The following is a 54892-nucleotide window of genomic DNA, read 5'->3' as shown; positions in this document are numbered from 1 at the left end:
GCAGCGCCGACCACCTCCGGACCCGGCCCCGACGGCACGCTGCGCGGAAGCCTCAACGCCACCGACTACGACGACGCCTCCCTGACCTACACCGTCAGCTCAGCCGCGGCCTATGGCACGGTGAGTATCGACGCCGACGGCGGGTTCGTCTACACCCCGTTCGCCGGAAAAGCCGGCCGCGCAGACAGTTTCACGGTCACCGTCGACGACACCCCCGGCAACCCGCTCCACGTTCACGGCCTGCTCGGGCTGCTCGGCGCGAACCGGCCGACCGAGGTCGTCATCGCCGTCTCCGCCGACGCCACCCTGGCCGCCGGCACCGCGCCGCCCCGCAGCATCGACGGACCCTTCACCGACAGGGTGGTCACCGATGCCGCCGCCGCGGCCGCGGTGATGAACGACATCGCCGCGACGCTCGGCGCCGCCGCCGGCTTCGCCGACCCCGCGGCCATCTCCACCGTCACGGCCGGAACCGGAGACACTGCCGAGACCTTCTACCGCTACACCGAGACCGTCGGCGGAATACCCGTCGTCGGCAGCGACGTGATCCTGGTGACCGACGCGCACGGCACGGTGACCGGGCTGTTCAACAACTACCGGGGCGTGTCAGCGGCTTTCGACGTGACACCCGACGCCCGGATGGACGGCAACGCCGAGATCGCGGCGATCGCACGCCCTCGCGCGACGTTCACCAAGCAACTGGTCATCTACGCCCCCGACGACCAGACGGCCCCCAGCCTCGCGTGGCGTGTCGTCGGCGCCGCGCCGCGTTCCCTGTTCTACCGGCCGGGGACCACCTGGCTGGTCGGCGCCGAGGGCGCACAGACGGCGACGGTGCTCGTCAGCGTCCCCAACGCCGTGCCGCTCACGGCCGTGAACTCCGCCAAGGATTGGGCAGGCAGGACGCGACTCATCACCGTCGACGTCCGTACGACGTCCTGGTTCACCACCTATCGTCTGATCGACGCCGGCCGCGACATCACCACGTACAAGACGTCGTACCCGTTCTTCGGTCTGGGCGGCGGCGTGCTGCCGGGGACCGTGGTCAAGCGCGGCCTCCTGGGCTGGAACACCGGCGGCGTGTCCGCCCACGCCAACACCGCGCTGGTCTACGACTACTACCGGGATGTGTTGGGCCGCAGGTCGTTCGACGGCAACGGTGCACCCGTCGACGTCAGCATCCTGTACAACCCGCAGAGGTCGGCCGGCGGTTACGCCAACGCCTTCTGGGATCCGGGCCGCGAGCAGCTCGCCTTCGGCGACAGCGGCCACCTCGAGGCCGCCGTCGACGTCATCGGCCACGAATTCACCCATGCGGTGATCAGCTTCGTCGTGGGCGGGCCATCGGGCGGTTCGGTGCTCGACTACGGGGAGTCCGGAGCTCTCAACGAGGCGATGGCCGACATCATGGGCATGCTGATCGAGAACAAGACGGGAACCCAGCGCTGGCTGCTCGGGGAGGACTCCCAACTCGGGGCCGTGCGCAACCTGGCCGATCCCACGTCGATCAGTACGTCGATGGGCCCCTACCGCGACACGTACGCGAGCCGCTACAAAGGGCTGGGCGACGACGCCGGAGAGCACGTCAACAGCACGATCTTCAGCCATGCGGCGTACCTGATGATGACCGACCCTGCAACGGCGGGTATCTCGAACGACATGTGGGCCACGGTCTTCTATCACGCGCTGTACCGGCTCAGCACCGATTCGGTCTTCACCGACGGGCGAGCCGCGGTGCTCAGCGCGGCGCGTGCCCTCGGCCTGAGCGCCGCGCAGCAGAGCGCGATCGGCAATGCCTTCGACACCGTCGGAATCCCCAGTGACGCAACGTCATCGGTCGTCGCCGCCTGATTGATCCACCAGCACCGCCCCGTCGGGTCGGTCGCCGATGGTCTGCAGGTCGAGCCTGCCGTCGGCCATCGTCAACCGGATGATCTGCGCGAGCTCGGCCGGTGCGTCGCACTGCAGGTAGTGGTCGGCGCCCGGCACCACCCAGTAGCGGTTGCGCCCCGGCTTGGACCGCAGGTAGGCCTGCCAGACGTGATTGGCGACCCGCAGCGGCGCGACGCTGTCGTGCAGCCCCCAGATGAGGGTGGTGTCGACGCCGATGCCCGAGAGCCGCTGCAACCATCCGGTCTCGTCCGCGGCGCGCTCGTGGAGATAGCGAACGGTGTCGGGAAGCACCGCGATCCCGTCGTTGTGGGCGAAACAGCTTGCCAATGCGGCGATCTCGGGGTCCTGCAGATCGCGACGGGGCAGGAACGTGGCGGCGCCGAGTCCGGCCGCCAACATCTGCGGGGTGGTCGCCGCCGCCGTGGCGCGGCCGGTCGCGTCGTCGAGCAGCGCGACCTGGAACGCGGTCAGATTCGCCAGCGGGAGATAGATGTTGGCGTTGGTCAGGAACAGCTCCTGCGGGAGCGCGGCGTTGTCGAGGTCGGCGAGCATGGCGAGTGCGATCATGCCGACGCTGCTGCCGCGGTCATGGGTGATCATCCGGTACTCGCGCAGGTCCCACATCTCGGTGATCGCGTGCACGAGCAACCGCGCGTCGTCATAGAGCGAGTAGACGTAGGGCGCCCGGGGCTTGTCCGACAGGCCGTACCCCGGGAAGTCCAGCGTGAAGATCTCGACGTCGGCGGCCAGTTCGTCCGCCAGAGACCGGAAGTCGATGCTCGCGGTCGGGAACCCGTGCACGCACACCAGAGGTGGGGCGCCCGGGGTCCCGCAGCGGCGGGTGAACACGTCGACCGCGCGTCCGCCGTTGGCGGGTGTGGTCGACCCCCAGGTGAAAGTCGTTCCTGCTCGTTGCCATTCGTCGAAGACGTCCACGCGTGAAAAGCTAGCGTGTCAGAGGCTGATCGGAGGAGGTGTTCGTACGATGCGGCGCGTGCTCGCCCTGGTCGCCCCGCTGGGGCTCGCGTTCATCCCGCTAGGCATGGCGCTGGGTTTCCTGGTGGTGCACGCCGGGTTGTCGTGGTGGTGGGCGCCGGTGTTCGCCGGGGTGATCTACGCCGGGTCGCTGGAGTTTCTGATGGTGGCGCTGGTGGCGGGTGCGGCCCCGGTGGCGACCGTCGCGGTGACCTCGCTGGTGGTGAATTCACGGCACATCTTCTACGCGCTGTCCTTCCCGCTGCACCGCGTGACCGGTCTTCCGGCGAAGCTCTACAGCACGTACACGCTGTCCGACGAGGCGTACGCCGTCGCCGTCAGCCCGGAGGCGCAGGGGTGGACCACCCGTCCGATCCTGTTCATGCAGTTGACGTTTCACCTGCTGTGGGTGACCGGCGCGGGACTCGGCGGCTTGGTGGGGGAGGCGCTGCCGATCGACCGGCTCGTCGGCCTGGACTTCGCGCTGACCGCCCTGTTCATCGTGTTGGGCATCGAGGCGTACCGGCAGCGGCCGGACCGGCTCACCGCGGCGATCGCCGTGGCCTGCGCAGTCGGCGCGTGCCTGGTTGTCCCCGGCCAGATGCTGGTGTGTGCGTTCGCCGCGTTCACCGCCATGCTGTTGCTGCGGCGACGGACCCGCCATGCCTGACACCGCCTACATGGCGCTGCTGGTGGGGGTCAGCGCGGCGGTCACCTGGGCGCTGCGCGCTTTGCCGTTCGCGGTGCTGGCCCCCATGCGGGACAGCGCCGTCGTGCGCTACCTCAGCGTGCACATGCCCGTCGGCGTGATGGCGATGCTGGCGATCTATTCAGTGAAGACCGTCGTGGGGGACACTGCGCTGCAACTGCTGTGGCTGGCGCTGGCGGTCGCCGTGACGGCGGGCCTGCAGCTCTGGCGCGGAGGGGCGCTGGTGAGCATCCTCGCCGGTACGGCGTGCTACGTGACGTTGATGACGGCGTGGGGCGGCTGACTCAGTCAGTGCCCTGCAGGTAGGCCACCAGCGCGTTGGTCAGCCCGCGGCGTGCGACGTCCAGGTCGGCGTACGAGCCGAGTTGACGTTCGGAGACCAGCCCCCGCATCGCCCCGGGGATCAGCGTGGCGACCTCGCGGACACGCTCGGGGTCGACGTCCAGGCCCGCGAACGCGTCGTGACAGATCGCCAGCCACGACTGCCCCCAGGAGTGCAGTTCGGCCGCGGTCCGCGGGTACAGCCGCTCCAACTCCGCGTGATCGTGTGGGAGGGCGGCGCGCAGGTTCTCGATCGCGCGCGAATCCGGTTCTGCCAGGCCGTCGTACAACGTGTCGATGATGGCGGCGACGCGGTCGCGTAACGACGCGTCGGGGTCGGCGGGGCTGAAGACATGCGCCCGGCGCTCGGCGGTGCGGTGCAGCACCGCGGCCCAGAAACCGTCGGCGTCGCCGAACTGGTACTGCACGGCGCCCCACGTCGCACCGATGTCCTTGGCGATGCGATTGGCCGACACGGACCCCGGATCGCCCGAGGCCAACGACCGTAGGGCCGCCTCGAGCATGTTCTCGCGCGTGGCCTGACCGCGCCGGTTGGGGCGCCGCGCGGGGGCTGCTACGTCGGACATGGTCCAAGGGTACCGAAAGTTTCATTGAGTGTTCTATGATCCGACGCATGGCCCCACCGCCCTTGTCGATGAGACCGACCGGCTGGTTCCAGATCGCGTGGTCCGACGAGATCGGCGTCGGCGCCGTGCACACCATGAAGTACTTCGGCCGCGAGATGGTGGCCTGGCGTGCCGAGTCGGGGCGGCTCACCGTGATGGACGCCTACTGCGAACACCTGGGCGCCCATCTCGGTTTCGGGGGCACGGTGCACGGCGAGGTACTGCAGTGCCCGTTCCACGGGTGGCAGTGGAATCAGCAGGGCCGCAACGTGTGTATCCCCTACGAGGACAGGCCCAATCGAGGCCGGCGGATCACCACCTATCCGGTGATCGAGCGCAACGAGTCGGTGTACGTCTGGCACGATGTCGAGGGCCGCGAGCCGTTCTTCGAGGCCCCGGACGTGTTCGCCGGCTTCGGCGATGGCAGCAGCGCCGGCGACTACTACCCGCAGCAGCGTCTGTTCGAGCCGGGCCTGGAGATGCACCCGCAGTACGTGCTCGAAAACGGCGTCGACGTCGAGCATTTCCGGTACGTCCACCACACCCCGATCAGCCCGGTCTTCACCCGGCACGACTTCGACGCCCCCGTCGCGTTCGTCGATTTCACGATCACGTTCACCGGCGACGACGGCCAGCGCATCGAGGACGTCGGCAGCGGCGTCGAGGCTATCAACGGTGGACTGGGCATCGCGGTCACCAAGAGTTGGGGGATGATCGACAACCGCACGATCTCGGCGATCACCCCCGTCGACGACACCACCTCCGATGTGCGGTTCATGGTCTACATCGGCCGTACGAAGGGCAAGTCCGCCGTTCATGATCCGGAGAAGGCCAGGGTCCGGGCCGACGAGTTCGGCGCCGAGGTCATCCGGCAGTTCCGCCAGGACATCCACATCTGGTCGCACCAGCGCTACTCCGATCCGCCGGCGCTGGCCGGTTCGGAGCTGGCCGGCTTCACCGCAATCCGCCAGTGGGCCAAGCAGTTCTATCCCGAGAAAGGCAGTCGATGACGATCAGGGTGTTCCAGGTGGCGACGGGCAACGTCGGCTCGGAGATGATCAAGAGGATCGCGACCCAGCCCGACCTCGAATTGGTCGGGGTGCACTGCTACTCACCGGAGAAGATCGGCCGCGACACCGGCGAACTGGTGGGGCTGTCGCCCAACGGGGTGATCGCCACCGGCACGGTGGGGGAGATCATCGCGGCTCGGCCCGATGTGCTGACGTTCCACGGTGTGTTCCCCGACGAGGACCTCTACGTGCAGGTGCTGGAGGCCGGCATCGACGTCGTCACGACGGCCGACTGGATCACCGGCTGGCACCGCGACCGCAACCATCCGCACCACTCGGGTAAACCGGTCACCCAGTTGCTTCAAGAAGCCTGCGAGAAGGGCGGTTCCACGTTCTACGGCACCGGGATGAATCCGGGCGTCAACCAGATCCTCGGCGTGGTGTGCTCGGCGGATGTCGCCGACATCGAGAACGTCACCACCATCGAATCGGTCGATGTGTCCTGCCACCACTCCCGCGACACCTGGATCGAGGTGGGGTACGGCCAGCCAGTGGACGACCCGTCGATTCCGGGCAAGCTGGAGAAGTACACCCGGGTGTTCGCCGACAGCGTGCTGATGATGGCCGACTGCTTCGGTCTGACGCTCGACGATGTGGCCTTCAGCTACGAGCTCGGCGCGTGCACCAAGGACGTCGACCTGGGCTGGTATCAGCTGCCGAAGGGCTCGCTGGGCGGCAACTACATCAAGTACCAGGGGATGATCGACGGGGTGCCGCGTGTCGAGACGCACCTGGAGTGGCAGATGACGCCGCACACCGACCCGTCCTGGGACATCAAGGGCTGCTACATCACTCAGATCAAGGGCGACCCGAACATCTACAACAAGCACATGATCTTCCCGAAGCCCGGCGTCGACCTGTCCGACCCGGCGAGCTTCGCCTCGATCGGGATGACGGTGACGGGTATGCCGGCGCTGAACGCGATCAAGGCCGTCGTGGCGGCGCCGCCTGGAATCCTCACCAGCGCCGACCTGCCGCTGCGGGGATTCGCCGGGCGGTTTCGGCTGTAGGTGGATCGCCGCGGCGGGGCAACCGCCGTGGTGAGTGCGCGTGGTGGATGCTCGATCGATGTCGACATTCCGCCAACAGGCGATCCAGGCGTTGTACGAGGGTTCGTTGGCCGACGTGGGGGACCGGAATCCGTACGCGGGTCGATCGCTCACCCTGGCCAAGCTCTGGCATCGCGGGTACATGCGGATGCTGTCGGTGCGGATCGAATGCGGGCCGGCGATGCAGCGCTATCGTGCCGGACGTGCTGAGGCGGAGGATGATTCAGACCGCTGAATCCCCCGTGGGGCCGTCGCTCGAGCCTTCCGTCTCGGTTATCCACAGGCTGGAAGTTCGTGCCGGACGGTGTCGGTGGACTATGGCAGGATCGAATGTATGTTCGAGTCGGCCGAGGGGATCGATTGCATCCTCGCGATGGGATGCGCCGCTCAGGCGGAGTCGCGCGCGATCGCCGAACGACTCGCCGCGGTGGCCCGGCTGCACGCACTCCGGACGCGGGAGTACCCCCACGTCGAGTACTGGGTCACGGACGTTCACGAGGCGGTCGCCGCCGAAGTGTCGGCGGCGCAGAACATCAGCCGGTCACGCGCGGGAAGCCAGGTGCGAATGGCAGTCTCGTTGCACCAACGCCTCCCTCGAGTCGCCGAGATCTTCGCCCGGGGGCAGATCGACCTGCGGCTGGTCCGGATCGTGCTCAACCGCACCGACAACGTCGAGGACGACATCATCGCTGAGTTGGACGCCGCGTTGGCGCCCGAGCTGGTCAAATGGATGCGGTTCTCGGAGAAGAAGTTGAAGGAGCGCGTGGACCGGTGGGTGGCCACGTTCGATCCGGCCGGGGTGCGCGTTCCGCCGACCGTCCGGGACAACCTGTACTTCACCGTGGAACCTCACCTGCCGGGCACGGCGTTCGCCGGCGGGCTGCTCGACGCAGTGGATGCCGCGGCGTTGGACCAACGCCTCGACGCCCTGGCCGCCACGGTGTGCGATGCGGATCCCCGTACCCCTGGGCAGCGGCGGGCTGCCGCATGCGGCGCTCTGGGCCGCGGCGAATCGACGCTGGAGTGCCGGTGCGAGTCGCCGGAATGCCCGGCGACGGCGCTGAAGGAATCGGCTGCCCGCGTCGTCGTTCACATTCTGGCTGAGCAGGCCACCATCGACGGAACCAGCAATGCCCCAGGCTATCTGGAGGGCTTCGGCGTCATGCCCGCCGAAGAGGTGCGGGAGGTGGCCGCGGGGGCGGAGTTGCGCCCGGTCAACCGGCCCGGCGACGATCCGGAGCCCGGATACCGACCCTCGCGCCGGCTCAGGAACTTCCTCCGATGGCGTGACCTGACGTGTCGCTTCCCGGGTTGCGACGCTCCGGTGCAGCGATGCGACGTCGACCACACCGACCCGTGGCCCCTCGGGCCCACGCACCCGTCCAACAACAAGCATTACTGCCGCGACCATCATCTGATCAAGACCTTTTACAGTGGTGCGCACGGGTGGCGTGACGAGCAGCGACCCGACGGCACGGTCGTGTTGATCGCCCCTACCGGACTGGTCTACGTCACCGACGCCCATGGTGGACAGATGTTTCCGACGCTGGCGGTGCCGACGGCGGAGCTGCCCGGCTCCGTCGCTGCGCCTGAGGGGGCGGACAAGACCGCGATGATGCCGCGCCGCAGAAAGACCCGCGATCAGGACCGGCGGGATCGCGTGGAGCGCGAGCGGCGACAACGCATCGAGCTCGACGCGCAACGCGAACGGGCCCATCAAGCGTGGCTGGCCGAGACCTATGAGCCGCCGCCGTTCTGAATGGCGTGCGGTAACGCCTCGACGAGGTAGCCGGTTGTCGGCGCGGCCAGGCGAGGTCGGTCGTTGACCACGTAAAGGGGTGTCCATTCCGGCGTGCCAGATGCGTTGAGGTAAAACGTGATTGCCTGGGCTGACAATGAGCTGGTTTCCAGTGATGCGCGGCCGGTGCCGCGGGTGGGCTCAATCGCCTCCTCCAACAGCACAGCCGCATCCGCGTGTCCACCATCGGAGACCGCCAGCACCAGGTCCTGATCGAGCTCGACGTCGGCCGGAAAGACCCCCAGCGCGTGCGCGGGCGCTTCCCACTGCAACACGCGCAGGATCTCATCGCCGGTCAAAAGCGGCAGTGCGTCCATCGGCGGCAGCCCAACGCACCAACGGCGCAGCGTCGCATAGTCGTCCGGGGTGAAGATCGGCAGGCCCTGGGCGAAGTACGGCGGCGCGTACTCACGTTGTTCCCACTCGCCGGCCAGCATCTCGTCGAAGGCCGGTATGAATGCGGCTCCGATGCCGACGTTGCGGACGACCAGCCAGCTGCCGCTGGCACAGTGCTCCATGCCGCACTGCTCACAGAGGTGGACCTGTACCCGCGCGGCGCCCCAGGACGAGAGTTCGGCGGCATTCGCAAAAACAGCGCCGTCGATGGCGATCTGGGTCACTCTCTCGTGGGGCCCATCCGAGGAACTGAAATCCAGCGTCACGGTGCGAGTGGTGAGGTCACCTACGACCCTCATCGTCGCCTCCCCTCGAAGGGCGCAATCGCACGGGGTCGATGGAGAGCGTCAGGGTGTCCAGGCGCCGCACCAGCAGGCTGGGCAGCCACCGCGCTGCGCCGACGGCCTCGAAGTCGCGGGTGTGGGTCAGCAGATGTTCGAGCACGACTCGGGCCTCGAGGCGGGCCAGCGATGCGCCGACGCAGAAGTGCGCACCCTTCCCGAATGCGATGTGGCCCTTGCCGTCTCGGCGGTCGATTCGGATCTCGTCGGGGGCCTCGACATGGGCAGGGTCCCGATTGGCCGCGCCCCACAGCAGAATCAGCCGGGAGCCGGCCTGGAGCGGGTAGCCCCGCAGCTCGCAGTCGCGCAGCACGTGTCGATAGTGGCCACGGAACGGCGGCTCGAAACGCAAGACCTCCTCCACGAATGCGGGGATCGAGGCAGGGTTCTCGCGGAGCGCCTGCTGCAGGTCCGGCCGAGTGGCCAGGATGTGGGTGGCCGAGCCGATGAGCGACGCGGTCGACTCGCCCCCGGCGCTGAACAACGTCACCATCATCATCTGTGCGGTCAGCGCATCGAGTTCGCCTGCGGCGCAGGCGGTGGCGAGACTTCCCATCAGCGTGTCAGGCTCCGGCGGCCGTTCGAATCGAGCCGCGATGTACGCGGCAAGTTCCATCGCGGCGGTGCCCGCCGCGGCGAGCTGGTCGGGACCCACCAGACCCTCCAGCAGTTGGGTGCTCGCATAGCCCCACGCCGCCAGCTGGTCCGCGTCCTCGTCAGGGACTCCGATCAGCCGGCACACCACCATCATCGGCAGCCGGTTGGCCACAGTGCCCATCCACTCCACGGTTCCGGCGCGCACGGCGTCGGCGTAGAGGTCGGCGACAGTGCCGGTGACATAAGCCTCCAGCTCCCGAATGCGCTTGGCCGCCAACTGCGGGATCAACAGCTTCCGATGCGCGGCGTGTGCGGGATCGTCGGCGATCGCGAGCACCTGCGTCGGGCCGCCGACGACATCCATGGGGAACATTCCCACGGTTCCGTCCGGCTGATAGATCATCGTGCCGGTCAGGTTCGACGAGAAGTCGTCGGTGCGGGCCACCGCCTCGGCGACCGCATCCCACGTACAGACGGCGTGGAAGTCCGAGTCGCCGACACGATGTACGGGGCCGGCGGCCCGCATCCGCGCGTACAGCGGATACGGGTCCTGGATGAACCGGTCGTCGAACAACGCCACGCCGAGCCGGCCGTCGGCAACTGTCATGTGACTCAGGCTGAGTGGCGTGCCGTGCCCGCGTCAACGCGTGAGCGAAACATGAATCGGCGAGCTCGTGAGCGGCCTCCGGAATCGTCTCAGCGCGACGCCTCGACCAGTGTCGACGGCGAGAAACATTGACCCATTCGTCTCACGCTGAGAACATCGGCCAGTGGCTTCTCGCGGCGCGACGAACGACTGGCTGGTCGGTGACCGCCGGGCGGCGGCGGCCGAGCGGATCTACGCCGCGGCCACCGAGCTGATCGCCCGCGACGGCATCGCAGCGTTCGACATGGCAGCACTCGAGGCCCGCGTGCACTGCTCGAGGGCGACGATCTACCGGCACGTCGGCGGCAAGGCGCAGATCCGCGACGCGGTGCTGGCGCGCAACGCGGAGCGCATCGTCGAGGCCGTACGAGCGGCCGTGGACGGCATGACCGGTCCCGACCGGATCGTGACCGCAGTGACAGTCGCGCTGGAACGGATCAGAGCGGATCCCCTCGGGCAGGCGCTGATCACCTCGACGCGCGCGGCATCCGAGATGGCCTGGATCGTCGACTCGCCGATGACGCGGGCGCTCGCATCCGAGCTGAACGGTCTTGCCGAGGACGCGCTCGCGGCGCAATGGATTGTGCGCGTGGTGCTCTCGCTGCTCTACTGGCCTGTGGTCGATCCGGCCGCCGAACGCGAGATGATCCGCCGCTTCGTGACCGACGGTCAGCCCGCACCCTTGCCGTTGTCCACGCGGTAGACCGCACCGTGGATCGCGGCGGCGTCGTCGCTGGCCAGGAACGCGATGACCTTTGCGACATCCTCGGTCGCCATGAACCCGCGCGGTGAGGCGATGCGCATGATCAGATCCCAGTCGGCGTTGTCGGGCGCCTCGAACTCGGTGGCCTGCGCGGTCGGCATGCCGCCCGGGCACACGGCGTTCACCCTCAGCCGCTCCTTGGTGAACTCGATGGCCAGCGCGCGGGTCAGGCCGACCAGCCCGTGCTTGGCCGCGCAGTAGCCCGCCGAGTACACCTCACCCTCGACGCCGGCGATCGACGAGACGTTGACGATGTTGCCCCCGGTTTCCAGCAGGTGCGGCAGCGCGGCGCGGCAGAGCGCGAACGGCGCGGTCAGGTTCACCGCGAGGTCGACGTCCCAATCCTCATCGGTCATCGTCGCGGTGTGGCGCATGCGGTGGAACCCGGCGATGTTGGCCAGCACGTCGAGCCGGCCGAACCGTTCGACGCACTCAGCCACCGCCCCGGCGCACGCCGCCCGCGACGAGATGTCCACCGAGGCGAACGCGCTGCCCGGCACGTCGGCGAACACCTCCGCCATGCGCGACGCGTCCCGGGCGATGCCGAACACCGTCGCGCCCTTCTCCGCGAACAACCTGGCTGTCGCCGCGCCCAGCCCCGCCGACGCCCCCGTGACCAATGCGACCTTGCCGCTGAGCTCACTCATGGAAGGACCTTCTCATGGGCCCCTCGCGGCTCAGACCGCGGCGCGCGGACGGACCGGCGGCACCGCCGTCAGCAGCGCCTTCGTGTACTCGTGCTCGGGAGCCGTGAACAGCTCGTCGGCGGGCCGGTTCTCCACCACCTCCCCGTCGCGCATCACCAGCACGTCGTGGCTGAGCTGCCGGATCACCGCCAGGTCGTGCCCGATCAGCAGGTACGCCAGCCCCAGCTCGTCCTGCAGCCGCGCCAGCAGCTCCAGGACGCGGGCCTGCACCGACACGTCCAGCGACGCGGTTGCCTCATCGAGGATCAGCAGATCCGGCTCGGCGGCCAACGCGCGCGCGATGCTGACCCGCTGGCGTTGCCCGCCCGAGAGCTCGTGCGGGTAGCGCTGGGCGAACTCGGCCGGCAGACCGACGAGGTCGAGCAGCTCGGCCACCCGCGCTCGCCGCGCCGCGGCGCCGTCGACCAGCCGGTGTACCGCCAGCGGCTCGGCGATCGAGGACTCCACGCGCGCACGGGGATTCAGCGATGAGAACGGATCCTGGAACACCAGCCCTATCCGTCGGCGCAGCGCCTTCACATCGGCCCGCTTCACCCCGAAGATGTCCGCACCGGCCAGAGTGGCTGTGCCTCGGTCGGGCTTCACCAGCCCGGTGAGCGCTGCGGCGACCGTCGACTTGCCGGAGCCGGATTCACCGACCAGACCCAACGTGGTGCCCCGGCGGATGCGCAACGACACGTCCTTGACCGCGTGGACGGTCGACCGGCCCACCGGCGTCGACACCGTGAAGGACACGTCGAGCCCGTCGACCTCCAACAGCGGATCGGCGTCGGTAACCGCCTGTGGCCCAGACACATTCAGTACTGGTCGGGCGGCCAGCAGATCGCGGGTGTAGTCGTCGCGCGGCCGGTCGAACACGTCGAGGATCGGCGCCTGCTCGACCACGGTGCCCTCGCGCAGCACGGTCACCTCGTCGGCCACCTGACCGATCACGCCGAGATCGTGGCTGATCCACACCACCGCGGTGCCGAAGTCGCGCTGCAGCGTGCGGACCAGCTCGATGATCTGGGCCTGAGTGGTGACGTCCAGCGCGGTGGTGGGTTCGTCGGCGATGAGCAGCTCCGGGTCGCATGCCAGCGCGATGGCGATCATCACCCGCTGACGCTGGCCGCCCGACAGCTGATGCGGGTAGGCGTGCAGCCGGGTCGCCGGCTCGGGCAGGCCGACCGCCTCGAGCAGTTCCAGCGCCCGCGACTGCGCCTCGCGGCGCGTCACGCGGCGGTGGGTCTCCAGCGACTCGGTGATCTGGCGCTCCAGCGTCAGCAGCGGATTGAGCGAGGTGCCCGGATCCTGGAAGACGAAGCCGATGCGGGAGCCGTGCACGCTGCGCAGCGTCCGCGGGCGGGCACCGACGAGCTGCACCGGCTCGTCGCCACCGAGCGTGCTCGACCCCGACACCCGCGCCCCCGGTGCATCGAGCAGACCGGTCGCGGCGAGCACCGTCATCGTCTTGCCGGACCCGGACTCTCCGACGATGCCCACCGTCTGCTCGCGGGCCACCTCGAACGACACCGCGTCGACGATCGTGCGAGCGCCGATGCGCACGCCGAGATCCTGCACGGTCAACACCGTCATCGCTGCGCCCTCCTGGCCTCGGCGATGGTGCGCTGCTTGGGATCCAGCACGTCGCGCAGCCCATCGCCGAGCAGGTTGAACGCCAGCACGATCACCACGATCGCCGCTCCTGGGAACACCGCCATCCACCAGGCCATCGTCACGAAGCCCTGCGAGTCGAAGATCATCCGGCCCAACGACGGCTGCGGAGGCTGGATTCCGAGCCCCAGGAAGGACAGGGCGGCCTCGGAGAGAATGGCGAACGCCAGGGACAGCGATGTCTGCACGATCAACGGTCCGGCGATGTTGGGCAGGATGTGGCGGCGCAGGATCATGTGATCGGGGGTGCCCATCGCGCGCGATACCGCGACGTACGGTTCGGTGCGCACACCCAGGGTGCTCGCTCTGGCCACCCGCGCGAAGATCGGTGTGTACACGATGCCGATCGCGAGGATCGTCGTCGTCACCCCCGGACCCAGGATCGCGACGACCGCGAGGGCGAGCAGCAGCACCGGGAAAGCGAACATCACGTCGACGACGCGCATAAGCACGGTGTCCAGCCAGCCGCCGCGATAGCCCGCCAGCACGCCGACCGTCACCCCGACCACGACGGCGAACGCGACGCTGACCACGGCGATCCGCATCGAGGCCTGCGTGGCCACCAGCACGCGGGACAGCACGTCGCGGCCCAGTTCATCGGTGCCGAACCAGTGCCCGCCGCTGGGCGGACGCAGCGCGTTGGGCACATCGACGTCGTTGACTCCTTGCGGCGCAATCGCATTGGCGCTGACCGCGATGACGGCGACGGCCAGCAGGATCAGCGCGCTGACCGCGGTGACGGGGTTGCGCAGCAGCAGCCGCCACGACGAGACGCGGGCGCTGTCAGTGGTCGTCATGCGAGCCGGATCCTCGGGTCGACCACCGCGTACAGCACGTCGACGAGCAGGTTGATCGCGAGGAACAGCGCCGCGATAAGCAGCACCGCGCCCTGGATCACCGGATAGTCGCGTGCGGCGACAGCGTTGTACACCAGCCTGCCCAGCCCCGGCCACGCGAACACCACCTCGACGACGATCACGCCGCCCAGCAGCGTCGCGAGCTGGATGCCGGTGATGGTCAGGATCGGCACGAGAGCGTTGCGCACCGTGTGCCGGAACGTGACGACGCGCGGGGACAACCCCTTGGACCGCGCGGTGCGCACGTAGCCCATCGCCGCCACCTCGAGCACCGCCGCCCGCACGTAGCGCGTCATGATCGCCGCGGCCACCACGCCGACGGTCAGCCCGGGCAGGATGATGTGGCGCAACCAGCCCCCGGGATCGTCGAACAGCGGGCGGTACCCGGACGTCGGCAGCCACCCGAGCGTCGTCGCGAACAGTGCGATGAGCAGGATGCCCATCCAGAAGTCGGGCACCGAGACGCCGAACTGGCTGGTCACCCGGACGATCGCATCGCTGACGCGGCCCTCCCGCAGCGCCGAGTACGTTCCCGCCGGCAGTGCGATCGCCAGCGCGATGACGATGCCGGCCAGGCCCAGCGACATGGTCGCCGGCAACCGCTCCAGCAGCGTCACCGTCACCGGGTCGCCGTTACGGAAGCTGACCCCCAGGTCCCCGGTCAACGCCGAGCCCACGTACCCGAAGAACTGCGACACGATCGGGCGGTCCAGCCCGCTGGCGCTGCGCAGCGCGTCATAGGCCTCGGGGGTGTAGCGGGTGCCCAGGGCGATGCGGACCGGATCTCCGGGCACCAGGTGCACCAGCGCGAAGACGACCACGGTGACACCGACCAGCACGACGAGGGAATACAGCACCCGGCGCGCGACGAAGCGGAGGATCGGATGGGTCAGGACCGTCGGCATGCTCATCGCGACGCGCTCCTGTCGGTGTCGAGCACGGCGTGCCGGAAGCGCACCGCGCCGTCGCGGCGCGCCTCGTATCCCGTCAGCGCCGGATTCCACGCCTGGATCACCGACGAGTTGTACAGGTAGATGTAGCTGACCTTGTCGGCGATGAGCGTCGCGGCGCGCGCATAGTCGGCCACCCGGGCGGCGCGGTCGGTCTCGACGCGACCCGCGTCGAGCAGCCGGTCCACCTCGGGATCGGAGAACTTCTGCGCGTTGCTGCTGCCGTCGGTGTGGTGCTGGGCGTAGTAGAAGTCGTCGGGATCGATGTTGCCCAGCCACCCCAACATGAGCATGTCGAAGTGACCGGAGTTCTGTTCGTCGAGCCACGTCGCGAAATCGACGGTGCGGATCTTGACCGTGAAGCCGAGCGGCGCGAGATTGTCGGCGACGATCTGGGCCGCGGTCACCGTCTCCGGATACTCGGTGGTGACCAGCATGTCGAGATCGCCCGGCGTGACACCGGCCTCGGACAGCAGCTCGCGCGCCTTGTCGACGCCGCCCTGGCGGTAGCGGTCATACGGCGTGTACCACGGGTTGCCCTCGGGGATCGCCAGCTCGTTGACCTTCGCCGTGCCGTAACTGGTCGCCGCGACGATCGCATTCCGGTCGATCGCGTAGGCGATCGCCTGGCGGACGCGCACGTCGTTGTACGGGGCGTGCGCCTCGTTCAGGGCCAGATACCAGTAGTCGTTGCTCGGAGTCACCGCCAGCCGCAGCGAGTCGTCGTCGGACAGCTGCTCGACCCGTTGCGGCGGAATCGAATCCGTCCAGTCCACCTCACCGGCCTGCAGCGCGGACAGCGCCGTCGACGGCTCGGAGATGAACCGGAACGTCACGCCGGGCACCCCGGGTGGACCGTCCCAGTAGTCCGGATTGGCCACCAGCGAGATCGAGTCGCCGCTCTTCTGTCCGGCGAATCGGAACGGGCCGGTGCCGACGGGATGGGTGGCGATCTGGCCGTTCTCGACGTTGCGTCGCGACACGATGGCCATGCCCTTGAAGCCGCCGATGTTGGTCAGCATGTTCGGCGTCGGCCTGCTGACCCGGATCACGACGGTCGCGGGATCGGGCGCCTCGACGGCCGTTACCGCGCTGAACTTGTCGGAATTGGCCAGCTTCTCGTCGATGATCCGGCGGTACGAGAACACGACGTCGTCGGCGGTCAGCGGCGTGCCGTCGTGGAACTTCACCCCGGGACGCAGATGGAATGTCCACACCCGCTGGTCGGGACTGACCTCCCACGAGGTCGCCAGTGCCGGCCGCATCTGCAGGTTCGCGTCGGGTTCGACCAGCGTGTCGAAGACGTTCTCCAACACCTCGAACGAGAAATAGGCCGTGGTCTTGTGCGGGTCGAGTTGATCGGGCTCGCCGGCGATCGCGGCGACCAACGAGCCCGCAGCGCCCTCGCCGAGATCGACCCGTCGGCCCGTCGAACACCCGGTCACCGAGGCCACCATCATGACAATGGCGAGGACAGCGGTCCACACCGCGGTCCTCGCCATCATGTATCACCCCGGACTCGAGCCTGCTCGAAGTCTGTTACCCGATGGCCTGACACGACAAACCCGTGACTTTGTCCACGCCCGACTGAAATACTCGTGCGCGTGACGATGCTGCGCGCTCTGGCCGCCCTCCTGGTTGCTCTCGGCGCGGCCCTGACCTTGCCGGTGCCGGCCAGAGCCGACCAGGTGATCGAGGGCATCTTCACCTACACCCCCGCTGAGGGAACGCCGGGTCTGTGGACGGTGTACCCGTCGTGTGTGCCGGTGGTCGGTGATCTGCGCGAGCCGCTGTACCTGCCCGTCGGGTGCCGACTGCACATCCAGGGGTCCAACGGGGTGACCGGCGGCGACGCCGTGCTGACCGGAGGGATGTGGGCCTTCACCACACCCAAGGACCGCGGCATGCAGTGCCCCGACGGCACCTGGGCGCCGACGGTCGAGGTGATCAAGTTCGACGACGTCACCATGACCGGCACCCGCAGCGTCACCCACACCGGCAACTGCGGCCTGCCGCCGGGGATCATCAACACCCCGTTCACGCTGGCCTTCAAGGAACCGCTGCCGATCCCGGTCGATCGCTACCCGCTGATCTGCGAGCCGGGCGGACTGCGGCGCTGCTTCTGACGATCGGGAAGGTCGCCGACATCACCGGTCCGGGCATCACCGATCGGTGGGGCGTGACCTGCGCCGACCTGGGTGCGTGCGTGCGGACCGCAGACGGGTCGCTGCTGGCGGTCTTCGGCGATACGTTCTCGGGCAGCCGCGTCGGCCGGGGGGACTGGCGGTCACCTGTCGCGCTGATCGGCCGTGGCGACGCCCAGGCCCCGATCGTGTGGGAGCGTGCCGGCGGCCCGGATCCGGACTACGCCCGCCAACTCCTGCCCTGTGTCAAGGGCGTCAGCACCGTGATCCCCTCGGATCTGCTGCGGCTCGGGGACACGATCTATCTGCACGCCATCGTCAATCGGGGGCTGGGCAACGTGCTGCGCACCGAGCTCTGGCGCTCCGAGGACGGCGGGCAGCGGTGGCGCGCCGCCGGGGAGAACGCGACGTTCCCCGCGGATCTGCACCACGGCCATGCGCAATGCTGGTCATGGGACCTCGACCCGGACGGCGGCTGGGTGTACGTGATGGCCACCGGGTTTCAGCGCGACAAGGGCATCATCGCGATGCGGGTGAGGCCGTCGGATATTGCTGACCGCTCGAAGTACTCGGCGTGGGGCTTCACCGGTGGCCGATGGGGATGGGGTCGCAGGGCCACTCCGATCACGCCACCGGGTGAGCGGTGGGGCGAGCTGACGTTCCGTCGGCTCGCGCCGCGCACCTGGGTCCTCGGCGGATTCCTGGCCTCGCGATACGCGCTGGGATACCGCGTCATCGACTCCCCGGTGGCCGATCTGCACACCGTGCCTCTGCAGCTGCCGGTGCGCGGCTGCGGGTGGCACGCCGAGGACCACGCCGGCAATCGCATCGCCCAGCTCTACGGTGGGTACCTGCTGCCCGGCTCGCGCCTCGACGTTCACGGCGGGGTCGGTCTGGTGGTGTCGCAGTGGCACACCGACACCGGATGGCCCTACCGCGCCATGCAATTCAGCGTCACCCTGCACGACACCAGACAGCACGAGGAGAGGCGGAACCTGTGACGACAGCAGACACGAAGCGGGTGGTGATCTGGGGGACCGGATTCGTCGGCCGGATGGTCATCGCCGAGGTCGTCGAGCATCCCCTGTTCGAACTCGTCGGTGTCGGGGTCAGCAACCCCGACAAGGTCGGCCGCGACGTCGGGGAGATCTGCGGGCTGCCGGCCCCGCTGGGTCTCAGCGCCACCGACGACATCGACGCGTTGATCGACCTGAAGCCCGACGCGCTGGTGCACTACGGGCCGACCGCGGCCCACGCCGACGTCAACATCGAGGTGATCACCCGCTTCCTGCGCGCCGGGATCGACGTGTGCTCGACGGCGATGACGCCGTGGATCTGGCCCACCATGCACCTCAACCCGCCCAACTGGATCGAACCCGTCACCGTCGCCTGCGAACTCGGCGAGTCGTCGTGCTTCACCACCGGTATCGACCCCGGCTTCGCCAACGACCTGTTCCCGATGACGCTGATGGGCCTGTGCTCGGAGGTGCGCACCGTGCGTGCGTCGGAACTGCTCGACTACACCCACTACACCGGTGACTACGACCGCGAGATGGGCATCGGTAAGCCGCCAGAGTACCGGCCCATGCTGGAGAACTCCGACATCCTCGTGTTCGCCTGGGGTGCAACGGTTCCGATGATCGCGCATGCGGCGGGCATCATGCTCGACGAGATCACCACAACGTGGGAGAAGTGGGTCACGCCCACCGAGCGCACGACCGCCAAGGGCGTCATCGCGCCCGGCAACGTGGCGGCCGTCCGGTTCACGATCAACGGGGTGTACCAGGGCGAGACCCGCATCCAGCTCGAGCACGTCAACCGGATCGGCAACGACGCGGCGCCGGAGTGGCCGTCGGGCAACCAGAACGACGTCTACCGCGTCGACATCGAGGGCACGCCGAGCATCTTCCAGGAGACGGCATTCCGGTTCACCGATGGCTCCGGGCGGGATGCGGCCGCGGCCGGCTGCCTGGCGACCGGGCTGCGTGCGCTCAACGCCGTTCCGGCGGTCAATGACCTGTCTCCCGGCTGGGTCACCGCACTGGACCTGCCGCTGATCCCGGGGGTGGGCACGATCCGCTGACCGCGCTCAGCCGCGTGGCCGTTTGACCAGAACTACGTACGCCAACGGGATCTGGGTGCGCTCGGGCGCCGCGGCCAGCCTGGCGGCGATGCCCTTCTCCAGTCGGTCGTGCAGCTGCGCCACGCGGGGATCCGTCGGACCGCCCTCGAGCGCCGTCGACAGCGCCGCGAACGTCGACGCCCGTGCGAACCCGGCCCATCTCGCGCCGAAATCCGTTGCGTCACCGTCGGCCTGATAGCGCTCCCAGAACCGGTCCTGGGCGTCGACGATCTCCAGGTGGGCGATCTCGAGGCGTTCGAACAGACCGGACGGGGCGAACGGTGCCGCGAAATCGGCGGCCCGGCGGGCGAAGGTCGGGATGCACATGCGGCCGGCCTCCTCGGCGCTGATCAGTCCGGACCCCGCGAGCTCGTCCAGCGTGTCGGCCATCGCGGTCAGCAGCGGGCGGAACCCGAGCTCGCCGTCCTCGCCGATCCCCATCGTCGTCACGACCAGGCGCCCGCCGGGGCACAGTTCGCGGCCCCGGAACGCGACGAACTCGTGCCAGTCGCGCGCGGCCTGTTTGGCGTAGGCGGCCTGCACCTCCTCGTCGCCGCACGTGGCGACCTGTAGGTGGCCTCCCAGGATCGGGGCGGGCACCCGGCTCAGCCACTGGATCGCCCAGGAACTCCAGCCCAGGTTCACGCTGTTGGACGGCAGGATCTGCGCGTAGAACGAGCGACCGACCGCCGAGGCGAACGCGGCACGGTCTTTCGCCAGATAGGTGTCGGGATCTTCCTCCAAGGTGCGGAACAGCGCGGTGAAATCGTTGTCGGGGCGGTCGGTGTGCGCGACGAGCACCGAGTGTTCCGGCCGAGTCCGGCTGCGCAGCACACCGATTGCAGCGCCGACCGGCAGCAGCGAGTTGTGTCCGCTGGCCGCGCCGTAGTCGGCGATCACGATCGGCTGCGGCGGCGAGGGCAGCGGAACCTGCGCGGCGGCCTCGGAGAAGATCTCGATCGCCCGGGCCAGACCGGCGGCCTGCAGCCGCGACGCGGCGGTGTAGGAGCCGCTGTCCATCGGCTCCGGCCGCACGACGATGCTCGACTCGGGCATCTTCTGCACGGTAGTCCCCGAGCGTCACCCGCGCCGCCGAAAGCGCGGCGCGTGCGAAACTGTCGCCCATGACAGGACGGGTCGGGCCGCGCATCGCGATGATCAGCGCCGTCCTGGCGCTGGTGGTCGGTGTGGCGGGGGTGATCGTCACGCTGGCGCTGGGCGCCTTCGTGTTCGACGACTACGACGCGTACGGCGAGGTGCGGGTCCCCGGGTCCGGGCGGGTGAGCCTGCCCGCGGGCGAGGTGACGATCAGCTTCCACACCGCCGTGACCGGTGGTGTGAACGGCGGGTTCCCGTTGCCGCCGCTCAAGCTCGGCATCGACCCGCCCGAGGGCGTGCCGGACCCGGTGATCACCGAGACGATCGGCACCACGACATCGGTGAACAACGATGTGCACCTGCGTATCTGGGTGGCGCAGATCCCGCGCGCCGGCGTGTACGGCGTCCGCACCGACGGCGACGTCGGTGGTTACATCAACCCGCGCCTGTCGTTCGGCCGCGACAGCTCGCCGGTGTGGCCGATGTGGGTCTTCGGTGCGCTCGCCGCGGTGGGTGCGGTCGCGCTCGCCGGGGCGATCGCGTGGCGGGTGCGGGCGGGCCGTCGGGCGCGCCCGGTACCCGGACCGGTGATCCTCGACGAACCGAACTGGCCGGGGCCGATTCCGCCGCCGGTGTACGAGTACCCGCCCCTTGACGAGCGCGGAGGTCAGTGACCCCTGGCGACCCACTCGTCGTAGTGCACGATCTCGTCGCCGACGGTCGTGGTGTCGCCGTGGCCGGTGTAGACGACGGTCTCACCGGGCAGCTTGCCGAGCCGGCCCGAGATCGACTCGAGGATGGTCGGAAAGTCGGAGTAGGACCGCCCGGTGGCGCCGGGGCCGCCCTGGAAGAGCGTGTCACCGCTGAACACCGCGTCGAGGTCGGGGGCGTGCCAGCACACCGAGCCGGGGGAGTGTCCGGGGGTGTGCAGCGCGCGCAGCTCGGTGCCGGCCACGCGCAACGTCTGACCGTCGGCAATGGCGCGAAAGTCACTGTTGGGATGCGTCATTCGCCACAGCACATCGTCGGCGGGGTGCAGGAACACCGGTGCGTCGAGCGCCTGTCCGAGCGCCGGGGCGACGGTGACATGGTCGTTGTGGCCGTGGGTGCACACCACCGCGACGACATGACGGCCACCGACCGCCTCGATGATCGGGTCGGCGGTGTGCGCGGCGTCGAACACCACCACCTCGCTGTCGTCACCCACGAGCCAGATGTTGTTGTCCACCTCCCAGCTGCCGCCGTCGAGTTCGAACGTGCCGCTGGTGACCAGCCGCTGGATGCTCACAACACCACCACCGAACGCAGCACCTCGCCGGCGTGCATCTTGGCGAACGCGTCCTCGATCTGGTCGAGCCCGATGCGTTCGGAGACGAACTTGTCCAACGGGAACCGGCCCTGCAGATACAGACTGATCAGCGTCGGGAAGTCGCGCTCGGGCAGGCAGTCGCCGTACCAGGACGACTTCAGGGATCCGCCGCGGGAGAAGAAGTCGATCAGCGGCATCTCCAACGTCATGTCCGGGGTCGGCACGCCGACCAGCACGACGGTGCCCGCCAAGTCGCGGGCGTAGAACGCCTGCTTCCACGTCTCGGGCCGGCCGACCGCGTCGATGACGACGTCGGCGCCGAACCCGTCGGTCAGGTCCTGGATCGTCTCGATTGCGTCGAGCTCCTTGGCGTTGATCGTGTGGGTGGCGCCGAACTCCCGGGCCCAGTTCAGCTTCCGGTCGTCCATGTCCACGGCGATGATGCGCCGGGCGCCGACCAGCCGGGCTCCGGCGATCGCGGCGTCGCCCACGCCGCCGCAGCCGATGACCGCCACCGTGTCGTCCCGGTTGACCGCGCCGGTGTTGATCGCCGCGCCCAGCCCGGCCATCACGCCGCAGCCCAGCAGACCCGCCGCGGCCGGGTCGGCCGCCGGGTCGACCTTGGTGCACTGGCCCTCGTGCACCAGCGTCTTGTCGGCGAACGCGCCGATGCCCAGCGCCGGGGTCAGCTCGGTGCCGTCGGTCAGTGTCATCTTCTGCGCGGCGTTGTGGGTGTCGAAGCACAGGTGCGGACGTCCCCGCTTGCAGGCCCGGCACTGCCCGCACACCGCGCGCCAGTTGAGGACCACGAAGTCGCCCGGCTCGACGTTGGTGACACCCTCGCCGACGGACTCGACGATGCCTGCGGCCTCATGGCCGAGCAGGAACGGGAACTCGTCGTTGATGCCGCCCTCGCGGTAGTGCAGGTCGGTGTGGCACACCCCGCACGCCTGGATGTCGACGACCACCTCACCCGGTCCGGGGTCGGGGATCACGATGTCCACCACCTCGACCGGCTGGCCCTTCGTCCGAGAGATCACTCCGCGCACCGTCTGAGTCATGCCTGAACCCTAATATGTCGGGCACACTCGATACATGCCTGTCCGCATGCCGGCGGTGTTCCTCTCGCACGGCGCCCCGCCGCTGGTCGACGATGCGCTGTGGGTGTCCCAACTGCGGGCCTGGGCCGGCGCGCTGCCGGTCCCGTCGGCGATCCTCGTGGTCTCTGCGCACTGGGAGGCCGCGCCCCTGACCATCGGGTCCACCGACGCGCGCACCCCGTTGACCTATGACTTCTGGGGCTTCCCCGACCGCTACCACGCCGTCACCTACGACGCGCCGGGCGCCCCGGAACTGGCTGCGGCAGTGCAGAAGTCGATGCCCGACGGCGAGCCGGTGCACCACGATCGCGAACGCCGGCTCGATCACGGCGCCTACGTCCCGCTGACGGTGATGTACCCGGACGCCGCCATCCCGGTACTGCAGATCTCGCTGCCCACACTGGATCCGGCGGCGCTGCTGCGGCTCGGGGAGCGGCTGGCCCCGCTGCGCGACGAGGGTGTGCTGATCATCGGGTCGGGGTTCACCACCCACGGTCTGCCGTTCCTCGAGGACCCGTCGCCCGGTGCGGTCCCGCCCGGCTGGTCGGTGGAGTTCGACGCCTGGGCACGCGAGCGGATGGCGGCGGGCGATGTGGATGCGCTGATCGACTTCCGGGCGCGGGCCCCGGGGATGCCCTACGCCCACCCGACGATCGAGCATTTCGCGCCGCTGTTCGTCGCGCTCGGCGCCTCCGACGACCCGGCTCAGCAGCCGCGTCAGGTGATCGACGGCTTCTGGATGGGTCTGGCCAAACGCTCTTTCGAACTGGCCTGAGCGGACATACGGTGGTTTCCTGATGGTGATCGAGCTGCAGACCGATCTGCTGTCCGCCGCGCGCCGAGCGCACCAGCGGCGGGACTGGCGGGCGAGCTACGAGGCGTTCGAGCTCGCGAGCCGGCAGGCTCCGCTGCGCACCGATGATCTGGACGCGTTCGCGTTCGCGGCGTGGCGGCTCGGCCACATCAAGGAGTCGAGCCGCGCCGCCGAGCGGGTGTTCGCGGAGCTGACCAGAACCGACCCTGCCGCCGCGGCGATGAAGGCCAACGAGCTGGCGCTGGCGTGGCTGGTGCGCGGCGACCTCAACATCGGCCAGGGCTGGATGAACCGGGCCCGCCGCCTCCTGGCGGGCACCGACGAGACGGCCGCGCACGGGTATCTCACCTACCTGGAGGCGGCGGTCGCCGCCATCACCCACGACGTTGACGGTTTGCGCGCCCGCGTCGGCGCAATGCGCGAGTTGAGTGCGCGCCTCGACGTGCCCGCAGTCACCGCGCTGAGCCTGATCGCCGCAGGCGTGGAGGCGATCCTGCAAGCGCGCACGGCCGAGGGCTATGCGCTGTTCGACGAGGCGATCCTGCCGCTGGTGGCCGACCAGGTGCCGATCGAGTGGGCCGGCGACATCTACTGCATGGTGCTGCACCACTGTCACAAGCTCGCCGATCTTCCCCGGATGCGCACCTGGACGCAGTCGATGGAGCAGTGGTGCGGGCTGTCGGGCTCCGTGCCCTACGGCGGGGTCTGCGACGTGCACCGGCTGCAGGTCAGGGCCGCCACCGACGACTACCGCGGGCTCGAGGACCGACTTTCGCGGGCCAGCCGCGCACTGGAAGAGGTGAATTCCTGGGCGGCCGCCGAAGGTTACTACCAGCTCGGTGAGGTGCGCCGTCTCCGTGGTGATTTCGACGGTGCCGCAACAGCTTTCGAGCAAGCCAGGACCCTCGGCATGGACCCGCAACCCGGTGCGGCGCTGCTGGCGTGCCGGCGTGGCGATCGGCAGGGCGCCTGGACGGCGATCCGGGTCGCGCTGGCCGGACGCGACCGCCTCACGCGGGTGCGGCTGCTGCGCGCGGCGGTGGAGATCTCGTTGAGTCGCGACGCGCTCGACGAGGCCGAACGCTATTGCGCCGAACTGGAAGCGGATGCGGCAGCGTTCCAGACACCTGGATTCCGCGGATGGGCGGCGCATGCCCGCGGGGCCGTACTGGTGCGCGCACAGCAGTTCGGCCGGGCGCTCGAGGCCCTGCAGGTGGCGTTGACCGAATACCGGACGCAGCAGTCCCGCTATGAGACCGCTGAGGTCTACGAGTGGATGGCGCTGGCGCACCGCGGACTCGGTCATGCCGACGCCGCCGCCGCGGACGCCGCGACCGCCGACGCGATCTACGCCCAGCTCGGGGTCGAACCGGCGGGCATCTGCGGTGCACCGTCGCCCGGTGGGTTGACGCGCCGGGAACGCGAGGTGCTGACCCTGATCGCGGCCGGCGCCACGAACCGGCAGGTGGCTCAGCAGCTTCATCTCAGTGAGAAGACGGTGAGTCGGCACCTGGCCAACATCTACGCCAAGGCGGGGGTGTCGTCGCGCACCGCCGCGGTGGCCTGGGCTCGCGACAACGCGGTCCTGCCCTAGGTTCTGCATCATCCACCCCAGCACGGGACGAGAAGAATGCACGATCCGACCGATACCGACGCCCACCCTGGCGGCCTACCGTCTGCAGTCATGACAACACTCACCGACGCTGAATCCACCATCGAGGACACTCAGCAGTTCGCCGAACGCATCGTCGGCACCATCGACGCCGCCAGCCTGGCGATCCTGATGTCCATCGGGCACCAGACCGGACTCTTCGACGCCCTGGCTGCGCTGCCGCCGGCCACCAGCACGCAGATCGCCGACGCCGCCGGACTCGACGAACGTTACGTCCGGGAGTGGCTCGGCGGGATGACCGCCGGCCGGATCGTCGAGTACGACGCTGCGGCGCAGACGTATTCGCTTCCCGGCCACCGCGCCGCCGTGCTGACCCGGGCGGCCGGCCCCGACAACCTCGCCCGCGTCGCGCAGTTCATCCCGCTGTTGGGCGAGGTCGAGCAGAAGGTGATCGGCTGCTTCCGCAACGGTGGCGGCCTGTCCTACGCCGAATACCCCCGCTTCCACGCCCTGATGGCCGAGGACAGCGGGGAGGTGTTCGACGCGGCCCTGGTCGATGTCATCCTGCCGCTCATCGACGGGTTACCCGACCGCCTGCGCACCGGTGCCGACGTCGCCGACTTCGGCTGCGGCAGCGGGCATGCGATCAACGTGATGGCCCAGGCGTTTCCGGCCAGCCGGTTCCGCGGCCTGGACTTCTCCGACGAAGGGATCGCCGCCGGAACCGCGGAGGCCCGCCGGCTCGGCGTGCCGAACGCGTCGTTCGAGCGCGCGGACCTGACCCACTACGACGCGGTGGCTGCCTTCGACGTCATCACCGCGTTCGACGCGATCCACGATCAGGCGCACCCCGCGCGCGTACTGGCCAACATCCATCGGGCGCTGCGGCCGGGTGGGGTGTTCCTGATGGTCGATATCAAATCGTCGAGCCGGATCGAGGACAACGTCGGCGTCCCGCTGGCGCCCTATCTCTACACCGTCTCGACGATGCACTGCATGAGTGTCTCGCTCGGTCTCGACGGTGACGGCCTGGGCACCTGTTGGGGTCGCGACCTCGCTCTGTCGATGCTCGCCGATGCCGGCTTCGCCGATGTCGCGGTGCGCGAGATCGAGTCCGACCCGATCAACTACTACTACGTCGCCAGGAAGTGACGCCTCGTCACTAGGCTCGCACCGGTGAGCGCACTCGACGTCCTCGCCGACTGGCCTGTTCCCACCGTCGCGGCCGCGGTGGTGGGCCGGGCCGGGACCCTGGACAGCCACGGCGATCAGGCACGCCGGTTCCCCCTCGCGTCGGTGACGAAGCTGCTGGCCGCGCGGGCGGCGCAGGTCGCCGTCGAGGAGGGCGCGGTCGAGTTGGACACCGCGGCGGGACCGCCCGGCGCGACGGTGCGTCACCTTTTGGCCCACGCCGCGGGCTACGACATGACCTCGGCGAAGATCCTCGCCGCGCCGGGCACCCGGCGGATCTACTCGAATCACGGTTTCGCCGTGCTGGCCGAGACGCTCGAGCAGGAGACGACGATCCCGTTTCCGACCTACCTCGCCGAGTCGGTGTGCGCGCCGCTGGGCATGTCGGACACCACGCTCGAGGGCGGCACCGAGGCCGCGGGGTACGGCGTGACGTCGACGGTCGCGGACCTGGTCGCGTTCGCCGGTGACCTGCTCGCGCCGGTCCTGGTCTCCGAGCAGATGCACACCGATGCGACCTCGGTGCAATTCCCCGGGCTGGACGGCGTGCTGCCCGGGTTCGGCCGGCAGCGGCCCAATGACTGGGGGCTGGGCTTCGAGATCCGCGACGGCAAGTCACCGCACTGGACCGGCGCGGACAACTCGGCCCGCACCTTCGGCCATTTCGGCCAGTCGGGGACCTTTCTGTGGGTGGACCCGGACGCCGGCCTGGCGCTGGTGGTGCTCACCGACCGCCCGTTCGGCGAGTGGGCGCACGACGTGATGCCGGCCCTGTCTGATGAAGTTCTGAGAGATTATCGGCCGGACTAGCGCAACATGCGTCTCACGAGGCACAATAATCTCTGGAAGCACAATTTCATCTGCTGACTCACTCGGAAACCACCAGGTCGTTGGGGAAGACGTCCCTCGTGGAGCCGAAGGAGCAGGAGATGCGTGCAGCGAACCAATTCGCCGACGCGACGACGGGCGTGGTGTACATCCATGCCTCACCCGCGGCGGTGTGCCCGCACGTCGAGTGGGCGTTGTCGTCGACCCTCAACGCGAGGGCGAATTTGAAGTGGACGCCGCAACCGGCCATGCCCGGTCAGCTGCGCGCGGTCACCAACTGGGTCGGACCCGTCGGCACCGGAGCGCAGCTGGCGAACGCGCTGCGCTCCTGGTCGGTGCTGCGCTTCGAGGTCACCGAGGATCCCAGTCATGGCGTCGACGGTCACCGCTGGTGCCACACCCCGCAGCTCGGGCTCTGGAGCGGGGCGATGAGTGCCAACGGTGACGTGATGGTCGGCGAGATGCGACTGCGCACGCTGATGGCCTCGGGCGCCGACACCCTGGCCGCCGAACTGGACTCCGTGCTGGGCACCGCGTGGGATGAGGCGTTGGAGGCCTACCGCGACGGCGGCGTGGGCGCCGAGGTCAGCTGGCTGAGCAGGGGAGTCGGCTAGGCAGATTTCGGCCGCAGCACCTTGAGTGCGCGCGGTACCGCGGACACCTCGACGGGCAGCGGGCACACGTACTCGCCGTCGGCGTAGGCGTTGATCCCGGGTGAGTCGACCGTGATGATCCGGGCCCGCCGCGTCGTCACCTCGTCGAGGTTCACGTGCGTGCCCTTAAAGACGGTCGGGAAGAGCCGGATCAGCCGGGTACGTGACGTCGAGGCGACCATCGTGACGTCGAGCAGACCGTCCGTCGGATCTGCGCCGGGGCAGATCAGCATGCCGCCGCCGTAGCTTCGGGTGTTCCCGAACGCGGCCAGCGTCAGCTCCGTGTTCACCTCGGTCCCGTCGAAGGTCAGCCGGAACGGCAGCAGCCGCAACTTCGACAGCTCGGCGACCATCGCCACGTTGTAGCGCATCCGCCCATGCGGCCAGCGCATCCGGTTGGTGCGGTCGGTCACCAGGGAGTCGAAGCCGGCCGCCATCACCGTCCCGAACCAGCGGTCCGTGCCGTCGGCACCCCGGATCCGGCCGAGGTCGATCGCGTCGACGACGCCGTCGACCACGATGTCGGCGGCCGCCTCGGGATCCTTCTCCGGGATGCCCAGCGCCCGCGCGTGATCGTTGCCGGTGCCCGCCGGAATGATGCCGAGCGGTATCGACGTCTGCGCGAGCACCTGCAGCGCCAGCGAGATGATGCCGTCCCCGCCGACCACCACCAGGGCGTCCATGCCGCGCTCCAGCGCGCCCTCGACCAGCTCGCGGGCATGGGCGGCGTCGCGGCCGGCGAGCGCGACGACGTCGACGCCGCGGGCCTGGAAGCGGCGGATCGCGCGTTCTGCGGCGTGCGGTGCATTGCCGTGCCCGGATGCGGGATTGGTCAGGACGGTGATCCTGTTCACGGAATCAGCTTGCCCGGGTTGAGGATTCCGGTCGGATCGAGCGCGGCCTTGATCGCCCGCAGCAGGGTCACCCCGAGGTCGCCGACCTCGTCACGCATCCACGGGCGGTGATCGGCGCCCACGGCATGGTGGTGGGTGATCGTGGCGCCGGTGCGCACCATCGCGACCGACGCCGCGGCTTTGGCGGTGCGCCACTGTTCGATCGGGTTGCCGCGCTGCGCCGCGACGACGGTGAAGTACAGCGACGCCCCGGTCGGGTAGATGTGCGAGATGTGGCACAACACCAGAGCGGGGGTGCCGGAATCCGCGAGCGAGCGGGTCAGCGCATCGGTGACGGCCGCCTTCAGCGTGGGCACGTTCGACCAGGTGGTCGCCGTCTCCAGCGTCTCGCACAGCGCCCCGGCCGACAGAAGGGCATCACGCAGATACGGCGCGTTGAAACGGCCGTGCTCCCACGCCCTGGCCGGCGCCTCGCCGAGCGACGTTGCGCCCTTGGCGAGCAACAGCTCTCGCGTCTCCGCGTGCCGGCTCGCGACGTGGGCCTCGGTGCCTTCGAACGCCGTGATGGCCAGGCAGCCGCCGGTGATCTGCTGCTCGCCGATGCTCTCGGTGGTGGCGAGATTGACTCCGGTCTCGGCCTCGTCGGAGAGCCGGATGACGGTGGGTCCGGTGCCGGTCTGCACCACCGCGCGCAGCGCGTCGGCACCGGTCGCGAAGTCGGGGAACGACCAGGCCTCGTAGCGGGTGACCTCGGGCACGGGGTGCACGCGCACCCGCACCCGGGTGATGACGCCGAACGCCCCCTCCGAGCCGATCAGCACCTGACGCAGGTCGGGGCCCGCAGCCGAGGCCGGCGCGCGGCCCAGGTCGAGCACACCGGCCGGGGTGATCGCCCGCAGGCCGCGGACCATGTCGTCGAACCGGCCATAGCCCGCCGAGTCTTGACCCGAGGACCGGGTCGCGGCGAAGCCGCCGATGGTGGCGAAGCAGAAACTCTGCGGGAAGTGGCCCAGCGAGAAGCCGCGCTCGCCGAGCAGTTTCTCCGCCTCAGGTCCGGTCAGGCCGGCGCCGAGCTCGGCCTCGCCGGACACCTCGTCGAGTGCGTGCAGTCGGTCGAAGCGGCACAGGTCCAGTGACACCACCGCCTTGAAGTCGCCCCGCAGCGGATCGAGGCCGCCCACGACGCTGGTGCCGCCGCCGAAGGGCACGATCGCGATGCTGTGGTCGGCGCAGAATCGCAGCAGGGCTGCCACCTCGTCGTCGTCCCCGGGGACCAGCACGGCGTCCGGAGCGTCCTGCACGCCGAAGTCCCTGCGCCGCAACAGGTCCAGGGTGGACTTGCCGCCGGCGTGCAGTAGCCGTCCGCGATCGTCGACCACCACGTTGTCGGCGCCGACGATCGCGACCATGGCGTCCCGATCGGCCCTCGACAGCGCCGACGGGCGCACCCGGACCTGCTCGAGCGTCGGTTCGGCGACGGGGTCGGCCTCGATGCCGAGCGCCTGGGTCAACAACGAGCGGATACCGGGGGACAGCGGGGTCGCCGCGTCCGGATCTCCCCAGGCGTTCCACGCCATCGGTGGGTCGGACGGGTGGCCATCATACGCAGACATGCGTTACAGTATTACAGATGATGTCAATCCGTAACTCCGATTCGAGCGTCGATCAGCGCATTCTCGACGCAGCGGCGGCGTGCATCCTCGCCTTTGGCGTCGAGCGGACGACCATGACCGAGATCGCGCGGCGTGCCCGGGTCAGCCGGCCGACGATCTACCGCCGCTGGCCCGACATCCGGTGGGTGATCGCCGAACTGCTCACCGTGCGCATCGCCGGCGTGCTCGAGGAGGTGCCCGACCGCGGGCCCGGCCGGGAATCCATGGTGGACCGCGTGGTCGCGGTCGCCGAGCACCTCCGCAACGACGAGATCGTGCAGTCGGTCATCCGCAACGCACCCGGCCTCGCGATGGTCTACATTGCCGAACGGCTCGGCACCAGCCAGCAGATCCTCATCGACGCGCTGGCCGACGCGATCACGGCGGGCCAGGACGAGGGCAGTATCCGGACCGGCGACCCGCACGAGATGGCCGCGATGTGCCTGCTGATCACCCAGTCCACCATCCAGTCCGCCCAGATGGTCGAGAAGCTCCTCGACGGCCGGGCCCTCGGCGTCGAACTGGCCCGCGCACTGAACGGATACCTCGCCCCATGACCGGTTCGACCGCACTGAACGCCGCGCGCCGCACCCAGGAACTGACCGCGCTCGGCGACGGCGCGCCGCTCGATCTGCTCGTCATCGGGGGCGGGATCACGGGCGCGGGGATCGCGCTGGACGCCGCAACGCGCGGGCTGTCGGTGGCGCTGGTCGAGAAACACGACCTCGCCTTCGGGACCAGCCGGTGGAGTTCGAAACTCGTGCACGGTGGGCTGCGTTACCTGGCGAGCGGCAACGTCGGCATCGCGCGGCGCAGCGCCGTCGAACGCGGAATCCTGATGACGCGCACCGCCCCGCATCTGGTGCACGCGATGCCCCAGCTGGTACCCCTGCTGCCCGAGATGAACCGCGCGTCGCGGGCGCTGGTCCGGTTCGGGTTCGCCGCCGGCGACGGACTGCGCAAGCTGGCGGGCACGCCGGCCTCGGTGCTGCCGCGGTCGCGGCGGATCGGCGCGTCGGAGGCTGTCCGGCTGGCGCCGACCGTGCGCCGTGACGGACTCGACGGTGCGCTGCTGGCCTACGACGGGCAGCTCGTCGACGACGCGCGCCTGGTGACCGCGGTGGCCCGAACCGCCGCCCAGCATGGTGCGCGCATCCTGACCCGCGTCGAGGCGGTCACCGCGTCCCGCACGTCGGTGACGCTGAGAGACACGATGTCCGGGGAGTCGATCGAGGTCCGTGCCCGCGCCGTGGTGAACGCGACCGGCGTGTGGGCGGGACAGGTCGATCCGTCGCTGCGGCTGCGCCCCAGCCGCGGCACCCACCTGGTGTTCGACGCGGCCGCGTTCGGCAATCCGACTGCGGCACTGACCATTCCGATTCCGGGTGAGCTCAACCGTTTCGTGTTCGCGATGCCCGAGCAGCTGGGCCGGGTGTACCTCGGGCTGACCGACGAGGATGCGCCGGGCCTTGTTCCCGACGTCCCGGAGCCGACCCCCGACGAGGTGGCGTTCCTGCTCGATACCGTGAACACCGCACTCGCGACCGCTCTGGGTCCCTCGGATGTGCTCGGGGCATACGCCGGACTGCGGCCGCTGATCGACACCGGCGGCGGACGCACGGCCGACGTGTCGCGGGAGCATGCCGTCACCGAGTCGCCGACCGGGGTGCTCAGCGTGATCGGCGGCAAGCTCACCGAATACCGCTTCATGGCCGAGGATGTCGTCGACCACGCCGTCGAACTGCGGGGACTGTCAGCGCAGCCATGCCGCACCCGCAACCTCCCGCTCGTCGGCGCCCCCGCGAATCCCGTTGCCGCGCAAGCATCGTCGACGGATCTGCCTGGATCCCTCGTCGAACGCTACGGCGCCGAGGCGCCCAACGTGATCGCCCAGGCGTCCTGCCCGCGCCCCGTCGACCCCGTCGCCGACGGCATCGACGTCACTCGGGCCGAATTCGAGTACGCGGTCACCCACGAGGGCGCGCTGACCGTCGACGACATCCTCGACCGGCGCACGCGCATCGGTCTGATCGCCGCCGACCGCGAACGCGCACTGCCCGCCGCGGAGGAGATGCTGGCCACCGCGGAATAGCATTCCGGGCTGCGAAATCACCTGTGCGGCAGCCCGGAATGCTATTCCGGCGCAGATTACAGCGGGATGTTCTTGTGGCGGCCGCGGCGTGCCGGGGCCTCGGCCAGCGCCTGCGTCAGCTTCGAGCGGGTGTGAGCGGGGTCGATCTTCTCGTCCACCACACCGATCTCGATCGCGGAATCCACACCGCCGGCGATCTTCTCGTGCTCGATGGCCAGTGCCTCGTGCAGCGACTCGCGCTCCTCGGGCGCGGCGGCGGCCAGCTTCTTCTTGTGCAGGATGCCGACGGCGGCCTTGGCGCCCATGACGGCGACCTCGGCCTCGGGCCACGCGAACACCTTGGTGGCGTTCAGCGACCGCGAGTTCATCGCGATGTAGGCGCCGCCGTAGATCTTGCGGGTCACCAGCGTGACGCGGGGCACCGACGACTCACCGAACGCGTGCAGCAGCTTCGCACCGCGACGGACCACGCCGCCCCACTCCTGGTCCACACCGGGCAGGTAGCCCGGCACGTCGACGACCACGACCAGCGGGATGCCGAACGCGTCGCACAGCCGCACGAAACGTGCTGACTTCTCGGCACTCTCGGAGTTCAGGCAACCGCCCAGGCGCAGCGGGTTGTTGGCGATCACGCCGACGGTGCGCCCGGCCAGCCGGCCCAGGCCCACCACGATCGACGGCGCCCAGCGGGACTGGAACTCCTCGAACGGCACGCCCTCGTCCAACAGCGCCTCGACCAGCGGGTGCACGTCGTAGGCACGTCGCGCCGACTCGGGCAGCAGCGCCTTGAGGTCGGTGTCGCCGGCCTCGGCCTTGCTGCGGTCAAAATGGCCCTGCTGGCAGAACAGTCCGACCAGGCGGCGGCCGCGCTCATAGGCGTCGAGCTCGTCGTCGGCGACGATGTGGCACACGCCCGACTTCTTGTGGTGCGCCTCGGGGCCGCCCAGAGAGACCATGTCGACGTCCTCGCCGGTGACACTGCGCACGACGTCGGGTCCGGTGACGAACACCTTGCTGTCCGGGGCCATCACGATCACGTCGGTCAGAGCGGGGCCGTAAGCGGCGCCGCCAGCCGCGAAGCCGACCACCACCGAGATCTGCGGGATGTAGCCCGACGCGCGGATCATCGCCTCGAACACCAGACCGACCGCGTGCAGCGCCTTGACGCCCTCGGCCAGCCGGGCGCCGCCCGAGTGCCAGATGCCGATGATGGGGCTCTGCTCGTCGATCGCAACGTCATAGGCGTCGACGATGTGCTTGCAGCCGTCCACGCCCATCGCGCCACCCATGACGGTGCCGTCGGTGCAGAACGCGACGGTCCGGACGCCGTTGACGGTGCCCGCGGCGGCGAGCACGCCGGACTTGTCGCGCTCGTGGAGCAGCTCGACACTGCCGTCGTCGAAGAAGGTCGACAGCCGCAGCAGAGGATCGCGGGGGTCGAGGGAGTCGTCGACGGCTTCGGGTAGGCGGTTTTCGATGGTCGTCATATGTTCTCCTGCTTGTCAGTACTTCCCGAAGGCGAGTGCGACGTTGTGCCCGCCGAAACCGAACGAATTGTTGATGGCGTAGTCGAAATTGCCAGGCCGAGGACCGCCCGCGACGACGTCGAGGTCGATCTCGGGATCGAGGTTCTTCAGATTGAGTGTGGGGGGAATGACGCCGTTGCGCAGCGCCTGCACCGTGAGGATGGACTCCACCGCGCCCACTGCGCCGACGGAGTGGCCCAGCGCGGACTTCGGTGCGTAGACGGCGGGCCGGTGCCCGCGCATCGCGTTGTTGATGGCCCGACCCTCCGCGACGTCGCCGACGCTGGTGCCGGTGGCGTGCGCGTTGACGTGGTCGATGTCGGACGGCTTCAGACCGGCGAGCTCGATGGCCCGCGACATCGCGTAACCCGCCCGCTCACCGTCTGGGTCGGGCGCCACCATGTGGTAGCCGTCGGAGGTGATGCTCGCGCCCATCAGCCGGGCGAGGATGGTGGCGCCGCGCGCTTTGGCGTGCTCCTCGGTCTCGATGACCATAAGCGCCCCGGCCTCGCCGAAGACGAAGCCGTCACGGTCCTTGTCGAACGGGCGGCAGGCGCCGGCGGGGTCGTCGTTGTTGGTCGACATCACGATGCGCATCTGCGCGAAGCCGGCGATCGGCACCGCCTCGATGCGCTGCTCGACGCCACCGCAGATGGCGATGTCGGCCTCACCGAGCACGATGTTGCGCCACGCCTGCGCGATGCCCTCCGAACCCGACGCACACGCCGACACCGGGGTGACGACCCCGGCCCTGGCGTGGCGTTCGAGCCCGACCACGGCGGACGGGCCGTTGGGCATGTACATCTGCACCGCCAGCGGGGACACGGCGGTGATGCCGCGATCCCGCATGCCGTCGTAGGCGAACACCAGCGCCTCGGCACCGCCGAGACCGGTCCCGATCGACACCAGCAGACGGCTGCTGTCGACGTCGGGGGACCCGGCGTTCTCCCAGACACGACGCCCCAGCACGGTGGCCATCTTCTGCGGGTAGGACATCCGCCGGTTTTCGTCCTCGGTCAGTTCCCCGACGAAGTCCTCCAGCAGATGGCCGCCGATGCGCACCGGCAGATCGAACTCCTCGACATAGGGATCGTCGAGCAGTCGGATGCCGCTCCTACCCTCCAGCAGGGCCTTCCAGGTGCCGTCGGCATCGGTGGCGACGCTCGTCGTCATCGCCATCCCGGTCACGACGACATCGGGAAGCCCGCTACCTGTTGTCGGCGAAGCCATGCTGGGGCGCGTGTCCTTTCCTACTACGTGTTCTCTACTCGTCAGCCCTAGTAACGACCGAAGGCCAGAGCCACATTGTGGCCACCGAAGCCGAACGAGTTGTTGATCGCATAGCGGTAGTCGCCGTATCGAGGCTCACCCGCGACGACATCGAGATCGATCTCGGGGTCGGGTGTCTCGTAGTTCAGCGTCGGAGGAATGACACCGTCACGCAGCGCCATCACCGTCAACGCCGACTCCAGGGCACCCACCGCGCCGATCGAGTGGCCCAGCGCCGACTTCGGTGCGTACACCGCGGCGTGGTCCACACCGGCCACGCGGATCGCGTTGGCCTCGGCCGTGTCACCGATCGAGGTGGCCGTGGCGTGCGCGTTGACGTGCTGGATGTCCTTGGGCTCGAGGCCCGCGGTCTCCATCGCACGCTTCATCGCATGACCGGCCCGCAGCCCGTCGGCCGCCGGAGCGACCATGTGGAAGGCGTCCGACGTGATGCCGGCGCCCATCAGCCGGGCCAGCGGCTTGGCGCCGCGGGCTTTGGCGTGCTCCTCGGTCTCGATGATCATCAGCGCGCCGGCCTCACCGAATACGAAGCCGTCGCGGTTCTTGTCGAACGGCCGCGACGCTCCTGCCGGATCCTCGTTGTTGGTCGACATGGCGCGCATCATCGAGAACGCCGCGATGGGCAGTGCCTCGATGCCGCCTTCCACGCCGCCACAGACCGCGAAGTCAGCGTCACCCATGACGATCGAACGCCACGCGTGGGCGATCGCCTCCGAACCCGACGAGCACGCCGACACCGGGGTGATGACCCCGGCGCGTGCGCCCAGTTCGAGTCCGGCGACGGCCGCGGCACCGTTCGGCATGATCATCTGCACGGCGAGCGGCGACACCTTGCGGGGGCCGCCCTCGTTCATCGCGTCGTAGGTCTCGACGATCTTCTCGCCGCCACCCAGACCGGTGCCGATGACCACCGCGAACCGGTCGGGGTCGACCTCGGGCTTGCCCGCGGTCTCCCACAACCGGCCCGACAGCAGCTTCGACATGCGCTGCACGTAGGACATGCGGCGCATGTCGAGCCGGGACATGTGGCTGTCGACGTTGTCGACCAGGTGGCCACCGATGCGCACCGGCAGGTCCCACTTGGTGACGAAGTCGTCCTCCAGAATCCGGATGCCGCTTTCGCCTGCAAGAAGGCCCTTCCACGTGCTCTCGATGTCACCAGCGAGAGCCGTGGTGGCCTCGACGGCGGTCACCACGACGCTGGGGAAACCTCCGTTAGCAGTGGAAGGCCTGCTCATTCTGCTGCGAACTTCTCGCGCAGGGCCGCGGCGGCCTCGGGGTTCTCTTCCTCGAGCTTCTGGATGTAGGCGACGACGTCACCGACGGTGCGCAGACCGGCGAGGTCCTCGTCGGGGATCTTCACGCCGTACTTGTCCTCGGTCTGCACGGCGATCTCGACCATCGACAGCGAGTCGATGTCCAGGTCGTCGACGAACGACTTCTCCGGAGTCACCTCGGACGGCTCGATACCGGTGACCTCTTCGATGATCTCGGCGAGACCGGCGATGATTTCTTCCTGACTGGCGGGCACAGTGGCTCCTTCTATTTATCGGGTGTTACCTGGTCGAACGATGGGGGGTCGTGCTCTCGTCACGGGGCGGCGCGCAGGGCTTCTGCGAGTCCGTCCAGATCGGAGGGGGTCTTGATCGGATGCGTCGGGGTGCCCTTGAGCTCCCGCTTGGCGATGCCGCTCAGCGTGCCGGCCGGCGGGAACTCGACGAGCGCGGTGGCGCCGAGCTCGCGCAGGGTCTCGTTGCACAGATCCCAGCGCACCGGACGGGTCATCTGGGCGACGAGCTTGGTCATCGCATCGGCGGCCGACTCGACCGGGCGGCCGTCGGCGTTCGACAGCAGCGTGACCGTCGGCTCCGACGGGGTGATGCGGCCCGCGACGGCGGCGTACTCGTCCAGGGCGGGCGCCATGTAGCGGGTGTGGAACGCGCCCGCGGTCGCGAGCGGACGGACCCGGGCGCGTGCCGGCGGATCCTCCGCGAGCTTCTCCAGTGCCGCGACGGCGCCGGCGGCGACGATCTGGCCGGCCGCGTTGCGGTTGGCCGGAACCAGGTCCAGGGCGTCGAGCCGGGCGAGCACCTCGGCCTCGTCCCCACCCAGGAGCGCGGACATGCCGGTGGGCTCCAGCGCGCAGGCCTTGGCCATCTCGCGGCCGCGGGTGGCGGCCAGGGCGACGGCCTCGTCGGCGGTGATCACGCCGGCGATCGCGTAGGCGGCGATCTCGCCGACCGAGTGGCCGGCGGCGACGAGCTGCTCGGTGCCCGTCAGGATGTCTCGCTTGGCCAGTTCCTCGTAGGCCAGCAGCGTGGCGGCCACGACGAGGGGCTGGGTCACCGCGGTGTCGGTGATCTCCTCGGCGTCGGCGGTGGTGCCGAGCCGTGCCAGATCCAGGCCGCTGATCTCCGACCACGACGCGATGCGCGTCGCGGCGCCGGGAAGCTCCAGCCACTCGGCGAGCATGCCGGGAGTCTGGGAGCCCTGTCCGGGCGCGAGGAATGCAAGCACTGTTTTGTCAGGCACGTCTCTAAGAGAACATTGTGAAGACGCTTTTGCGCCGTGTAAGAGACTATGAACTCTTTCTTAGGTTTTTGTGGAGAGCCCACAAAACCGCATGTGATGCGACTGCATCGAGACCGCGTCGCAACATGTCACCGCGCAGAACGCGCCGCGGATGTGACCGATGCAACATCAGTGACCTGCTCAGATCCTGCCCGCGCAGATGGGGTCGACTGCGTCTGACGGCGTAGACGGCCCACCGTGGAGGCCACCCGCAACACGTAGGCATCCCGGGGAAGCGTGGCGTCACGGCCCGTGAAGTCGGCGATCCGTTTGAGCCGGTAGCGGACGGTATTTGGATGAACGAACAATTTGCGTGCGCACGCTTCGATCGCGCCACCGGAGTCCAGATACGCGTCGAGTGTCTCCGTCAGCGCGGGTCCGGCGTCCGCGAGCGGGCGCATCACCTCCGCCTCCAGCGCGGCGGCGGCCGAGGCGTCGCCGAGCAGCGCCCGCTCGGGGAGCAGTTCACGGGCCGCCACCGGGCGCGGCGCGCCCGCCCATCCGGCGACGGCGTTCATCCCGGCGATGGCCTCGGTGGCGCTGATGTGGGCCGCGCCCAGCGTCGGCGCCATCGGCCCGATGACCACCGGACCGTCAGCGAACACCGTCATCAACTCCGACAGGAAGCGGTCGGTGTGCGACAGCCCGCCCGAGACGACGGTCACCAGCCAGGTGCCGTGCACGTCGGCCAGGGCTGAGCGACCGTTGCGGGCCGCGACGTCGTGCACGTCCTCACCCGTCAGGTCCATCCGGTCAGGACGCGGCAGCCCGACGATCACCGTCGCCGCCGCGGTGGCGTCCCAGTTCAGCGCCGCGGCCTGTGACTGCAGATCCGGTCCGATGTCGCCGCGCACCACGGCGTCGATCAGGTTCGCCTCCATCCGGGTGTCCCACGCGCCGCGGGCCTCGGCCTGGTCGGCGTAGGCGGTGGCCGCGGCGAAGGCCAGGTCACGGCTGTAGCGCAGGATGCCCGCGGTCAGCGCGGTCAACTGCTCCTCGCTGCGCGCCAGCAGCGGCACGACCTCCTCGAAGAACTCCATCGTCACGCGCACCATCTCCACGGACTGGCGCAGCGCGATGCGCCGGCGCAGGTCCTGCGGCACCACCTCGAACGCCTGCGCGGTGTAGCTGACGTCGCTGTCGGGCTGACGCATCCACTCGACGAAATTCACCACCGCGGTCTGCACTACCAGCTGCACGCTGGCCCGCTGTGACGCCTCCAGATCCGCGAAGAAGGGCAGCCGTTCACCCATCACCTGCACGGCCTCGGTGGCCAGCCGACCCGAGTACTGGCTGAGCCGGCGCAGCACCGAGTCCGGAACGTTCTCCAGCACCTCGACGGTCGACCGGGGCGGGACGAACCGATTGTTGTCGGCCATCCCTAAAATCTACGCCCCGGTTTGGTGGACAGCCTCCAAGATCGCTACGCGACTCCGGGGTCGCTCGTCTGCTCAGGCGCTGCCATCACGTCGTCGATCTGGTACTTGCGCGCCGCCTCGACCGCCACCGCCATGTCGATGTTGCCGTCGCGGGCCAGCCCTTCGAGCACTGCGACGGTGATCGACTCGGCGTCGGTGTTGTAGTAGCGGCGCGCTGCCGGGCGGGTGTCGGAGAAACCGAAGCCGTCGGTGCCGAGCGTGATGTAGGTGCCGGGCACCCACGGCCGGATCTGCTCCGGCACCGCACGCATCCAGTCCGACACGGCCACCACGGGCCCCTCCGCATCCGCGAGCGCCTTGGTGACGTAGGGCGTCCCGGCCGCGCGCTCCGGATGGCGCAACGCCTCCTTCTCGATGGCCACGCCGTCGCGGTTGAGCTCACCCCAGCTGGTCACCGACCACACGTCGGCGGCGACGTCCCACTCCTCGGCGAGCATGTCGGCGGCGTTGAGCGCCGACGGCATCCCGACTCCGGACACCAGGATCTGCGCGCGGTGACTGCGCTTGTCCGGCGCCTGCCGGTAGCGGTAGATCCCGCGCAGGAGGCCCTCGACGTCCAGGCCCTCCGGCTCGGCCGGCTGCACGTAGGGCTCGTTGTAGATCGTCACGTAGAAGTAGACGTTCTCCGGGTTCTCGCCGTACATGCGGTGCAGGCCGCTCTCGATGATGTAGGCGATCTCGTAGGCGAACGCGGGATCGTAGGCGACGACGGCCGGGTTGGTCGCGGCCAGCAGCAGCGAGTGCCCGTCGGCGTGCTGCAGTCCCTCGCCGACCAGCGTGGTCCGTCCGGCCGTCGCCCCCAGCGCGAAGCCGCGCGCCATCTGATCGGCCGCGGCCCACAGACCGTCACCGGTGCGCTGGAACCCGAACATCGAATAGAAGATGTAGACCGGGATCATCGGCTCGTTGTGCGTGGCGTACGACGTGCCCACCGCGGTGAACGACGCCGTCGAGCCCGCCTCGTTGATGCCCTCGTGCAGGATCTGGCCGACTTCGCTCTCCTTGTAGGCCAGCATCAGTTCCGCGTCGACCGAGGTGTACAGCTGCCCGTTGCGGTTGTAGATCTTCAGGCTCGGGAACCACGAGTCCATCCCGAACGTGCGGGCCTCGTCGGGGATGATCGGGACGATCCGATCCCCGATGTTCTTGTCCCGCAACAGCTCCTTGAACGTCCGGACGGTCGCCATCGTGGTGGCGACCTCCTGCTTGCCCGAGCCCTTCTTGAGCGCCTTGTAGGTGTCGCGGCCGGGCAGCTGCAGGGCCTTGCTCTTGGTGCGGCGCTCGGGCAGGAACCCGCCCAGGGCGCGGCGCCGGTCGAGCATGTAGCGGATCTCCGGCGCCTCCGGGCCTGGGTGGTAGTACGGCGGCAGGTAGGGGTCGTTCTCGAGTTGCTCGTCGGAGATCGGGATGCGCTGCGCGTCGCGGAAGTCCTTGAGGTCCTGCAGCGCAAGCTTTTTCATCTGGTGCGTGGCGTTGCGGCCCTCGAAGTGCTTGCCGAGGGTGTAGCCCTTGATCGTCTTGGCCAGGATGACCGTCGGCTGGCCCTTGTGTTCCATCGCCGCGTGATAGGCGGCGTAGACCTTGCGGTAGTCGTGGCCGCCGCGCTTGAGGTTCCAGATCTCCCGGTCGGTCATCGGCTCGACGAGCGCCTTGGTCCGCGGATCGCGGCCGAAGAAGTGGTCACGCACGTAGCTACCGTCGTTGGCCTTGTAGGTCTGGTAATCCCCGTCGGGGGTGGTGTTCATCAGGTTGACCAGTGCGCCGTCGCGGTCGGCGTGCAGCAGCGCGTCCCACTCGCGGCCCCACACCACCTTGATCACGTTCCAGCCCGCACCGCGGAAGAACGACTCGAGCTCCTGGATGATCTTGCCGTTGCCGCGCACCGGGCCGTCCAGGCGCTGCAGGTTGCAGTTCACCACGAACGTCAGGTTGTCCAGCGCCTCGTTGGCCGCCACCTGGATCAGTCCGCGGCTCTCCGGCTCGTCCATCTCGCCGTCGCCCAGGAACGCCCACACATGCTGGTTCGACGTGTCCTTGAGGCCGCGGTCCTGCAGGTAGTGGTTGAACCGCGCCTGATAGATCGCGTTCATCGGGCCCAGGCCCATCGAGACCGTGGGGAACTCCCAGAAGTCGGGCATCAGCCGCGGGTGCGGGTAGGACGGTAGCCCGCCGCCGGCGTGGCTGTGCTCCTGGCGGAATCCGTCGAGCTGGTCGGAGCTGAGCCGGCCCTCGAGGTACGCGCGGGCGTAGATGCCGGGGGAGGCGTGGCCCTGGATGAACACCTGGTCGCCACCGCCGGGGTGGGACTTGCCGCGGAAGAAGTGGTTAAACCCGACCTCGTAGAGCGCCGCCGAGGACGCGTACGTGGAGATGTGGCCGCCGACGCCGACGCCGGGCCGCTGCGCCCGGTGCACCATGATCGCGGCGTTCCACCGGATCCAGGCCCGGTAGCGGCGCTCCACGTCCTCGTCGCCGGGGAACCACGGTTCGAGTTCGGTGGGGATCGTGTTGACGTAGTCCGTGGACGTCAGCGACGGAAGCGCCACCCGCTGCTCACCGGCACGCTCGAGCAGCCGCAGCATCAGATAGCGGGCCCGCGACGGCCCGGAACGTTCCAGCAGATCGTCGAACGACTCCAGCCACTCGGCGGTCTCGTCGGGATCGATGTCGGGCAGATAGGACGCCACCCCCTCCCGGATGACGCGAACGCGATCGTGTTCGGGTGTGCTGCTGGAGTTTTGGGCCAGATCCTGGCGCACGAACTCGGTGGTCAACTTCCGCTCCTTGTCAGGCGGTTTCGCGCACGCGATCGGCCGAGTGGGTCTGCTCGCTCTTCATGTGCACAGGTGGGTTCCATCCTTCTCCAATCCTGCCCCATGCGCAGCATCGGGTGTGAACGGTTGCATTTAGTACACCCAACCCGTTGATCGGCCGGTAACGTCTGCAGACCGTGCTGATCGGTAGGGGGAGCGCCGCGCGACTGCGGCTCGCCGCCTGCGCGACCGGCGTCGTCGCGGCGCTGGCGATGGTCGTCGTCGGCTGCACGAACGTCACCGACGGCGCCGCCTCGGCACCCCAGGGCGAGGCGCCGCTGTACCGGGCATCGGTGTCGGCGTCGCTCGAGGAGTCCGCGGCCAGTTCGTCGGCTCGGGAATCGGAGCGCCAGGCCTCGGTGACCACCCAGGCGGTGCAGAGCACCTGCGAGACGATGAGCTCGAGCAGTGCCGATGCGATCGCCGCGGTGAACACCTATGTCGACGCGTTCAACGCCGACCCGGGGGGCTCGGCGAGCAACGCCGGTCCCGCCGTCGACGCGCTGAACCAGAGCGCGGACCTGGTGTCGAGCGGCCTGAGCGACGCACTGCCCGGGGACCTGCGCGACGCGCTGACCGGCTGGGTCGACGCCGCCCGGGCCGTCGCGACCGCGATCGCCGGCAACTATCCGGCCGAGGATTTCAACGCCGCGATCGCCCGCCTGAACGACGCGAAGACCACCGCGCTGGACCGTTGCGATGCGGCGTTCCGGTGACGTTGCCGCCAGATGGCTTGCCGTCGTCACCCGGCGTGCGACGATAGGGGGCAACGTGGCACAGCGCACAGCGTGCCGACCAGACGCAAGGAGGACTGACCGTGGTGTCGGCGGGTGACCCCCCGAACTACGCCCGCAAGCTGGGCATCCAAAAAGATCAGGTTGTGCAGGAACTGGGCTGGGACTCCGACGTCGACGACGACATCCGGGCCGACATCGAAGACGAGTGCGGTGGTGAACTCCTCGACGAGGACGCCGACGAGGTTGTCGACGTGGTCCTGCTGTGGTGGCGCGACGACGACGGGGACCTCGTCGACACGCTGATGGACGCGATCACGCCGCTCGCCGACGACGGCGTCATCTGGGTCGTCACGCCGAAGACCGGCCAGCCCGGCCACGTGCAGCCCGCCGAGATCGCCGAGTCCGCACCCACGGCCGGCCTGATGCAGACCTCGTCGGCCAACCTTGGCGACTGGATCGCCAGCAGGCTGGTGCAACCGAAGTCCAAGGCCGCCGGGCGGCGATGATCGCCCTCGGCGATCCCGCGCCGGACTTCACGCTCGCCGATCAGAACAACCAGCGGGTGTCGCTGAGTGCATTCCGCGGCACGAAGAACGTGCTGCTGGTGTTCTTCCCGCTCGCCTTCACCGGGATCTGCCAGCGCGAACTCGACGAGATCCGCGACCGCATCGACGACTTCGTCGACGACACCACGGCCACGCTGGCGATCTCGGTGGGTCCGTCGCCGACCCACAAGGTGTGGGCCGCTCAGCGCGGGTTCACGTTCCCGGTGCTGTCGGACTTCTGGCCGCACGGAGCGGTGAGTCAGGCCTACGGCGTCTTCAACGACGCGTCGGGCTTCTCGAACCGGGGCACCTTCGCCGTCGACCGCGACGGGGTGGTGCGCTTCGCCGACTGCAAGCAGCCGGGGGAGGCGCGCGATCAGGCGGTGTGGACGGCGGCGCTGGACGCGGTGCGCGGCTGAGGGGGATTTCCGTCCGCGCGCGCCCGCCGATTATGCTGCCCGGGATCGGGCGCGTAGCTCAGTGGTAGAGCTCTGGTTTTACACACCAGCGGTCGGCGGTTCGATACCGTCCGCGCCCACCGTCAACGCCGGCGAGGAATCCCCGTGGACCACAGCGCCCACGCGATCAGCACCGGCTGGAAGAACAACCGCACCAACCGCTTGGTGTCGGTGTCGAGCCCGAACCCGTCGGCGTGGTTGAGGTACTGCGCCAGGTTGCCCGGAAAGACCAACACGAAGAACGCCGCCAGCAGCCGACCCACCAGGACGCGGTCGCGGCGCAGCACGGCCAGGCCGACGCCGAGCGTGATCTCGACGCCCCCGGACGCCATCACGACCCCGTCGGCGTCCATAGGTACCCAGTTGGGCACCTGCGCCTGGAATTCCTCACGGGCCCAAAACAAATGACTGAAGCCGGCGAAGATCATCGCGCCGGCCAGGATCAGTCGCGCGAGCGTCCTGGCGCGAGTTGTCGGCGGGGGAGCGGGTTGTTCGTCCAGGGCGTTCACGGCGTTCACGTTAGCTCTCGTCAGCAGCAGCCGGTGGCCTTGCGTTCGGCCAGATGCGCGTGCTCGGCGTTGTCGGCGCCGCGGACCGCACCGACGAATTCGTCGAGGTCGATGCGGCGTCCGCCCAGCCACGTCCCCGTCACCGTGACCCTCTCGATGATCTCCGCGGGATCGACGGCCCACGGGTCGGCGGTCAGCTCCACGAAATCGGCCAGCTTGCCGGGCGTGATCGAGCCGACGAGGTGCTCGCGGCGCAGCGTCCGGGCCGCGTCGATGGTCTGCGCGCGCCACGCCCGGTCCAGCGGGATCGCCTGGTCCGGGCAGTGCACGGTGCCCTTGCGGGTGCGCCGTGTCACCGCGGTGGCGATGTTGACGACCGGCGCCGGCGGGGACACCGATCCGTCATTGTGCAGCGACACGCACGCGCCGGAATCGACGGCGTCGGCGAACGCCGCCCACCTCGCCCCGTGCTGCGGCTCGAACATCGCGCCGTCGAGCAGTTCACCCCAGTAGTAGTACTGGAACGGCGCCAGCGACACGTGCACGCCCAGCCGGGCGGCGCGGTCGAAGTGCGCCCGGGTGCCCGCGCCGCAGTGCTCCAGCCGCCAACGATGGTCGGTGCCCATCAGGCCGTGCCGCTGCAGCGCGTCCTCGTAGGCGTCGAGCGCGAGGTCGAGGGCCAGGTCGCCATTGGCGTGGAAGGCCATCTGCCAGCCGGCCGGCGCCGCCCGGTCGAGGATCGCGTCGAGCTGCTCGCGGCTGTAGTTCATCGAGTGCGCGCCGCCGGCCACCGCCGGATCGATGCCGGCGGTGCGGGTGGCCTCGGTGTCCAGGTACGGGAACGAGATCGCGATGTTGCCGACCCATGGCGACCCATCGGTCCACAGCTTGACCCCGGTCTTGGTCAGCCACTCGTCGCCTGCGGTGAATGTCGTTGGCTCCGAATAGGTGTCGGTGACCGACATCTCCCACATGCTGACCCGTAGCGGGCATGACGGCGCGGCGGCGAGTGCTTCGTAACCGGCGGCGAACTTGGGGTCGTAGGTCATGTCGGATGTCGAGGTGTAGCCGCCGCGCGCCATCGACGCGAAGTAGCTCGCCGCCGACACCAGCGGGTCGCCCATCTGCTCCATCAGCGGCATCGTCACCGCCGTCACCACGGGCAGCTCGAACCCCTGCCCGTTCAGCGTCCCGTCCGCGTTGCGGCCGAACTTTCCGGCGACCGGATCGGGCGGAGGGGTGGCGTCCCAACCGTGGCGCCGTATCACCGCGGAGTTGAAATACACGCCGTGCCCGGAGTTGTCGGTGACGACGGTGACGCGGTCGCCGAAGATCTCGTCGAGCTCGCCGGCCTGCGGTGCCGGATGGCCGTGCAGCAGTGCGTCATAACCGGCGAACCACAGTGGGGTGTCGGAGTCGGTGTGGGCCAGCGCGTCGGCGAAGATGTCCCGCACGTCCGCCCAGCTCGCAGCGACCCACGGCGCGATCGAGCGGGCCGGCGCCTGCGTGGCGATCCCGCTGATCAGCGGATGCCCGTGCGGTTCAACGAAACCCGGCGCGAGCACGGCGGCGCCGGTGTCGACGACCTCGGCGCCGGGCAGCGCGTCGCGGCACTCGTCGACGGTGCCCACGGCTGTGATCCGTCCGTCCGACACCGCCACCGCCTCGGCGCGCGGCACCGTGTCGTCCATGGTGATGACGGTCCCTGCGGTCAAGATCACGTCGGTCATGGGCACAGTGTGACACCGATGTGACAAGCTGCCGGGGTGTTCGCAGCAGTTGGCCGGGGCCGCGCAGCCGGGATCGCGGTGGGGGTGCTCGCCGACCGCGTGTTCGGTGACCCGTCGCGGGGGCATCCGGTGGCGCTGTTCGGCAGCGGCGCAGCGGCGCTCGAGCGGCGGGTCTACGCCGACAGTCGCAGCGCGGGTGCCCTGCACACCGCCGCACTGCTCGGCATCGTCGCCCTCGCCGGTGCGGCGGCCGAACGCACCGGCCGGCGCGCCGGCGTCGTCGCCGAGACGGTGTGCGTCGCCGCCGCGACGTTCACCGCGCTCGGCGGTACGTCGCTGGCCCGCACCGGTGCCCGGATGGCCGATCTGCTGGCGGCCGGCGACCTCGACACGGCCAGACAGCTGCTGCCGTCACTGTGCGGACGGGACCCGTCGGTGCTCGACGCCGCCGGCCTGACCCGCGCCGCGCTGGAGTCGGTCGCCGAGAACACCTCCGACGCGCAGGTCGGTCCGCTGGTGTGGGCGGCGCTGGGTGGCATCCCCGCGGTGCTGGTGTATCGGGCGGCCAACACGCTCGACGCGATGATCGGCCACAAGTCGCCGCGCTACCTGCGGTTCGGTTGGGCGGCAGCCCGATTCGACGATCTGTTGAACCTGGCCGCGGCCCGGCTCACGGGGCTGTTCGTCGTGGCGTGCGCGCCGGTGGTGGGTGGCTCTCCGACGGGTGCCGCGCGGGCCTGGCGCCGGGACGCGGGCAGGCACCCCAGCCCGAACGCCGGCGTCGCCGAAGCGGCGTTCGCCGGGGCGCTGGGGATCCGGTTGGGCGGCCCTACGCAGTACGCCCACGAGCTGGAGATCCGCCCGACGCTCGGCGATGGCAGGACGCCGGCGGTCGCGGATCTGAAGCGTGCCGTGCGGTTGTCGCGCGCTGTGCAGGTGGTCGCCGCGGCAGCCGCCGTCAGCGTCGCCTCCCGTACCGGTCGGCGAGCTTGTCCTCAGGGGTGACGGGTGCGGCCGCCGCCTTCTCCTGCCTGCGCGCCTTCACCTCGGCATAGACGAAGTAGCCGACGCCGATCGGGGCGATGATGCCGAAGGCGATCCACTGGATGCCGTAGGACAGAAACGGCCCGGCATCCAGACGCGGCAGTGGAACGGCGCCGAGACCCCCGGGCTGGCCGTCGACCAACTGCAGATAGGACCCGGCCAACGGAACGCCGGTCAACGCGGAGATCTGGTCGGGGTTGATCGAATACACCTGCTGCACACCGGCGTCCCGGAACGGAGCCTTGCCGGCGGGCACCCCCTCGGCGTCGCGCAACCGGGCGGTGATCGTCACGGTGCCCGTCGGGGCGGCGTCGAACGGCGGTACCGCGGTACCCTGCACCGGCTTGACGTAGCCGCGGTCGACGAGCACGGTCGGGCCGCCGTCGACGGCGAACGGCACCAGCACCTCGAACGCCGGGTCACCGTCGATGACGCGCAGCCGCGCCAGCACCTGCGCGTCGTTCAGATATCTGCCCGTCGCGGTCACGCGCTTCCACTGCTGATCGGGCGCCGCCGAATCCTGATGGGGCAGAAGCGTGGTCAGTGGCACCGGGTCGGCGTCCAGCGAGGCGGCGATCTGCGCGTTCTCCCGGGAGGTCTTGGTGTTCTTGCCCAGCTGCCACGGGGCCAGCACCGTGAAGCACAGGTAGGCGAACGCGATCACCACGACGTAGAGCGCCAGCCATTGCGGCCGCAGCAGGAAGGTCAGCCGGCGCATCGTCAGACCGCCTGTCGCCGCTCGGCCAGCTGGTCGTCCACCCACCCGTGCAGTCCCGGCAGCGCAGCGTCGATGACGGTGAACACGTCCTCGAAGTCGTCGCGCGTTCCGTAGTAGGGATCGTCGACGTCGGGGACGTGGGCGCCCGAGCGTGGGTCGAACGAGCGCAGCATGCGCAGCCGCTCGGTGGGCACCCCGAGGTGGGCCAGCATGCGCTGGTGCTCGCGGCCGAGCGCGATCACCAGATCGGCGCCCAGGTGGTCGTCCCCGAGCTGGGTGGCCCGATGCGCCGACGGGTAGCCGTGCCCGCGCAACGTGTCGGCGGCGCGGCGGTCGGCGGGCTCACCCTCGTGCCAGTGCCCGGTGCCCGCGCTGCTGACGCGCACCACATCGGCCAGCCCCCGCTCGGCGATCTGATGGGCGAACATCTTCTCCGCCATCGGGCTGCGGCAGATGTTGCCCGAACAGATGAACGTCACGTGCAGCAGCTCAGACACCCAGCGCCTCCCTCAGGGCGTCGACGGTCTCGACGTGGGCGAGCGCGCCGCTGGGGCCGTCGGCGAAGTCCTCGCGGCCGTAGCCCCAGTCGACGACGATGGTGCCGATGCCGTGTTCGGCGGCTCCCTCCACGTCGTGTGACCGGTCGCCGATCATCACCACCCGGTCGGGGACCGGGGCGAGCTGATCGAGCGCGTGGGCCAGCACGTCGGCCTTGCGTGCCCGGGTGCCGTCGACGCTGGCGCCGGCGATCACCTCGAAGCGTCCGTCGAGCTCGAAGTGGGCGAGGATGCGCCGCGCCGTCGGCTCGGCCTTCGAGGTGGCCACCGCCAGGCGCACCCCGGCCTCCGCGAGGTCGGCCAGCAGGTCCGGGACGCCCGTGAACGGCCGGTTCATCGACCAGCCGCGGCTGGTGTAGTCCGCGCGGTAGGCGGCGATCGCGTCGTCGACCCGCTCGCCCAGGCCCAGCGACTCCAGCGTGTGCAGCATGGGCGGTCCGACGATGCGGCTGACCAGATCCCCCTCGGGGACGGTGGCGCCGACTGCGGTCAGGGCGTGGCGGAAGCTGGCCACGATGCCCTCGGCGGAGTCGGTCAGGGTGCCGTCCAGGTCGAAGATCACCAGATCGCCGCGGCCCACCCGGGCGACGCCGGCTGAGCTGTCCAGCATGTCGGTCACGTGCCCATTGTCCCTGATGCCCGGAGTGGCTGGACCCGCGCACTACTGTCGTGCTGTGGCATGTCTGCTGGTGATGCGATGACGGTGGGGCTCGCCGACGTCATCGAGGTGCTCGACAGGGCCTACCCGCCGCGGCTGGCGCAGAGCTGGGACTCCGTCGGCCTGGTGTGTGGGGATCCGTCCGAGCCGGTCGAGTCGGTGACGGTCGCGGTGGACGCGACGGCCGAGGTGGTGGCGACGGTGCCCGAGCGGAGCCTGCTGCTGGCCCACCATCCGCTGTTGCTGCGCGGAGTGGACACGGTGGCCGCCGACACGGTCAAGGGGGCGCTGCTGCACGCCATGATCCGGACCGGGCGCGCCCTGTTCACCGCACACACCAACGCCGACAGCGCCGACCCGGGCGTCTCCGACGCGCTGGCCACCGCGCTCGGCCTGGAGGTCACCGACGTCCTGTCCCCGTTGCCGTCGGCACCCGCGCTGGACAAGTGGGGCATCTACGTTCCGCCCGAGAACGCCGAGGCGGTGCGGGCGGCGATGTTCGGTGCGGGCGCCGGCGACGTCGGCGACTACTCGCAGTGCAGTTGGAGCGCGCCGGGGATCGGCCAGTTCCTGCCCGGAGACGGCGCCTCACCGGCGATCGGCTCTGTCGGGACCGTGGAGCACGTCGTCGAGGACCGCGTGGAGATGGTCGCGCCGAGGTCGCGGCGAGCGGCGGTTCTCGCGGCTCTGCGCACCGCCCATCCGTATGAGGAGCCTGCGTTCGACGTCGTCGCGCTGGAGACTCCGCCGGCGGGCACCGGGCTGGGCCGCATCGCCGTCCTCGCGGAACCGGAACCGTTGCCCGCGTTCGTCGCTCGCGTCCGGCGTGGCCTTCCCGCGACGTCGTGGGGGGTGCGCGCCTCCGGTGACCCGACGACGACGGTGTCGCGGGTCGCGCTGTGCGGCGGGGCGGGTGACTCGCTGCTCGCGGAGGTGGCCGCCGCCGGAGTGCAGGCCTACGTCACCGCAGACCTGCGTCACCATCCGGCCGACGAACACCGCCGCGTCTCCGACGTCGCACTCGTCGACGTCGCGCACTGGGCCAGCGAGTTCCCGTGGTGCGCACAGGCGGCCGAACTCCTGCACCAGCACTTCGGCGGCGCACTGCCCGTCACCGTGTCCGAGGTGCGCACCGACCCATGGAATGTCGAGGAAGCAGCCGATGAAAGCTGATGTGTCACAGCAACGTTCACTGCTCGAGCTGGCCGAGCTCGACGCCGAGATCAGCCGGCTCGAGCACCGGGTGAACAACCTTCCCGAACAGACGGCGTTGGAGAGTGCGCAGGCCGCCCACCGCGAGGCCAACGACCGGCTGGCCGCCGTGCAGCTCGCGCTCGCCGACCTCGACGCGCAGATCGCGAAGTTCGAGAGCGAGATCGACGGGGTGCGCCAACGCGAGGACCGCGACCGAGGGCTCCTGGAGGGCGGCACGGTCGACGCCAAACAACTCACCGAACTGCAGCACGAGCTCGAGACCCTGCAACGCCGCCAGGCCAGTCTGGAGGACTCGCTGCTGGAGGTGATGGAACGGCGTGAGGAGCTCGCGGCCGACCAGGACCGCGAACTGACCGGCATCGACGACCTGCAGACCGCCCTGACCGACGCGCAGCAGTCCTGCGACAGCGCGCGCACGCACCTCGCGCAGATCAAGCATCAGCGTGTCTCGCGGCGTGAGGAACTCGTCGCGGGGATCGACGAGGGGCTGGTGTCGATGTACGAGCGTCAGCGTGCGCGCGGTGGCGTGGGCGCCGGGCAGCTGCAGGGACGACGGTGCGGAGCGTGCCGGCTGGAGATCGACAAGGGCGAGCTGGCGCGGATCGCCGCCGCGGCCGACGACGAGGTGCTGCGCTGCCCGGAGTGCAACGCGATCCTGTTGCGCGTCAAGGGAACCGGCGCGTGAAGGTCATCGTCGAGTGCGACGGCGGTTCGCGCGGCAATCCCGGTCCGGCAGGATACGGCGCGGTCGTATGGTCCGCGGATCGCGCTGAGGTGTTGGCCGAGGCGAAGGAGGCGATCGGCCGCGCCTCCAACAACGTCGCCGAATACCGCGGCCTGATCGCGGGACTCGAGGCCGCGGCGGGCGTGGGTGCCACCGAGGTCGAGGTCTGCATGGACTCGAAGCTGATAGTCGAGCAGATGGCCGGGCGCTGGCGCGTCAAGCATCCCGACCTGGCCCCGCTGAACCAGCAGGCCCGCGATCGCGCGCGGGCGTTCGAGCACGTCACCTACACCTGGGTGCCCCGTGCGCAGAACGCCCATGCCGACGCGCTGGCCAACCAGGCGATGGACGCGGCCGCCGGTATCGAGGAGGACGATCCGTTGCCGGCCGAAACGTCAACGCCGACAACGCAGGTGACGACAAACCCGGCGGGGTGGACCGGGGCACGTGGAGCGCCGACGCGGTTGTTCCTGCTTCGGCACGGGCAGACGCCGCTGTCGGTCGAACGGCGCTACTCGGGGCGCGGCAACCCCGCGCTGACCGAACTGGGCAATCAGCAGGCCGACGCGGCGGCCCGGTATCTGGGGCAGGCCGGTGGGATCGACGCGGTGGTGTCCTCGCCGCTGCAACGCGCCCACGACACCGCCACCGCGGCCGCGAAGGCTCTCGGTCTGGACGTCGAGGTCGACGACGATCTGATCGAAACCGACTTCGGGGCCTGGGAGGGGCTGACGTTCCGCGAGGCCTCCGAACGCGACCCCGAACTGCACCTGCGCTGGCTGCGCGACACCGCCGTGCCGCCCCCGGGCGGCGAGAGCTTCGACGCGGTGGCCACCCGTGTCGCCCGCGCGCAGAAGCGCATCATCGCCGAACGCCCCGGTCAGACAGTGCTGGTCGTGTCGCATGTGACGCCGATCAAGACACTGCTGCGCCTGGCCCTCGACGCCGGCTCGACGATTCTGTACCGGCTGCATCTGGACCTGGCCTCGCTGTCGATCGCCGAGTTCTATCCCGATGGTCTCGCCTCGGTGCGCCTGGTCAATCAGACGTCCTATTTGTGATCGGTGTGCAGGTGTACGCGTTCGCCGTGCAGGCCGAACAGCGCGATCGCCTCGACGGGGCCGTCGACGACCCCGAACCAGTGCGGCGTCCACGTCGAGAACTCCACGGCTTCACCGGGTTTGATGATGAAGTCGCGTTCGCCGAGGATCAGCCGCATTCTGCCCGACAGCACGTACATCCAGTCGTGACCCTCGTGGACGGGCAACTGCGGCGGTGGTGTGCGCCGGCGGGCGCTCACCCGGATCTTGTAGGCGTGTAGTCCGCCCGCCGGACCCTGACCGGTCAACGGCCAGAACGTGATCTGGTTGCGGGTGTGCGCGCCGCCGCGGACCCGCGGGTCTTCGACCTCCGGGGCGCGCAGCAGTTCGTCGGTGCTCACCGACAGGGCGGCGGCGAGCCGGGGGAGATGGTCGAGGGCGAGCCGTCGCTTGCCGGATTCCAGTCGACTCAGGGTGGACACGTCGATGCTGGACCGGCTCGCCACGTCGTCGAGTGTCATGCCGCGCTGCAGCCTCAGTTCCCGCAACCGGCGCCGCACCCGGGCGTCCACGCCGTCGTCGTTTGCCTGCATGGCAACCAAGCTTGGCATGTCGGTGCGACAGCGAGCAAGGTGGTGGCATGAGCGAACGATGGGATGGCGTGGTCATCGGCGGTGGAGCCGCGGGACTGAGCGCGGCGCTGGTGTTGGGCCGGGCGCGTAAGCGGACCCTGGTGGTGGACGTTGGCGCGCAGAGCAACCGCGCCGCGCACGGCATCGGCGGACTTCTCGGGTTCGACGGTGTGCCACCGGCGGAGCTCTATGCCCGCGGCCGCGACGAACTGGCGCGGTACCCGTCGGTCGAGGTGCGCGACGACGAGGTGGCCGACGTCACCGCGCACGAGGGCGGATTCACGATCGGACTGTCCGACGGCGGAGTCGAGCGCACCCGGCGGGTGCTGCTCGCCACGGGCATGCACTATCGGGCCCCGGAAGTACCGGGACTCGAGAAGTTCTGGGGCCGTTCGGTGTTCCACTGCCCCTTCTGCCACGGCTGGGAGGTGCGCGATCAACCCCTGGCGGTGCTCGCGGCGGGGGAGCGGGGTGTGCACATGGCGTCGCTGTTGCGCGGGTGGAGCGATGACGTGGTGCTGCTGACCAATGGTCCTGCCGGCCTCGCCGATGCGGATCGGAATCACCTTGCTGCCAGGGGAATTCCGGTGGACGAGCGGGTGGTCGCGGGGGTGTCGGGCAGTGAGGGTTGCCTGGAGGAGGTGGTGTTCGCCGACGGGACGAGCCTGGCCCGGCGCGGGCTGCTGGTGGCGGGCACACTGCATCAGCGCACCGGGCTGGCGCGGGACCTCGGGGTGGCCTTTGCGCCACCGGGGCCGGTGTCGGCGGAGGCGATTGCGGTGGACGCGTTCTGGCGGACCTCGGTGCCGGGGGTGTACGCCGCAGGCGATGTCTGCGCGCAGATGCCGCAGGTGGCTGGCGCCATCGCGGCGGGTTCGGGCGCCGCGGTGGCGATTGTCGGAAGTCTGATGGAGGAGGATCGATGAACGAGTCGGAGAAGGCGCACTGGGAGGCCAGATACGCCGAGAAGGACCAGATCTGGAGCGGCCGGGTGAACCCGTGGCTGGCCGAGGTCGCGGGCGGGCTGACGCCGGGCAGGGCGCTCGACCTGGGCTGCGGCGAGGGTGCGGACGCGTTGTGGCTGGCCGAAAGCGGTTGGCGCACGCTCGGAGTGGACATCTCGGACACCGCGCTGGCGCGCGCGACCGCTGAAGCCGACCGGCGTGGCGTGGCCGATCAGGTCTGCTTCCGGCAGATGAACCTGTCCGATGACTTCCCGGACGGCACGTTCGACCTGGTGTCGGCGCAATTCCTGCAGTCGCTGGTGCGGTTGGACCGGGAGAGCATCTTCACCGCCGCGGCCCGCGCCGTCGCGCCGGGTGGCATCCTTTTGATCGTGGACCATGGCGCGGCACCGCCGTGGGCGCAGCACATCCACGACCACGTGTTCCCGACCGTCGACGAGGTCCTCGCGGGCATCGACCTCGAGCCGGGGCAGTGGGAGCGGCTGCGGGCCGGCGCCCTCGAGCGGGAGGCGGTCGGCCCGGACGGTCAGCGGGCGGTGTTGATCGACAACGTGATCGTGCTGCGGCGCACCTAGTTGTCGGTGGGCCGTTGTAGGGTCGAGTCATGTTCGAACACTTGTTCGATGTCGATGCGACGGCCTCCGAGGCCGAGCTGCGCGACCTCGTGACGCGCTGCGAGCGGCTGAAGGCTGGTGCGGCGGCCGCGCAGGCGCGGGCGACGGCATTGTGGGCGGCGCAGCGGCGCGCCGCCGAGGACGCCGCCGGGGTGCCGGCGCGTCAGCGGGGGCGGGGGTTGGCCTCGGAGATCGCGCTGGCCCGCCTGGACGCCCCGGTGTGCGGTAACCAGCATCTGGGTTTCGCGAATGCGCTGGTGCACGAGATGCCGCACACCCTGGCCGCG

Annotated in this window: 55 protein-coding genes, 1 tRNA gene and 1 pseudogene (1 of these 57 running past the window's edge); 30 read left to right on the top strand and 27 right to left on the bottom strand. The window is 69.6% G+C overall.

Annotated features, from left to right (window positions below):
- A protein-coding gene (locus MCHUDSM44219_RS31540; RefSeq protein WP_048419203.1) for a M4 family metallopeptidase crosses the window boundary here: on the top strand, positions 1-1851 show its 3' portion. 699 nt of this gene lie to the left of the window's left edge; only the last 1851 of its 2550 coding nucleotides appear in the window; its start codon lies off the left edge, out of view; the stop codon is at positions 1849-1851.
- Here the strand turns inward: MCHUDSM44219_RS31540 and MCHUDSM44219_RS15825 are convergent.
- Positions 1831-2829, bottom strand: a complete 999-nt coding sequence (locus MCHUDSM44219_RS15825; RefSeq protein ID WP_048419202.1) for an alpha/beta fold hydrolase — start codon at positions 2827-2829, stop codon at positions 1831-1833. The genes MCHUDSM44219_RS31540 and MCHUDSM44219_RS15825 overlap by 21 nt on opposite strands.
- A gap of 49 nt (positions 2830-2878) precedes the next feature.
- Between MCHUDSM44219_RS15825 and MCHUDSM44219_RS15820 the strand changes: the two genes are divergently transcribed.
- Entirely contained in the window at positions 2879-3538 is a 660-nt protein-coding gene (locus MCHUDSM44219_RS15820; RefSeq protein ID WP_048419201.1) for an AzlC family ABC transporter permease, read from the top strand.
- Entirely contained in the window at positions 3531-3860 is a 330-nt protein-coding gene (locus MCHUDSM44219_RS15815; RefSeq protein ID WP_048419200.1) for a branched-chain amino acid transport AzlD family protein, read from the top strand. The genes MCHUDSM44219_RS15820 and MCHUDSM44219_RS15815 overlap by 8 nt, the downstream gene beginning before the upstream one ends.
- A 1-nt stretch (position 3861) precedes the next feature.
- On the opposite strand, the gene MCHUDSM44219_RS15810 is transcribed toward MCHUDSM44219_RS15815, so the two are convergent.
- Entirely contained in the window at positions 3862-4485 is a 624-nt protein-coding gene (locus MCHUDSM44219_RS15810; RefSeq protein ID WP_048419199.1) for a TetR/AcrR family transcriptional regulator, read from the bottom strand.
- A 47-nt stretch (positions 4486-4532) separates the two neighbouring features.
- Between MCHUDSM44219_RS15810 and MCHUDSM44219_RS15805 the strand changes: the two genes are divergently transcribed.
- The 4 genes from MCHUDSM44219_RS15805 (at position 4533) to MCHUDSM44219_RS15790 (ending at position 8402) form a co-directional block, all read left to right on the top strand.
- Positions 4533-5534 (top strand): 3-ketosteroid-9-alpha-monooxygenase, oxygenase component, encoded by a 1002-nt coding sequence (locus MCHUDSM44219_RS15805; RefSeq protein ID WP_048419198.1) that lies wholly within the window; start codon positions 4533-4535, stop codon positions 5532-5534.
- Positions 5531-6604, top strand: coding sequence for an NAD(P)H-dependent amine dehydrogenase family protein (locus tag MCHUDSM44219_RS15800; protein WP_048419197.1), 1074 nt, complete (start codon positions 5531-5533; stop codon positions 6602-6604). Before MCHUDSM44219_RS15805 ends, MCHUDSM44219_RS15800 begins: the two co-directional genes overlap by 4 nt.
- A gap of 58 nt (positions 6605-6662) precedes the next feature.
- On the top strand, positions 6663-6878 hold the full coding sequence (locus MCHUDSM44219_RS15795) for a ribosome modulation factor (RefSeq protein ID WP_048419196.1): 216 nt from the start codon (positions 6663-6665) through the stop codon (positions 6876-6878).
- A 99-nt stretch (positions 6879-6977) separates the two neighbouring features.
- A complete protein-coding gene (locus tag MCHUDSM44219_RS15790) occupies positions 6978-8402 on the top strand; it encodes an HNH endonuclease signature motif containing protein (RefSeq protein ID WP_048419195.1) in 1425 nt (474 codons plus the stop codon).
- On the opposite strand, the gene MCHUDSM44219_RS15785 is transcribed toward MCHUDSM44219_RS15790, so the two are convergent.
- Together MCHUDSM44219_RS15785 and MCHUDSM44219_RS15780 are read right to left on the bottom strand one after the other, a co-directional pair.
- Complete coding sequence (locus MCHUDSM44219_RS15785; protein ID WP_048419194.1) at positions 8381-9103, bottom strand: hypothetical protein; 723 nt, start codon at positions 9101-9103, stop codon at positions 8381-8383. The genes MCHUDSM44219_RS15790 and MCHUDSM44219_RS15785 overlap by 22 nt on opposite strands.
- Before the next feature lie 16 nt (positions 9104-9119).
- Positions 9120-10382 (bottom strand): cytochrome P450, encoded by a 1263-nt coding sequence (locus MCHUDSM44219_RS15780; protein ID WP_048419193.1) that lies wholly within the window; start codon positions 10380-10382, stop codon positions 9120-9122.
- A gap of 163 nt (positions 10383-10545) precedes the next feature.
- Between MCHUDSM44219_RS15780 and MCHUDSM44219_RS15775 the strand changes: the two genes are divergently transcribed.
- Positions 10546-11124, top strand: coding sequence for a TetR/AcrR family transcriptional regulator (locus MCHUDSM44219_RS15775; RefSeq protein ID WP_048419192.1), 579 nt, complete (start codon positions 10546-10548; stop codon positions 11122-11124).
- Here the strand turns inward: MCHUDSM44219_RS15775 and MCHUDSM44219_RS15770 are convergent.
- Genes MCHUDSM44219_RS15770 through MCHUDSM44219_RS15750 form a run of 5 tightly spaced genes read right to left on the bottom strand, consistent with a single transcriptional unit; the run spans position 11091 to position 16853 of the window.
- On the bottom strand, positions 11091-11831 hold the full coding sequence (locus MCHUDSM44219_RS15770) for an SDR family NAD(P)-dependent oxidoreductase (RefSeq protein WP_048419191.1): 741 nt from the start codon (positions 11829-11831) through the stop codon (positions 11091-11093). The two genes, MCHUDSM44219_RS15775 and MCHUDSM44219_RS15770, sit on opposite strands and share 34 nt — an antisense overlap.
- Positions 11832-11861: 30 nt before the next feature.
- Positions 11862-13466 carry a dipeptide ABC transporter ATP-binding protein gene (locus MCHUDSM44219_RS15765; RefSeq protein ID WP_048419190.1) on the bottom strand — a complete coding sequence of 535 codons (1605 nt, stop codon included), beginning with the start codon at positions 13464-13466 and terminating at the stop codon, positions 11862-11864.
- Entirely contained in the window at positions 13463-14341 is an 879-nt protein-coding gene (locus MCHUDSM44219_RS15760) for an ABC transporter permease (RefSeq protein WP_048419189.1), read from the bottom strand. Before MCHUDSM44219_RS15760 ends, MCHUDSM44219_RS15765 begins: the two co-directional genes overlap by 4 nt.
- Positions 14338-15306 carry an ABC transporter permease gene (locus MCHUDSM44219_RS15755; protein ID WP_048419188.1) on the bottom strand — a complete coding sequence of 323 codons (969 nt, stop codon included), beginning with the start codon at positions 15304-15306 and terminating at the stop codon, positions 14338-14340. The genes MCHUDSM44219_RS15760 and MCHUDSM44219_RS15755 overlap by 4 nt, the downstream gene beginning before the upstream one ends.
- Before the next feature lie 2 nt (positions 15307-15308).
- Positions 15309-16853, bottom strand: a complete 1545-nt coding sequence (locus tag MCHUDSM44219_RS15750; protein ID WP_048419305.1) for an ABC transporter substrate-binding protein — start codon at positions 16851-16853, stop codon at positions 15309-15311.
- Between the two features lie 102 nt (positions 16854-16955).
- Here MCHUDSM44219_RS15750 and MCHUDSM44219_RS15745 point away from each other — a divergent pair, with 102 nt between their 5' ends.
- The 3 genes from MCHUDSM44219_RS15745 to MCHUDSM44219_RS15735 are packed head-to-tail and all read left to right on the top strand — an operon-like array spanning position 16956 to position 19578.
- Complete coding sequence (locus MCHUDSM44219_RS15745) at positions 16956-17477, top strand: hypothetical protein (protein WP_082162243.1); 522 nt, start codon at positions 16956-16958, stop codon at positions 17475-17477.
- A complete protein-coding gene (locus tag MCHUDSM44219_RS15740; RefSeq protein ID WP_048419303.1) occupies positions 17468-18496 on the top strand; it encodes a glycoside hydrolase family 183 protein in 1029 nt (342 codons plus the stop codon). The genes MCHUDSM44219_RS15745 and MCHUDSM44219_RS15740 overlap by 10 nt, the downstream gene beginning before the upstream one ends.
- Before the next feature lie 53 nt (positions 18497-18549).
- Positions 18550-19578 carry an NAD(P)H-dependent amine dehydrogenase family protein gene (locus MCHUDSM44219_RS15735; RefSeq protein ID WP_048419302.1) on the top strand — a complete coding sequence of 343 codons (1029 nt, stop codon included), beginning with the start codon at positions 18550-18552 and terminating at the stop codon, positions 19576-19578.
- A 6-nt stretch (positions 19579-19584) separates the two neighbouring features.
- Here the strand turns inward: MCHUDSM44219_RS15735 and MCHUDSM44219_RS15730 are convergent, their stop codons facing one another.
- Positions 19585-20673: a class I SAM-dependent methyltransferase gene (locus MCHUDSM44219_RS15730; RefSeq protein ID WP_048419301.1), complete on the bottom strand. Its 1089-nt coding sequence runs from the start codon at positions 20671-20673 to the stop codon at positions 19585-19587.
- A gap of 68 nt (positions 20674-20741) precedes the next feature.
- On the opposite strand from MCHUDSM44219_RS15730, the gene MCHUDSM44219_RS15725 reads away from it, so the two are divergent.
- Positions 20742-21389, top strand: a complete 648-nt coding sequence (locus MCHUDSM44219_RS15725) for a hypothetical protein (protein WP_053081270.1) — start codon at positions 20742-20744, stop codon at positions 21387-21389.
- On the opposite strand, the gene MCHUDSM44219_RS15720 is transcribed toward MCHUDSM44219_RS15725, so the two are convergent.
- Entirely contained in the window at positions 21383-22003 is a 621-nt protein-coding gene (locus tag MCHUDSM44219_RS15720; RefSeq protein WP_048419187.1) for an MBL fold metallo-hydrolase, read from the bottom strand. The two genes, MCHUDSM44219_RS15725 and MCHUDSM44219_RS15720, sit on opposite strands and share 7 nt — an antisense overlap.
- Entirely contained in the window at positions 22000-23085 is a 1086-nt protein-coding gene (locus MCHUDSM44219_RS15715) for an S-(hydroxymethyl)mycothiol dehydrogenase (protein ID WP_048419186.1), read from the bottom strand. Before MCHUDSM44219_RS15715 ends, MCHUDSM44219_RS15720 begins: the two co-directional genes overlap by 4 nt.
- A 34-nt stretch (positions 23086-23119) precedes the next feature.
- Here MCHUDSM44219_RS15715 and MCHUDSM44219_RS15710 point away from each other — a divergent pair, with 34 nt between their 5' ends.
- From MCHUDSM44219_RS15710 to MCHUDSM44219_RS15690, 5 genes are all read left to right on the top strand, one after another.
- Positions 23120-23899 (top strand): dioxygenase family protein, encoded by a 780-nt coding sequence (locus MCHUDSM44219_RS15710; protein ID WP_048419185.1) that lies wholly within the window; start codon positions 23120-23122, stop codon positions 23897-23899.
- 22 nt (positions 23900-23921) lie between these two features.
- Positions 23922-25532 (top strand): LuxR family transcriptional regulator, encoded by a 1611-nt coding sequence (locus tag MCHUDSM44219_RS15705; protein WP_048419184.1) that lies wholly within the window; start codon positions 23922-23924, stop codon positions 25530-25532.
- Positions 25533-25622: 90 nt separating this feature from the next.
- The gene (locus MCHUDSM44219_RS15700) at positions 25623-26702 is read left to right on the top strand and encodes a class I SAM-dependent methyltransferase (RefSeq protein ID WP_048419183.1); all 1080 of its coding nucleotides are present in this window, start codon (positions 25623-25625) and stop codon (positions 26700-26702) included.
- Between the two features lie 24 nt (positions 26703-26726).
- Positions 26727-27551 (top strand): serine hydrolase domain-containing protein, encoded by an 825-nt coding sequence (locus tag MCHUDSM44219_RS15695; RefSeq protein ID WP_048419182.1) that lies wholly within the window; start codon positions 26727-26729, stop codon positions 27549-27551.
- Positions 27552-27670: 119 nt separating this feature from the next.
- Positions 27671-28183: a DUF3145 domain-containing protein gene (locus tag MCHUDSM44219_RS15690; protein ID WP_048419299.1), complete on the top strand. Its 513-nt coding sequence runs from the start codon at positions 27671-27673 to the stop codon at positions 28181-28183.
- Here the strand turns inward: MCHUDSM44219_RS15690 and MCHUDSM44219_RS15685 are convergent.
- Both MCHUDSM44219_RS15685 and MCHUDSM44219_RS15680 read right to left on the bottom strand, forming a co-directional pair.
- On the bottom strand, positions 28180-29076 hold the full coding sequence (locus MCHUDSM44219_RS15685; RefSeq protein WP_048419181.1) for a diacylglycerol kinase: 897 nt from the start codon (positions 29074-29076) through the stop codon (positions 28180-28182). The genes MCHUDSM44219_RS15690 and MCHUDSM44219_RS15685 overlap by 4 nt on opposite strands.
- Entirely contained in the window at positions 29073-30653 is a 1581-nt protein-coding gene (locus tag MCHUDSM44219_RS15680; RefSeq protein WP_048419180.1) for an FAD-binding oxidoreductase, read from the bottom strand. Before MCHUDSM44219_RS15680 ends, MCHUDSM44219_RS15685 begins: the two co-directional genes overlap by 4 nt.
- A 53-nt stretch (positions 30654-30706) precedes the next feature.
- On the opposite strand from MCHUDSM44219_RS15680, the gene MCHUDSM44219_RS15675 reads away from it, so the two are divergent.
- Positions 30707-31285, top strand: coding sequence for a TetR/AcrR family transcriptional regulator (locus MCHUDSM44219_RS15675; protein WP_048419179.1), 579 nt, complete (start codon positions 30707-30709; stop codon positions 31283-31285).
- Positions 31282-32820 (top strand): glycerol-3-phosphate dehydrogenase/oxidase, encoded by a 1539-nt coding sequence (locus MCHUDSM44219_RS15670; protein WP_048419178.1) that lies wholly within the window; start codon positions 31282-31284, stop codon positions 32818-32820. The genes MCHUDSM44219_RS15675 and MCHUDSM44219_RS15670 overlap by 4 nt, the downstream gene beginning before the upstream one ends.
- Before the next feature lie 56 nt (positions 32821-32876).
- Here MCHUDSM44219_RS15670 and MCHUDSM44219_RS15665 read toward each other — a convergent pair whose 3' ends face one another.
- The 7 genes from MCHUDSM44219_RS15665 to aceE form a co-directional block, all read right to left on the bottom strand.
- Positions 32877-34307: an acyl-CoA carboxylase subunit beta gene (locus tag MCHUDSM44219_RS15665; RefSeq protein WP_048419177.1), complete on the bottom strand. Its 1431-nt coding sequence runs from the start codon at positions 34305-34307 to the stop codon at positions 32877-32879.
- 15 nt (positions 34308-34322) lie between these two features.
- Positions 34323-35576, bottom strand: a complete 1254-nt coding sequence (gene kasB / locus MCHUDSM44219_RS15660; RefSeq protein WP_048419176.1) for a 3-oxoacyl-ACP synthase KasB — start codon at positions 35574-35576, stop codon at positions 34323-34325.
- 47 nt (positions 35577-35623) lie between these two features.
- Positions 35624-36874 carry a 3-oxoacyl-ACP synthase KasA gene (gene kasA, locus MCHUDSM44219_RS15655; protein ID WP_048419175.1) on the bottom strand — a complete coding sequence of 417 codons (1251 nt, stop codon included), beginning with the start codon at positions 36872-36874 and terminating at the stop codon, positions 35624-35626.
- Positions 36871-37167 (bottom strand): meromycolate extension acyl carrier protein AcpM, encoded by a 297-nt coding sequence (acpM, locus tag MCHUDSM44219_RS15650; RefSeq protein WP_043410381.1) that lies wholly within the window; start codon positions 37165-37167, stop codon positions 36871-36873. The genes kasA and acpM overlap by 4 nt, the downstream gene beginning before the upstream one ends.
- Positions 37168-37226: 59 nt before the next feature.
- Positions 37227-38153, bottom strand: coding sequence for an ACP S-malonyltransferase (locus MCHUDSM44219_RS15645; protein ID WP_048419174.1), 927 nt, complete (start codon positions 38151-38153; stop codon positions 37227-37229).
- 143 nt (positions 38154-38296) lie between these two features.
- On the bottom strand, positions 38297-39586 hold the full coding sequence (locus MCHUDSM44219_RS15640; protein WP_048419173.1) for a PucR family transcriptional regulator: 1290 nt from the start codon (positions 39584-39586) through the stop codon (positions 38297-38299).
- A gap of 44 nt (positions 39587-39630) precedes the next feature.
- Positions 39631-42420, bottom strand: a complete 2790-nt coding sequence (aceE, locus tag MCHUDSM44219_RS15635) for a pyruvate dehydrogenase (acetyl-transferring), homodimeric type (RefSeq protein WP_048419172.1) — start codon at positions 42418-42420, stop codon at positions 39631-39633.
- A gap of 176 nt (positions 42421-42596) precedes the next feature.
- Between aceE and MCHUDSM44219_RS15630 the strand changes: the two genes are divergently transcribed.
- From MCHUDSM44219_RS15630 to MCHUDSM44219_RS15615, 4 genes are all read left to right on the top strand, one after another.
- Positions 42597-43175, top strand: coding sequence for an Rv2240c family protein (locus tag MCHUDSM44219_RS15630; RefSeq protein ID WP_330218627.1), 579 nt, complete (start codon positions 42597-42599; stop codon positions 43173-43175).
- Between the two features lie 101 nt (positions 43176-43276).
- A complete protein-coding gene (locus tag MCHUDSM44219_RS15625; RefSeq protein ID WP_048419171.1) occupies positions 43277-43702 on the top strand; it encodes a DUF3052 domain-containing protein in 426 nt (141 codons plus the stop codon).
- Positions 43699-44160, top strand: coding sequence for a peroxiredoxin (locus tag MCHUDSM44219_RS15620; RefSeq protein WP_048419170.1), 462 nt, complete (start codon positions 43699-43701; stop codon positions 44158-44160). The genes MCHUDSM44219_RS15625 and MCHUDSM44219_RS15620 overlap by 4 nt, the downstream gene beginning before the upstream one ends.
- Positions 44161-44207: 47 nt before the next feature.
- Positions 44208-44279 (top strand) — tRNA-Val (locus MCHUDSM44219_RS15615).
- 3 nt (positions 44280-44282) lie between these two features.
- On the opposite strand, the gene MCHUDSM44219_RS15610 is transcribed toward MCHUDSM44219_RS15615, so the two are convergent.
- Together MCHUDSM44219_RS15610 and MCHUDSM44219_RS15605 are read right to left on the bottom strand one after the other, a co-directional pair.
- The gene (locus tag MCHUDSM44219_RS15610) at positions 44283-44627 is read right to left on the bottom strand and encodes a DoxX family protein (RefSeq protein ID WP_236695486.1); all 345 of its coding nucleotides are present in this window, start codon (positions 44625-44627) and stop codon (positions 44283-44285) included.
- Between the two features lie 101 nt (positions 44628-44728).
- Positions 44729-46438 (bottom strand): amidohydrolase, encoded by a 1710-nt coding sequence (locus tag MCHUDSM44219_RS15605; RefSeq protein WP_048419169.1) that lies wholly within the window; start codon positions 46436-46438, stop codon positions 44729-44731.
- Positions 46439-46474: 36 nt separating this feature from the next.
- Between MCHUDSM44219_RS15605 and MCHUDSM44219_RS15600 the strand changes: the two genes are divergently transcribed.
- Positions 46475-47443 carry a cobalamin biosynthesis protein gene (locus MCHUDSM44219_RS15600; protein WP_048419168.1) on the top strand — a complete coding sequence of 323 codons (969 nt, stop codon included), beginning with the start codon at positions 46475-46477 and terminating at the stop codon, positions 47441-47443.
- On the opposite strand, the gene MCHUDSM44219_RS15595 is transcribed toward MCHUDSM44219_RS15600, so the two are convergent.
- From MCHUDSM44219_RS15595 to MCHUDSM44219_RS15585, 3 genes are read right to left on the bottom strand one after another with little or no spacing between them, the layout of a single operon-like run.
- Positions 47397-48200, bottom strand: coding sequence for an SURF1 family cytochrome oxidase biogenesis protein (locus tag MCHUDSM44219_RS15595; RefSeq protein WP_048419167.1), 804 nt, complete (start codon positions 48198-48200; stop codon positions 47397-47399). The genes MCHUDSM44219_RS15600 and MCHUDSM44219_RS15595 overlap by 47 nt on opposite strands.
- 2 nt (positions 48201-48202) lie before the next feature.
- Positions 48203-48697, bottom strand: a complete 495-nt coding sequence (locus MCHUDSM44219_RS15590; protein WP_048419166.1) for a low molecular weight protein-tyrosine-phosphatase — start codon at positions 48695-48697, stop codon at positions 48203-48205.
- Positions 48690-49367 (bottom strand): HAD-IA family hydrolase, encoded by a 678-nt coding sequence (locus tag MCHUDSM44219_RS15585; RefSeq protein ID WP_048419296.1) that lies wholly within the window; start codon positions 49365-49367, stop codon positions 48690-48692. Before MCHUDSM44219_RS15585 ends, MCHUDSM44219_RS15590 begins: the two co-directional genes overlap by 8 nt.
- Before the next feature lie 87 nt (positions 49368-49454).
- Here MCHUDSM44219_RS15585 and MCHUDSM44219_RS15580 point away from each other — a divergent pair, with 87 nt between their 5' ends.
- Genes MCHUDSM44219_RS15580 through MCHUDSM44219_RS15570 form a run of 3 tightly spaced genes read left to right on the top strand, consistent with a single transcriptional unit; the run spans position 49455 to position 52415 of the window.
- Positions 49455-50588, top strand: coding sequence for a Nif3-like dinuclear metal center hexameric protein (locus MCHUDSM44219_RS15580; protein ID WP_048419165.1), 1134 nt, complete (start codon positions 49455-49457; stop codon positions 50586-50588).
- Positions 50578-51315: a zinc ribbon domain-containing protein gene (locus MCHUDSM44219_RS15575; protein WP_048419164.1), complete on the top strand. Its 738-nt coding sequence runs from the start codon at positions 50578-50580 to the stop codon at positions 51313-51315. Before MCHUDSM44219_RS15580 ends, MCHUDSM44219_RS15575 begins: the two co-directional genes overlap by 11 nt.
- Entirely contained in the window at positions 51312-52415 is a 1104-nt protein-coding gene (locus MCHUDSM44219_RS15570) for a bifunctional RNase H/acid phosphatase (protein WP_048419163.1), read from the top strand. Before MCHUDSM44219_RS15575 ends, MCHUDSM44219_RS15570 begins: the two co-directional genes overlap by 4 nt.
- On the opposite strand, the gene MCHUDSM44219_RS15565 is transcribed toward MCHUDSM44219_RS15570, so the two are convergent.
- Positions 52406-52987, bottom strand: coding sequence for a helix-turn-helix domain-containing protein (locus tag MCHUDSM44219_RS15565; RefSeq protein ID WP_048419162.1), 582 nt, complete (start codon positions 52985-52987; stop codon positions 52406-52408). The genes MCHUDSM44219_RS15570 and MCHUDSM44219_RS15565 overlap by 10 nt on opposite strands.
- Before the next feature lie 47 nt (positions 52988-53034).
- On the opposite strand from MCHUDSM44219_RS15565, the gene MCHUDSM44219_RS30330 reads away from it, so the two are divergent.
- The 3 genes and pseudogenes from MCHUDSM44219_RS30330 to MCHUDSM44219_RS31720 all read left to right on the top strand — a co-directional run.
- Positions 53035-53952, top strand: coding sequence for an NAD(P)/FAD-dependent oxidoreductase (locus tag MCHUDSM44219_RS30330; protein ID WP_048419161.1), 918 nt, complete (start codon positions 53035-53037; stop codon positions 53950-53952).
- Complete coding sequence (locus tag MCHUDSM44219_RS30325; RefSeq protein WP_048419160.1) at positions 53949-54566, top strand: class I SAM-dependent methyltransferase; 618 nt, start codon at positions 53949-53951, stop codon at positions 54564-54566. Before MCHUDSM44219_RS30330 ends, MCHUDSM44219_RS30325 begins: the two co-directional genes overlap by 4 nt.
- A 29-nt stretch (positions 54567-54595) precedes the next feature.
- Positions 54596-54892, top strand: a pseudogene (locus tag MCHUDSM44219_RS31720) (HNH endonuclease); the annotation flags it as partial.

Source organism: Mycolicibacterium chubuense (genome assembly GCF_001044255.1).
In the GTDB taxonomy this organism is placed as follows: Bacteria; Actinomycetota; Actinomycetes; order Mycobacteriales; family Mycobacteriaceae; genus Mycobacterium; species Mycobacterium chubuense.
This window is presented reverse-complemented; position numbering and strand designations above follow the sequence as displayed.

Coding starts and splice junctions, on each gene's coding strand:
- MCHUDSM44219_RS15820 (WP_048419201.1), top strand. CDS start 2,879: ATGCGGCGCGTGCTCGCCCTGGTCGCCCCGCTGGGGCTCGCGTTCATC.
- MCHUDSM44219_RS15815 (WP_048419200.1), top strand. CDS start 3,531: ATGCCTGACACCGCCTACATGGCGCTGCTGGTGGGGGTCAGCGCGGCG.
- MCHUDSM44219_RS15810 (WP_048419199.1), bottom strand. CDS start 4,485: ATGTCCGACGTAGCAGCCCCCGCGCGGCGCCCCAACCGGCGCGGTCAG.
- MCHUDSM44219_RS15805 (WP_048419198.1), top strand. CDS start 4,533: ATGGCCCCACCGCCCTTGTCGATGAGACCGACCGGCTGGTTCCAGATC.
- MCHUDSM44219_RS15800 (WP_048419197.1), top strand. CDS start 5,531: ATGACGATCAGGGTGTTCCAGGTGGCGACGGGCAACGTCGGCTCGGAG.
- MCHUDSM44219_RS15795 (WP_048419196.1), top strand. CDS start 6,663: ATGTCGACATTCCGCCAACAGGCGATCCAGGCGTTGTACGAGGGTTCG.
- MCHUDSM44219_RS15790 (WP_048419195.1), top strand. CDS start 6,978: ATGTTCGAGTCGGCCGAGGGGATCGATTGCATCCTCGCGATGGGATGC.
- MCHUDSM44219_RS15780 (WP_048419193.1), bottom strand. CDS start 10,382: ATGACAGTTGCCGACGGCCGGCTCGGCGTGGCGTTGTTCGACGACCGG.
- MCHUDSM44219_RS15770 (WP_048419191.1), bottom strand. CDS start 11,831: ATGAGTGAGCTCAGCGGCAAGGTCGCATTGGTCACGGGGGCGTCGGCG.
- MCHUDSM44219_RS15765 (WP_048419190.1), bottom strand. CDS start 13,466: ATGACGGTGTTGACCGTGCAGGATCTCGGCGTGCGCATCGGCGCTCGC.
- MCHUDSM44219_RS15760 (WP_048419189.1), bottom strand. CDS start 14,341: ATGACGACCACTGACAGCGCCCGCGTCTCGTCGTGGCGGCTGCTGCTG.
- MCHUDSM44219_RS15755 (WP_048419188.1), bottom strand. CDS start 15,306: ATGCCGACGGTCCTGACCCATCCGATCCTCCGCTTCGTCGCGCGCCGG.
- MCHUDSM44219_RS15750 (WP_048419305.1), bottom strand. CDS start 16,853: ATGGCGAGGACCGCGGTGTGGACCGCTGTCCTCGCCATTGTCATGATG.
- MCHUDSM44219_RS15735 (WP_048419302.1), top strand. CDS start 18,550: ATGGTCATCGCCGAGGTCGTCGAGCATCCCCTGTTCGAACTCGTCGGT.
- MCHUDSM44219_RS15730 (WP_048419301.1), bottom strand. CDS start 20,673: ATGCCCGAGTCGAGCATCGTCGTGCGGCCGGAGCCGATGGACAGCGGC.
- MCHUDSM44219_RS15725 (WP_053081270.1), top strand. CDS start 20,742: ATGACAGGACGGGTCGGGCCGCGCATCGCGATGATCAGCGCCGTCCTG.
- MCHUDSM44219_RS15715 (WP_048419186.1), bottom strand. CDS start 23,085: ATGACTCAGACGGTGCGCGGAGTGATCTCTCGGACGAAGGGCCAGCCG.
- MCHUDSM44219_RS15710 (WP_048419185.1), top strand. CDS start 23,120: ATGCCTGTCCGCATGCCGGCGGTGTTCCTCTCGCACGGCGCCCCGCCG.
- MCHUDSM44219_RS15705 (WP_048419184.1), top strand. CDS start 23,922: ATGGTGATCGAGCTGCAGACCGATCTGCTGTCCGCCGCGCGCCGAGCG.
- MCHUDSM44219_RS15700 (WP_048419183.1), top strand. CDS start 25,623: ATGACAACACTCACCGACGCTGAATCCACCATCGAGGACACTCAGCAG.
- MCHUDSM44219_RS15690 (WP_048419299.1), top strand. CDS start 27,671: ATGCGTGCAGCGAACCAATTCGCCGACGCGACGACGGGCGTGGTGTAC.
- MCHUDSM44219_RS15680 (WP_048419180.1), bottom strand. CDS start 30,653: ATGGCGTGGAACGCCTGGGGAGATCCGGACGCGGCGACCCCGCTGTCC.
- MCHUDSM44219_RS15675 (WP_048419179.1), top strand. CDS start 30,707: ATGATGTCAATCCGTAACTCCGATTCGAGCGTCGATCAGCGCATTCTC.
- MCHUDSM44219_RS15670 (WP_048419178.1), top strand. CDS start 31,282: ATGACCGGTTCGACCGCACTGAACGCCGCGCGCCGCACCCAGGAACTG.
- MCHUDSM44219_RS15665 (WP_048419177.1), bottom strand. CDS start 34,307: ATGACGACCATCGAAAACCGCCTACCCGAAGCCGTCGACGACTCCCTC.
- kasB (WP_048419176.1), bottom strand. CDS start 35,576: ATGGCTTCGCCGACAACAGGTAGCGGGCTTCCCGATGTCGTCGTGACC.
- kasA (WP_048419175.1), bottom strand. CDS start 36,874: ATGAGCAGGCCTTCCACTGCTAACGGAGGTTTCCCCAGCGTCGTGGTG.
- MCHUDSM44219_RS15640 (WP_048419173.1), bottom strand. CDS start 39,586: ATGGCCGACAACAATCGGTTCGTCCCGCCCCGGTCGACCGTCGAGGTG.
- MCHUDSM44219_RS15620 (WP_048419170.1), top strand. CDS start 43,699: ATGATCGCCCTCGGCGATCCCGCGCCGGACTTCACGCTCGCCGATCAG.
- MCHUDSM44219_RS15610 (WP_236695486.1), bottom strand. CDS start 44,627: ATGATCTTCGCCGGCTTCAGTCATTTGTTTTGGGCCCGTGAGGAATTC.
- MCHUDSM44219_RS15605 (WP_048419169.1), bottom strand. CDS start 46,438: ATGACCGACGTGATCTTGACCGCAGGGACCGTCATCACCATGGACGAC.
- MCHUDSM44219_RS15595 (WP_048419167.1), bottom strand. CDS start 48,200: ATGCGCCGGCTGACCTTCCTGCTGCGGCCGCAATGGCTGGCGCTCTAC.
- MCHUDSM44219_RS15585 (WP_048419296.1), bottom strand. CDS start 49,367: ATGCTGGACAGCTCAGCCGGCGTCGCCCGGGTGGGCCGCGGCGATCTG.
- MCHUDSM44219_RS15580 (WP_048419165.1), top strand. CDS start 49,455: ATGACGGTGGGGCTCGCCGACGTCATCGAGGTGCTCGACAGGGCCTAC.
- MCHUDSM44219_RS15575 (WP_048419164.1), top strand. CDS start 50,578: ATGAAAGCTGATGTGTCACAGCAACGTTCACTGCTCGAGCTGGCCGAG.
- MCHUDSM44219_RS15565 (WP_048419162.1), bottom strand. CDS start 52,987: ATGCAGGCAAACGACGACGGCGTGGACGCCCGGGTGCGGCGCCGGTTG.
- MCHUDSM44219_RS30330 (WP_048419161.1), top strand. CDS start 53,035: ATGAGCGAACGATGGGATGGCGTGGTCATCGGCGGTGGAGCCGCGGGA.
- MCHUDSM44219_RS30325 (WP_048419160.1), top strand. CDS start 53,949: ATGAACGAGTCGGAGAAGGCGCACTGGGAGGCCAGATACGCCGAGAAG.